The sequence below is a fragment of the Mycobacteriales bacterium genome (assembly GCA_030697205.1).
Classification (GTDB): Bacteria; Actinomycetota; Actinomycetes; order Mycobacteriales; family SCTD01; genus JAUYQP01.
This window is the reverse complement of the sequence record JAUYQP010000037.1, coordinates 1-56380: the sequence shown is the minus strand read 5'-3', so window position 1 is coordinate 56380 and position 56380 is coordinate 1. Positions and strand designations below refer to the sequence as shown.

Genomic DNA, 56380 nt, shown 5'->3' with positions numbered 1-56380 from the left:
CACGGATCGAGAGACTGACTACAGGCAGATCTCGAGGAGGAGTCGTGATGAGAAGGGTCGTCGTTCTCGGAGCAGGCACCGCCGGAACCATGGCGGTGAACAAGCTTCGGCACCGGCTGGACCGGTCCGACTGGCAGATCATCGTGGTCGACCAGGACGGTGACCACCTCTACCAGCCCGGGCTCCTGCTTCTTCCGTTCGGGGTCTACACGCCAGAGGAGCTGGTGAAGCCCCGTCAGCGGTTCATCCCGGACGGCGTCGAGCTGGTCCTCAGCGAGGTCGACCGGATCGACGCGGCGGCCAACCAGGTGCAGCTGCAGGACGGCAGAACGCTGGAGTACGACTACCTGGTCATCGCAACAGGCACCTCGCCGCGGCCGGACCAGACGCCAGGCATGGCAGAGGCTGAGTGGCGCAAGAGCATCTTCGACTTCTACACCTTGGACGGCTCGACGGCGTTGCGCGACAAGCTCGCCAGCTGGACGGGCGGTCGGCTGGTGGTGCAGATCGTCGAGATGCCCATCAAGTGCCCTGTGGCACCGCTGGAGTTCGCGTTCCTCGCGGACGCGTTCTTCGAGGAGAAGGGGATGCGGGACAAGGTCGACATCACCTACGTGACGCCGCTCGAAGGCGCGTTCACCAAGCCGATCGCGTCCCAGCACCTCGGCGGGATGCTCGCAGACCGCAAGATCGCGCTCGAGGGCGATTTCATGGTCGACCGGATCGATCCGACCACGAAGACCTTGGTCTCGATGGACGAGCGGGAGGTCCCGTTCGACCTTCTGGTGACCGTGCCCCTCAACATGGGCGCAGACGTCATCGCCCGATCCGGGCTGGGGAACGAGCTGAACTACGTACCGGTCGACAAGCACACCCTGCTGTCCACTGCGCATGACAACGTCTTCGCGATCGGCGACGCCAGCGACATCCCAGCCTCCAAGGCTGGGTCGGTTGCGCACTTCTCCGTCGAGCTGTTCGTCGAGAACTTCCTCCAGCACGTCGCGGGCGAGCCGATGACGCACCCGTTCGACGGTCACGCCAACTGCTTCATCGAGTCCGGGCACGGCAAGGGCCTGCTCATCGACTTCAACTACGACACCGAGCCCCTCACCGGGAAGTACCCCGTCCCCGGGATCGGGCCGTTCACCCTGCTCGAGGAGAGCCACGCCAACCACTGGGGGAAGCTCGGCTTCCGTCACGTGTACTGGCACCTGCTGCTCCCCGGTCGTCCGATTCCGCTGCCGGCGCTGATGACCATGGCCGGCAAGCACACCGACACGTGAAGGAGACGAGCATGCCTGTCACCGAGCTCAACGGTCACCAGGTCCACGTCGACGACGAAGGGTTCTTGACCGAGTACACCGAGTGGGACGAGGACCTCGCGAAGGTCCTCGCCAACCAGATCGGCATCGACCTCACGGAGGGGCACTGGAAGGTGATCCGCTTCCTGCGCGAGGACTTCGCGACGCAGGGAGAGACCGCCACGGCCCGCCGCGTGCAGACCGTGGGCGGTGTTCCCGTGAAGGAGCAGTTCGTGCTGTTCCCGAAGAAGCCGGCCAAGAAGATGGCCTACATCGCAGGTCTGCCCAAGCCGCACGGATGCGTGTAGAGGAGAACGAGATCATGACCATCACCGAGACCACGACCGCGATCGTCCCGAACTTCGACGACGACGAGAGCAGCACCGACCGCAAGCTCGCGATCATCTGCTCCAAGGGCAACCTCGACATGGCCTACCCGGGCCTCATCCTCGCCAACGCAGCGCTCGGCGAGGGCGTCGAGACCATGGTGTTCTTCACCTTCTGGGGCTTCGACATGATCACGAAGTCACGGATGAACGACCTGCAGTTCAGCCCCGCCGGCAACGCCGCGATGCACCTTCCCGGCATGGACGCCCGCCTTCCGCAGGCCCTGGCACCTCTGCCGGGCATGACCGCGATGGCGACCCACATGCTGAAGAAGCAGATCGCCGACATCGGCGTCCCGGAGGTCCCCGACTTCCTGGACCAGATCGTCGCCGCCGGAGGTCACCTGTGGGCCTGTCGCCTGTCGGCCGACATGAACAAGCTCACCCACGCCGACCTGCGCGACGACGTCGAGGGCATCATCAGTGCCTCCGACTTCATCGAGATGACCGCAGGGGCTCAGCTGTTGTTCATCTGACCCGCGGCCATTGCCCCACCGCTTCCGGTGCTTCTTCGTTATTTGACAGATCTATCAAGTAACGAGGACAGTGAGCGCATGCCGTTCACCGCGGGACGACCCCTGACCGATGCGAAGGCCGAGCTGTTCAAGGCCTTGGCGCATCCGGCGCGGGTCCGCGTCCTGGAGCTGCTCGCGGAGGGTGACAGCACTGTCGGTGAGCTCGCCGAGCAGGCCGGGCTCGAGCTCAGCCACCTGTCCCAACACCTGAGCGTGCTACGCCGCGCCGGGATCGTCGACAGCCACCGGATCCGCACAACGGTGATCTGCTCGCTGCGGGACCAGCAGACCGCCGAGCTCCTGGCCGTTGCTCGTCGGCTCATCGGCGCGAACGCCCGACACGGCCAGGCGCTACTGGCGGCGCTCGACGGCGCCGACGACGCAGTGGCTGCCGCCGGGCGGGCCCTGCCGTGACTCGGCCCGCGGTCCGGCGCGCGCTGCGCCGGCTGCGCGCACTGCTGCCACGCTGCTCCGACTACCGCGGGCTGCGCCGGTCGTGGCCTCGCGACCTGGCGGCGGGGTTGACCGTCGGCATCGTGGCGCTCCCGCTCGCCCTCGCATTCGGCGTCGCGACGGGCGTCGGGGCAGCGGCCGGGCTCATCACTGCTGTCGTCGCCGGGGTGGTCGCCGCAGTCTTCGGCGGCTCGCACCTGCAGGTCTCGGGTCCGACGGGCGCGATGACGGTGGTCCTGGTGCCGCTGGTGGCCTCCCGCGGTCCCGAGGTCGTCTACCCGGTCGCGGTGCTGGCTGGGCTGTTCGTCATCGTGGCGGCGGCCCTGCGATTCGGGCGGCTCCTGGCCTACATCCCGTGGCCGCTGATCGAGGGGTTCACTGTCGGGATCGCCGTGGTCATCGCCGCGCAGCAGGTCCCGAACGCCCTGGGCGTGGCCCAGCCCGACGTCGACAACGCCGCCTCCGCGGCGGTCGTCGCCGCAGTGCGGTTCGCCGACGACCCGCGTTGGCCCGTCCTGGGGCTGCTCGCGCTGTCCCTCCTCGTGACCGCGGGGCTGCCTCGGCTGCACCGGTCGCTCCCGGCGAGCCTGATCGCGGTCGTCGTGGCCACCTTTGTCGCCGAGACCGCCGGCGTCGACGCCGCCCGGATCGGCGCGCTCCCGTCGTCACTTCCGCTGCCCGCCCTGCCCGACCTGACCGGCCTGGCCTCGTTGCTCGGCCCGGCGGTGGTCGTCGCCTTCCTCGCCGGGCTCGAGAGCCTGCTGTCGGCCAAGGTCGCGGACGGCATGAGCGACGCGCCCCGGCACGACCCGGATCGCGAGCTGTTCGGCCAGGGACTGGCCAACGTCGCGTCAGGGCTGTGCGGCGGGATGCCCGCGACCGGCGCGATCGCCCGGACCGCGGTGAACGCCCGCGCCGGCGCGCACACCCGCGTCGCCGCGATCGTGAGCGCGCTGGTGCTGGCCGCCGTCGTCTACGCCGGGTCAGGGCTCGTCTCCCGCATCCCACTCGCCGCGCTCGCGGGCGTCCTCATGGTCACGGCCTGGCGCATGGTCGAACGCCACAACGTCCGGGCGGTCCTGAGGTCCACCCGCGGCGACACCGCGGTGTTCGCCCTCACCGCCGTTGCCACGATCGCGCTCGACCTCATCGCGGCGATCGTGCTCGGACTCGCCCTCGCCGCCGTCCTGGCCCTTGCCCACCTCGCCGAGACGGCCCAGGCAGTCCCCGAGCCGCTCGCCGACGACGGGATCGACGACGCCGCCGAGCACGCTCTTCTCGCTGCCCACGTGCTGACGTACCGCATCGACGGGCCGCTGTTCTTCGCCGCATCCGCCCGCTTCCTCGCCCAGATCACGGCCGTTGCCGATGTCCGCGTCGTGATCCTGCGCCTGTCCGGCGTCGGCATGCTCGACGCGACCGGTGCCCGCGCCCTCGGCGAGGTCGCCGAGCAGCTCCACGAACGCGGGATCACCGTCCTGCTCAAGGGCGCCAGCCCCGACCACACCCGGCTGCTCCACGCCGTCGGGACGCTCGCGCCGGTCGCGGCCCGCAACCACGTCTTCGAGACGCTCGCGGAGGCCCTGGCTCACGCCCGCCAGCACGTCGCCCGGCACCGCCACGAGCTGCCTGAGTCACCGAACGACGAGGCGCATGCGGAAGAGCTCCTCGAGCAGGCCGCACTCCTTGGCGGTGTCGGCACTCGTGTCGGGGCCGTGGACGCGGCCGTCGACGTTGTCCCGGGCGGTGAGCATCCGTAGACGTCCCCTGATCTCCCTGCGGTGTCAGGAGCGAGGTCCAGCAACGGGACTGCGGCGTCGGGTACTGCACTGGTCGTCTACGAGTCGATGTTCGGCAGCACAGAGCGGATCGCCTGCGCGATCGCCGAGGGAATGAGACGTGGTGTGGGCGTCAAGGCAGTCGAGGTCTCGTCCGCGCCGACGACCATGCCGGCGGGCCTTGCGCTGCTGGTAGTAGCGGGGCCGACGCACACCTTCGGTCTCAGTCGTCCGTCCACGCGCACCGCGGCGCTCGAGAGGCCGAGCGGCCCCTGGTGTCCCAGGGCCGCGGCATCCGGGAGTGGCTGGCCGAGCTCGCTCCGGGGCTCGGCGTGCCGGGGCAGGCCTTGGTCCACGGGCTGTGCGCGCTCAGCCGCGCCCGTCCGCCCGGCGCGCGCGTCGCGGCGATCAACCAGGTGCTCGAGCAGCAACACACTCGGCTGCGTGCACCGTGCTGATGAACGTTGGCGCTGGTCTCCCTGAATCTTTGCCGCGGCGCCGCACCCCTGCCACGGCGCGGAGGCGTGGGTAGGGTCTGGTGAGGGAAGGCCGTCGTCATGACCAGCATCAGCCGAGCGGCTCGAACGCGGCAAAAGGACCCGCAGAACGTGCCGCGGTCAGAGGGGAAAGCGGACCTTTTGGTCGTGGACACCACGTGGGGCGAGGTCCAGCCCCTGGAGCCGGTGCCCGGTGTCGTGGCCGTCGGAGAGCTCGAGCTGATTGCCTTGGTGGACGGCGGCGCTCTGCTGGTCGACTCCCGCGTGCCGGATTCCCGCAGCGGGGTGTCGCTGCCAGGTGCCGTGAATGTCCCGCACGACGAGGTCGCCGAACGCCGTGGGGAGCTTCAAGCGGACGTGGTCGTGCTGTTCTGCAACGGACCGCAGTGCCCACAGACGCCCGATGCGCTGCGGTCGCTGGTGGCTGCGGGCGTCGAAGCCTGACCGCTTGCGGTACTACCGGGGCGGGCTGCACGACTGGATGACGCTGGGGTTCCCGACCGCCGCAGTCTGAGGCGCGGCAGATCCTCGCACCTGCGCGAGTCGTCAGGTCAGCTCGCGAAGTAGCCCGGACCGCCAACACTCGACAGCCCGAGACATCCGCGGACCGTTCGACGGATGGCGGATCACGCTTGAGCTCAGGCCCCGACAGCACCAGACTCTGCGGACAAGCCCGCCTGGCAGTCTGGGGGTCAGAGGTTCGCGTCCCCTCAGCTTCACCCGTGTGACCAGGGCCTGTGACCTCGACCTCATGCGCCCTGAGTCTTTCGTGGTTCCGTTCCGGTTTTCGCTGCGGAGCCGGGACCGGTCGGGTGGTGGAACCGCGACAGGCCGGCCGAGTAGTGCTCGACTCCTCCCACGCCGAGGTGAGCTCCCCGACGATCTGGGGCTAGGTTGCCTCATGCACGTGGGGATGACGCTGCCGGTGATGGAGCCGGACCTGTGGGACCGCGGGAGCGCGACCCTCGAGGAGTGGGCCCGGGTCGTGGACGACGGCCCCTTCTCCTCGCTGTGCTTCGGCGAGCGAATCGCCTTCGCAAACCCAGACGCGCTGACCCTGCTCGGCGCGGTGTCGGCGTGGACCCGCCGTGCGCGTCTGGTCCTCACGGTGGTGGTGCCTCAGCTGCACGAGGCACCGCTGCTCGCCAAGGCGCTCGCGACGGCTGACCAGCTCTGCGCGGGGCGGCTCACCGTCGGCGTCGGGGTCGGCGGGCGCCAACAGGACTACCTCGCGGCCGGCGCCGACCCGTCGACGCAGACGATCCGGGGCATGCGCGAGCGGGTCCTCGAGCTGCGCGGGGTGTGGGCGGGCCGCTCCCTCGTGGAGGGCGTGCCTCCCATCGGGCCACCGCCGGTCCAGCACGGCGGACCGCCCGTGCTGGTGGGGACGATGGGTCCCAGGACGCTGCGCGACGCCGGCTCCTGGGCGGACGGATTGGCGGGCGTGACGCTGGACCTCGACACCGTCGCGGCGGCCGACCTCTTCGCGCTGGCCAGGACGTCGTGGCAGGAAGCGGGGCGCTCCGCGCCGCTGCTCACGACGTCCTTCTGGTTCGCCCTCGACGACGGGGACGGGAGGGCGCGCGCTCAGGTGCACCGGCACCTGCGGCACTACATGGACTGGCTGCCGCTGTCCCTGGTCGACGCGATGGCCCCGACGACCGGCTTCGCGGGGACTGCGGCGCAGCTGCGGGACGTGCTGCTCCGCTTTGCGGACGCGGGAGCCGACGAGGTGCACCTCATCCCGACGAGCTCCGACGTGCGACAGGCGCACGAGGTGGCGGACCTCCTCGGGGTGGACCCGTCGCTGCACGGCTGACGAGGCCTGACGACGTCAGCCCTGAGCAAGCGTGCTGGCCCGCCGCCCCCTGGTGATCGTGTAGCCGAAGGCGGTCGCGAGGACGTACATCACCACGGAGTAGACCGCGCTGGGGATGGCCACCTCCGTGCTGTCCAGCACGGACAGCGCGATGGTCAGCGCGATCGTCGTGTTGTGGATGCCTACCTCCATGGAGCAGGCGATGGCCTGCCGCTCGTCGAGCCGCATGACACGGGCTCCGGTGTAGCCGAGCAGCAGGCTGATCGCGCAGAACAGCCCCGTGACGAGGCCGACCTGCTGCGCGTAGTCGACGAGGTTGTCGCGCTCCCCGAGCAGCGCGCCCGTGGAGACCAGCGCCAGCACGACGATGGAGAAGACCCTCACGGGGCGGTCGGCCTTGCTGGCGAAGGACTCCGAGCGGGAGCGGACGACCATGCCGGCCGCTACGGGGACCAGCACGATGGCGATGACCTGGAGCACCTTGCCGAGTTGCAGGCCGAGGTCGCCCTCGGCGTCGAAGTGCGAGATCGCCAGGTTGGTGATGACCGGGATGGAGATGGCGGCGAGCACCGAGTTGATCGCCGTGAGGGTGATGTTGAGAGCCACGTCCCCGCGGAACAGGTGGCTGAAGAGGTTGGCGGTCGTCCCGCCGGGTGACGCTGCGAGCAACATGACGCCGACGGCGAGCAGCGGGTCGAGGTCGAAGGCCTTGACGAGGCCGAACGCGACCGCTGGGAGGACCAGCACCTGCAGCACGAGCGCCACGGCGACCGCGCGCGGTGTCCGCGCCACCCGGCGGAAGTCGTCGGGTGTCAGGGACAGGCCTAGGCCGAACATGATGATGGCAAGGGCGATCGGCAGGCCGACGCTGATGAGCGCGGAGTCGTTCATCGCGCGAGCATGCCGTACGGCGGGCAGAGTGAGTCGGAGCAGTCAGCGCGATGGGCGTCCTCACGGCGCACCTGTCTGTCTCGCTCCTACCCGGGGTCCTCGGAGTAGGGGATCGGATGGTTGCGCCCCAGCTCGGTGAAGCGCTCGTTGAGGGCGTGGACGATGCGGTCGCGCTCCGGGTCGGTGGCGGTCATCGCGCCGTGGCAGACGGCCTCGAGCTCCAAGGCGGGCGCCATGCCGCCGAGGGCGAAGTAGCGCATCCACAGCTCGTGCTGGGTGAGACCGGCGTCCTGCCGTGCAGCGTCGAGAGAACCGGAAGCCGGGGTGCTCACGACCCTTCTCCCTGCTGGTAGGCAGGACCGGGGTCGGGCTGCACCGGGTCCGGTGCCGTCGTGCTGATGACCTCCGTGCACACGTGGAGCAACGGCTTGCTGGTCTGCCTGCTGATCTCGGTCAGGACGCGGTACGCCTCGTCGGGCTGCAGTCGTCGGCGGCCCATGATGATGCCCTGGGCAAGGGCGATGACCTCACGGGAGCGCAGCGCCTCGCGAAGATCCGCGTCGACGGAGTCGACGGTCGCGGTCGGATGGGCGGCGAGGAGGACGCGCGAGGCCTCCTGGGCGAACAGCGTGGCCCACTCCTGCTCGTGCGAGGCCAGCGCGTCCGGCGCGCGGCTGTAGACGTTGAGGGCCCCGAGGGGACGGTCGCCCGACATCAGGGGCGTCGACATGATGCTCTCGATGCCGTGGGAACGGGCGCGGGGCACGAACAGCGGCCACCGCGGCTCCGACTCGAGGTCCTTGGCGCTGAACAGCTCCCCGTGGGTCGCCGCGTCGAGGCACGGACCCTCGCCCGTGTCGTACTGGTCGTGGTCCATCTGCAGCACCACGTCGTTGCTCGCAGCGACCGTGCGGAGCTCCCCGTCACGGGGGAGCGTGATGCTGACGCCGTCTGCGCCTCTCATCACGGCCTGGCTCATGACAACTACGAGCCGGAGCGAGGCGTCCAGCAGGCTGCGGGTCAGGGTGGTGCGGGCGGCCGTCGCCAGGTCGGTGGCGAGCCGACCCTCCTCGGCGGTGCTGGCCTCGACATGGAGAGCTCCGGTGAGCCCGGTGAGCGCGAAGAGCCTGCGTAGGCTCGCCGAGGCAGCGCGGATCGAGAGCTGCGAGTCGAGGGACTGCAGCTCGTTGCTGGTGTGCACGAGCTGCCCGAGCCCCCTGGCGTCGCAGAACGACACCAGCGCCATGTCGACGATGACGGACGGCGCGCCGGTCGCGACGGCCTGCTGCAGCAGCGTGCCCACGAGCGCCGCGCCCTCGACGTCGATCTCCCCGGCGAGCATGACGAGGGCGACGCCGTCGCTCAGGCGCATCGACCCAGAGAACGCCGGCGTGGCGTTCATGGCAATGCGCTCGCGGGCGGGTGTGGCGTGAGGCGGGTCATGCAGGGGCCTGACGTGTGGAGCGGGTCGTATCCTCACGAGTCGAAGACGATGCCGACTCTACGCGCATGGCCTTCTCCGTCGAAAGCAGTCCCGTGAATGATCACGACAGGCCAGGCGCAGACGTGGGTGAACTGCCCGACGTCGCGCCGTCGCGACGCACGGAGCTGGAGCGCAACCTGGTGGACATCGCCTCGGTCCTGCTGAGTCCGCGCGGTGCGGCCACCACCGCGCAGCGCGTCCTGACCGTCGCCGTCAGCGCCATCGAGAGCTGCGACGAGGCCGGCCTGTGCGGCGACAGCGGGGTATTCCCGCCCTGCGTCCCCACGCCCCTGATCGCCACGCTCGACGGGCTGCAGAGCCGGACCGGCCAGGGTCCGTGCGTCGACACGCTCGGCGGGCTCGACACGGTCTACGTGCCCGACCTGTTCGACGACCAGCGGTGGTCGCTGTTCTCGCCGGAGGCAGCTCAGCTCGGGCTGCGCAGCGTGCTGGCGTTCCGGCTGTCCGTTGAGGGTGAGACGGTCGGAGCGCTCCAGCTCTTCGCATACCTCCCCGGAGCCTTCAATGCCCACGAACGCGCGCAGGGTCTGGTCTTCGCCACGCTTGCGGGCCTGGCGCTGGCGCTAGCGCAGGCGCAGGCGCAGGACGAGCTGCGGATCGAGAACCTCGAGGCGGCGCTGTCGTCCCGCGAGGTGATCGGCCAGGCGCAGGGCATCCTGATGGAGCGGGAGCGGATCACCGCGGAGCAGGCCTTCCAGCTGCTCCGGCGCTCCTCGCAGCACCTCAACCGCAAGCTCCGCACGGTCGCCCAGGACGTCGTCGACTCAGGCCTCACGCCGGACGACGCCTGACCCTGTCGTTCGCCGCCGCGCTGCTTTCTACGACGCGACCCGATAGGCGACGAGGCCGCCCGGGTTGCTGGGGACCCCCGCGAGGTCGACGGTGCCGCCGGCGTCACAGGGCGCGAAGACCGTGTGGTGGGCGACGGCCACGCCGGCGCCGACGCCTAGGCAGTTGCCGAAGCCACCGTCGGAGGCCACATCGCGCTGCAGGACAGGCAGACCGTTCTCCGCATCGAGGCCGAGCAGCGAGCCGCTGTCGTTCAGCGCGTAGAGCACGCCGTGCGCGGCGCTGATCGGCTGGTAGGCGAAGGCGTCGAGCCCCGTGCTGGAAGCCCAGTCGAGGTCGCCGGTGTCGCGGCCGAGGTCGAGGACGAGGTCAGGGGACGCGCCGACGTGGATGCCCGTCTCGTCGACGGCGGCAGTCGCCGAGTGCATCGCGGGCCCGCCGGGGCCGGCGAAGATGCGCCACCGCGCCGCCATCGTCTCGGTGCTGACCGCGTGGAAGACGCCGGCCTTCTGCATCGCCGCGACGACAGTCTTTCCGTCGGAGGCACGGTAGAGGTTGGGCGACGCCCCGAAGTCGAGGTCGAGCTCGCCGCACTCGGCCGCCGCGGAGGTGTCGAAGAAGGTCGGCAGGTCGGTGCCCGTCGTGTCGCCGAGCGCCCCGCAGGCGGGGTTGTTGGGGTAGCCGATGACGTCGTCGAGGTCGGCGTGCTCGGAGATCCCGGAGTAGGCCCCGACGACCGTGCCGAAGGTGGAGCGGCGCGGGTCGGCGTCGATCCTCAGCAGCGCGTTGTTGTAGGGGTGCTGGCGAGAGCGGCCGTCGGAGTCGGCGGTGCCCGCGTAGAGGTGGTTGGTCTGGGGGTCGAACGCCGCCGTCGACCAGATGCCCGTCCCACCGAAGCCCTCGGCGTACTCCTGCTCGGTGAGCGACAGCGAGCGCTTCACGGTCGTGCCGTCCTTGGCGTCGAGGAAGTACATCGGGACGCGGGCACCGTCGCCGGAGCCGCCCGCGAGAGGCACGAAGACGAGCCGCTTGCCACCGGCGCGGAAGACGACAGGGCTGGCGTTGATGAAGGTGCCGTTGCCGGCGACGCCGTTATCGAGGCGCGCGCTGGTCCAGCGATCCGCACCTGTCGAGGCGTCGAGCGCGACTGCGAAGCTCCCGGCCGGCTGGTAGGTGTCGGTGACCACCGGCAGGGCGACCTCGCCGCGGGTGCCCTTGCTCGGAGTCACGAAGACCAGGCCGTCGGAGACGGCGAGGCCGAGCACCGAGCCGTCGAGTGTGCGGTGCCAGACGAGCTCGCCCGTGTCGGCGTCGAGGGCGACGACGTCGCCCTGGTCACCGAGGTAGCCCTGGCCGAACGTCAGGTAGACGCACCCGCCGGCCACGACCGGCGTCGACCGCATGCCCCCGGTGGCGCCCACAGAGGCGGCCGCGAAGGACCAGGCGGGGCGCAGGGCGCCGGCCTCGGCCGGGCCGATGGTCGTCTCCGCGGGCTGGGTGCGCGAGTTGCCGAGGTCGGCGTTGAGCCCGGTCCAGCTCCCACCCGGGTGCTCCCTGTCGGTGCAGGGCCGCGGCCCTTCAGGGCGCAACCGAGGCGCGGCCGACGCGCTGGTCGTCACCCCCACGAGCAGTAGTACGGCGACGACGGACATCCCTCTGAGAGCTCGCACCTGGCGACCGTGGCACGCGTGGGCTCGTCGTCGCTGTCAGGCAGACGACATCGGGGCTCAGGGTGCGAGGCGCACCGTCACGTCGGGTGGTGCCTGCAGTGTGTTGTGGACGGTGCAGTGGGACGCGACGGCCAGCAGCGCGGCGCGACGCTCCTCGGGGACTCCCGGAGGGAGAGTGAGCTCGACGGTGATCGACCCAACGCGGGCGGGACGGTCGGCCATCTCCGCCGTCGCGTGGACGGCCAGGCCCTCCTCGGACAGGCCGTGGCGGCGCAGGTAGCTGTGGGCGTAGTGCGCCACGCAGGACGACAGGCTCGCGACGAGCAGCTCGACCGGTGTCGGTGCGGTGTCCTCGCCCCCTGCATCGACGGGCTGGTCGATGTAGAAGGTGTGGCCGCGGGTCTCGATCGCGAAGCGGTCGCCGCGGACGTGGTGGACGCTGGCCGTGATCACGCCTCGCTCCGAGGGAGCCGGTCGCGCGCCAGGCGCAGCCGGGCGCCGGCCTCGTCGGCGACCTCCTGCAGGCCCGGACGGTCCACGACGGTGACCATCAGCTGCGGGTCCATGGCCTGCACGACGGTGGTGTCGCCGTCGACGCGCACGGTCACGTTGCAGGGGAGCAGCAGCCCGATCTCGGGCTCGAGGCCGAGAGCCCTGTGCGCCAGGGGCGGGTTGCACGCACCGAGGATGAGGTACGGCGCGACGTCGACGTCGAGCTTGGCCTTCATGGTGGCCTGCACGTCGATCTCGGTGATTACCCCGAAGCCCTGCTCGGCGAGAGCCTCACGGACCTGCTCGACGGCCTCGTCGAAGGCGAGGGAGGTTCGGGTGGTGATGGCGATGTCCATGACAGCGAGGTTAGTACCCCAGGGGGTATTTGACAAGTACCCCCGGGGGTATCACAATGGGCACACACCACGACCCGAGGAGCTCCATGTCGTCCCTTTCCACGTCCCAGCGCTCGGTGCTCGAGCCCGGCTACGGCGAAGCCCACGAGCACGGGCCGCTCGGTCGCCTCGGCCTGCTCGTCGCCCGGCGCCGTCGCGCGGTGTTCGTGGTGTGGGCACTGCTCGTCGTGGTGCTGGGTGCCTTCGCGCCGCGCGTCGAGAGCGCTCTCGCCGGAGCCGGCTGGGAGGCCTCTGGCTCGGAGTCGGTCGAGACGCGCGACGTCGTCCAGCGCGAGTTCGCGGGGCTGAGCAGCGCTGCCCTGATGGTCGTCCTTCACCGGTCCGACGGTCCGGTGCTCGAGGGCCCGGGCGCCGTCGCGGTCGAGCAGGCCGTCGGGCTGCTGGAGGCAGATCCGAGGATCTCCTCGGTCATCGGGCCGCAGCCCGGCCTGTCGGTGTCCGAGGACGGTCGCACGGCGATCGTGCAGGGGGGTGCCGCGACGCCGAGCACCCACGAGCTGGTCCGTGCCGCAGACGACCTCAAGGGTCCGCTGCGCGAGCTCGGGGGCGACGGCGTCACCGTCGCGCTCACGGGGTCGTCCGGGCTGTGGAGCGACTTCAACGAGGCCAACCTCCAGGCGATGCTCAAGAGCGAGCTCTACTCCTGGCCCGTCACCCTGGCGATCCTCGTCCTCGCCTTTGGCTCGCTCGTGGCCGCCGGACTCCCGCTGCTGCTGACCATCACCGGGCTCGTGGCTGCGGCCGGCTCGCTCTACCTCGGCACCCAGCTCGGTGACATCAGCATCTGGGCGATGAACTTCGCGATGATGTTCGCGCTGGCTCTCGGGATCGACTACGCGCTGTTCATCGTCGTGCGCTTCCGCGCGGCACGGGCACGGGCTGTCAGCGTCGAGCACGCCGTGGCCGAGACCCTCGACACAGCGGGCAAGGCGGTGCTCTTCTCCGGCGTCACGGTGCTCATCAGCCTGTCGGCGGTGATGCTCGTCCCGTCACCGGCCTTCCAGTCGATGGCGCTCGGCATCATGCTCGCGGTCGTCTTCGTGCTGGCGGCGTCCTTGACGCTGCTGCCCGCGGTCCTCGCCCGCCTCGACGGCCGCGTCAACGCCGGCGCCCTGCCGTGGGTCACGACGGCGAGCAGCTTCTCGCCGCGGTTCGCCCGCTGGGCCGAGCGCCTCTGGGCGCGTCCCGTGGCTTTCGGTCTCGCGTCGCTCGCCCTGCTGGTCGGGCTCGCGGTGCCGGTGCTGGGGCTGCAGACCGGGATGCCGAGCATCAAGGTGGTGCCGGCGGAGGACTCCTCGCGGGTGGGCTACGACCTCGTCGGCGCGGCCTTCGGTCCGGGCGCGGCCGGCACCCTCCAGGTCGTCGTCGCGTCCAGCGCGCAGGCGGGCGTGGCAACGACGCTGTCGACGGACCCGGGCATCGCGCGGGTGATGCCCGCCATGCCCGGCGGCGGCGACCGCGTGCTGCTCCAGGCGGTGCCGACGACCGACCCGTCCGACCCGGCCACGGGACGGACCATCGACCGGCTTCGCGCGGCGCTGCCGCCGGGTGCGCTGCTGGGTGGTGCCGCGGCGGAGAACCACGACCTCGAGTCCGTCCTGCGGGACAAGACCCCGCTGGTCGTCGGGGTCGTGCTCGGCCTCGGCTTCCTGCTGCTGCTCGTCGCGCTGCAGGCTCCGCTCGTCGCGCTGCTCGGCGTGGTCACCAACCTGCTCGCCACCGCGGCCGCCTTCGGCGTGGCGCGGCTGGTCTTCCAGGAGGGCTACGGCGCCGGACTGCTCGGCTTCGAGTCGCAGGGCTTCCTCGACGCGTGGGCACCGGTGTTCTTCTTCGCGATGATCTTCGCGATCGGCATGGACTACACGGTGTTCCTGCTTGCCAGTGCCAAGGAGCACTGGGAGCGGTCCGGCGACCCCCGTGAGGCGATGGTCGGAGGACTCGCCCACTCCGGACGCGTCATCTTCGCCGCAGCCGGGGTGATGGTGGCCGTCTTCTTCACCTTCGCGCTGTCGGGACCGCTGCCGCCCAAGGAGATGGGCATCGTGCTCGGGGTCGCCGTGCTGCTCGACGCGGCGCTGGTCCGCCTCGTGCTGCTGCCTGTGCTGCTCCGGCTCGCCGGCAGGGCCGCCTGGGCGAGCCCGCGCTGGTTGCGCCGGATCCTGCCCGCCGTCCGCTTCAGCCACTGACCCCCGAGGAGAGCTCCATGACGACCTGCACCCCGCCGGTCGGCGCCTGGCCGACCACCCGCATCCTGTTCGCGCTCGCGGGCACCGTCACCCTGCTGACGAGCCTGCTTGCGGTGCTCGTCAGCCCCTGGTGGCTGGCGATGACCGCCTTCGTGGGCAGCAACCAGTTGCTCTACGTCGCAGTCGGGGCCTGTCCCGTCTCGATGGTCGTGGATCGGCTGCGCGCCCGCACTACTGTCGATCGCATTCCCGAGGAGGACACGTGCAGCTCGACGACGACGCGGTGAAGACCGCGGTCAACAGGCTCCGCCGGGCGGAGGGGCAGATCGCCGGTGTCATCCGGATGCTCGAGGCCGGTCGCGACTGCAAGGACGTCGTGACCCAGCTCGCCGCGGTGTCCCGGGCGCTCGACAAGGCGGGGTTCAGCATCGTGGCCAGCGGTCTCAAGCAGTGCCTCGCCGAAGGCGGCCCTGAGGGTGACCTCGACGTCGCCGAGATGGAGAAGCTCTTCCTGTCCCTGGCCTGACCGTGGGTCGCACGGACGGCATCGGTAGGGGGCGGCTACTGCGGAGCTGACGTCGCTCTGCGACGACGACCGCCGGCCAGGGACCAGGCTGCGAGGGCGAGCATCGGCAGGAGCACCAGCAGTGCAAGGCGCACCGACCGTGTCCACGAGCCGTCCTGCGCTGCCGGTCGACCGAGCAGGTCCTCGAGCGAACCCTCGGCGGCAGGGAGGTCGACGTCCCCGGCGTCCGCGGTGCCACGTCCGGCGGCCACGGCGCTGCCGTCTCCGGTGGACCCACCGTCCGGTGTCGCGGTGGGGGACGTCACGGGGGAGGTGGGGCTGGATGCGGTCACCCCAGCAGCGGGGCCCGTCGTTCCGCTCGTGCTCGTGCCGCCGGTCGTGGACCCTGTCGTGGTGCCGCCGGTCGTGGACCCGCCCGTGGTCGACCCGCCCGTAGTCGACCCTGACGTGGTGGACCCGCCGGTCGTGGACCCTGACGTGGTGGACCCGCCCGTCGTGGAGCCCCCGGTCGTGGAGCCGCCGGACGTGGAGCCTGACGTGGAGCCGCCGGAGGTGGACCCTGACGTCGATCCCCCGGACGTGGTCCCGCTCGTCGATCCGGACGTCTGGGTGGGCTCGGGCTCCGGCGCGGTCGCCGCACGCACGGTGAGTGTCGTCTTGTGGCCTCGCTGCTCATGGGGTGAGCAGTAGAGCGAGTAGGAGCCGGCCTTCATGAGGGCTCCGGTCGTGAAGGTCTCGCCCTTGGCGAGCGACTCCGAGATGCCGAGCCCCGGCACCTCCACCGTGTGCCCGTTGTCCTGGCCGATGAAGGTGAGCTGGTCTCCGTTGTCGACCGCGATCGCGGTGTTGGAGGGCCCGCCGGACGTGGTGCTGAAGTAGAAGCTGCCGACGTAGACCTTCGTCACGGCGGCGTGCGCCGGCAGGGCCACCACGAGGGCTGTCCCAGCGAGCAGTGGTAGAGCGAACCAGCGCTTCATACGGCGTAGACCATCTCTCCTGCGATCGCGCCGGCGGCGAGCAGGGCCCACGCACCGGCAGTGGCCAGCCCCACGTCCAGCGCCGCCGCGCCGCCGTGCGAGGTGTCCGTGGACGCGCGACGGAAGACCCAGTGCGCCGTGAACAGCGTCGCGCCGAGCAGCGCGGCGAGGCTGTGCCAGATCAGGGGCTGGTCCCAACGGGGGTCGGTGAAGACCGAGAAGCCCCGCAGGTCGATGAAGCCGGCGACGATCGTCGGCACGAGGGCGACCACCCCGATGAGCTCGAAGAGCCGGACGCGCTCGCCCCACACGGTCGCTCCGGTGCGCTGCTGGAGAAGGACGCACACCCACGCCGCGACCAGCATCGCGAGGGGGGCGTGGACGACCGCGGGGTGCACGGGCAGGTCGAACGGGTTCACGCAGTGACTATCGGCCACGGAGAGACTGGACTGCAGGCGAACCGCCGGAGATCGACGCGCTCAGTCCGTGACGCGCGAGGCCACCAGCCGCACCTCGGCGGGAGCGCCGGGAGCGCCACCAGGTCGTGAGGTGTACTCCGGCACTCCCACGCAGGTGAACAGCAGCGTGACGAGGTCGTCGGGCTGGCCGAGCAGGGCGGGCACGTCGGAGTCCAGGAAGGTCATGCCGGTGGCGCTCGCCCCGGACGCGTAGGCGGACAGGTGCAGCCGGCCCTCGACGAGTCCGGCGGCGAGCTGGGCGTCGCGGTAGCCGCGGTCGTCGAGCGCGGAGCCGTCGGTCGCGCCGATGACGACGTACGCCGCCTCGGCAGCCAGGGACTGCCCGAGGCAGATCCGCTCCAGCTCGGCCCGCAGGTCGCCGGACGCGAGCGGCGTCGCGAGGTCGGGCCACCGGTAGACGCCGGGCTCAAGGCCGTCGACGCCGTGCGCGACCACCCAGTGCGGCACCTCGATCCCGCGCATCGCCGCAGCCATGGCCTGCTCGAGCTGGGCGCGCGGCAGGGTCGCCGACCGGTCCATCCGGCGCTGCGACCCGCGTCGCAGGACCACCACGTCGAGCGGGTCCGAGGCCGTGACGTCCTTGAGCACCGGACCCACGGGCCAGGGCGCGCCGAGCTCGGCGCGGTCGCCGGCCCGCTGCGCGGTGGTCGCGAGGGGCAGCTCCACCTGCGGCAGGTCGCCGGTGACCGCGGCGCCCCCGGCCAGGGTCGTGGGCAGGCCGTCGCCCAGTGACAGCAGGGTGACCGGGAACTCGTGCACGCCGTCGGCACCGACCAGCGCAGTGACGTCGGCGTCCGGGAAGCGGGTGCGCAGTCGCGGCTGCAGGCCGGCGCTGTCGGCGGCCGCGACCAGCTGCGAGAGCAGGGTCCCGGCGTCCCAGTAGACGTGCCGGAAGGCCCGTTCCGCGTAGCGCCACCCGCTGCGCCACGGCACACCCGCCACGACCAGCGTCGTGACCTCTCCGCCCGCCGCCGGCCCGATCTGCAGGAGGGCGTGCTCGCGGGCGTCGTACCAGTGCACGCCGTCCGGCACGCCCTCGACCCCGCGCGTGCTCGCGTAGACCTCCAGTGGGAAGCGCGCGCCGGCCGACCCCGACGCGCGGAAGAGGAACGGTCCGCTCTCGTGCTGCACCGTCCGCACCACTCCGGCGCCGAGGAAGAGCACTCGCCCCAGCTGCGCGGCATCGAGGACCCGGGCGGGTGAGGGCGCGCCGGCGAGCACGGCGGTGGCGGCGACACCCGGGTCGGGCAGGTCGCGGGGGAGCGGCGTCACGGGGAGCCCCTCGGCGTACGCCTTGGTCTGGGGTGGGCGCAGCGACGGGTCGTTCTGCAGGAGCTCGTGGCGCAGTCGCGGGTCGTCCGGTCGCACGTCCCACGGCCGGTCGGGGGTGTAGGACGTCAGGCGATGGAGCAGGCCGGCGCCGGTGTCGGGATCCACCGCGGCAGCATGCCAGCGGCCGGGCTCAGGACGGAGCTGGTACGACGAGCAGCGGCCGGCGGGCGCGGCGCTCGAGCTCGTGCGCCACCGAGCCGGTGACGAGGTGCTCGAGGAACGCCGCGAAGCCGTGAGCCTGGCCGCCGACGACGAGGAGGTAGGCGTCGACCTCGTCGGCCACCGCCTGCAGGGCGTCCGGGGGCCAGCCCTGCTCGACGCGGACCTCCGACCCGGTGGCTCCCGCCGCCGACACCTCGGCCTCGACGTCGCGGCGCACCTCGGCGAGGTGCTCCGGGGTGAGCGGCGTCGACAGCACCGCACCGCTCGGCTCCAGGGGAAGCCCCACGGCGCTGCTCGGCACGGCGCTCACGACGGCGTCGCGCACGTGCACCACGACCAGGCCCGCGCCCAGCCGGGTGGCGAGGTCGTGGGCCGCGGCGAGCGCGTGCCCCGATCGGTCCTGGCTCTCGTAACCCACCACGATGCGCATGACGACCTCCTACCCCGTCAGCGCCACATGATCCACCTCAGGGGACAGTGGTGCCATGACGTCACCGTCACCGTCACCGACCGCAGCCGAGCTGCACGAGCAGCTCAGCTGGTGGTGGGAGCAGGTGCTGCGACCCGGCCTCGGGGGCCTCACCGACACCGACCTCACCGATGCGCGCGTCGGCGAGCGGCTGGTGTCGGTCGCGTCGCTGCTGGCGCAGCGGGCCAGCTTCCACTTCGGCGACCGCTCGCTCACCGACGACCGGCTGCCCGCCCTGCCCGCCTCGGCCGTCGACGCGTTGCTGCTGCTCGACGAGGCCTGGGCCGACTGGGACTCCGGCGTGCTGTCGGCGGACGACGTGCGGCTCAGGCGCGCCCACCAGGGACCGCCGGGGACGATGGACGAGCGCTACCCGCTCTGGGCGCTCGTCCTGCACGTCAACCGCGAGGTCGTGCAGGCGGGGGCGCAGCTGCTGCTGCTCCTGGAGCGATGACCGGTCAGGTCGTCGGACGCGGCCGACGCAGCAGCAGGGCCGTCCCGACGAGCAGCGCGGCCGCGCCCAGCGGCAGCGCCAGGCCGGTGGCCGGGAGCTGCGGCGACGGTGCGGCCGGCGGGGTGACGACCGGAGGGGCAGCGGGCGGCGCTGCCGGGGGAGCGGCCGGGGCAGCACCGCGGGTGAAGGCGCCGTTGGTCAGCCGCAAAGCCCAGAAGCCGGAGCTGCCGTCGGCGTACCAGACCTCGTCGCGCTCGGGGGCGAAGGTCGGGCTCGCGAAGGCGTCGTTGGCAGCGCCACCCGGGGGGACGGGGCGCACGAAGTAGGCGGCCTCTCGGGGCGCGAGCGGGTCGCGGATGTCGAAGACGCGCAGGCCGGAGGCGAGGAACGAGCAGGCCATGATCCCGGGCTCGACGCGGGTCGGCACGTTGCAGTAGTGGCCGGCGTAGCCGCCGACCGGGCTGGTCGCCCCGGGGTCGTCGGCGAGCGACGCGCGGTTCTCCGGGTTGTTGACGGCGAGCCGGATGTTGGAGACGACCACCGGGGCGGTCTCGTCGCTGATGTCGATGATCCGCGCGGCCCCGACGCGCTCGCCGTTGAAGGCGAGCCGTCCGCCGGAGTCGTTGGAGAACTCGTCCACCTCGACGACGTAGGGCTTGCCACCGATGGTCACCGGGATGGCCGTCTGCGGGATGGTGATCGAGGGCCAGGTGACGCTGCCGACCTCGGTCACGACCGGGTTGGTCACCCGGGCCTGGACCTGGCTGATGTCGAGGATCTGCAGGCCCTGCACGGTGGCGTTGAGGCCGAGCTCGTTGCGCGGGAAGCCGGCGCCCGCCGCGAGGTAGGCGCGGTTGCCGTCGGCGCTGATCTGCACGCCGTGCGTGGCCCATGCTCCGGCGTAGGCGATGGTCGGCGCAGCAGGGTCGTCGAGGTCGATCGCGACCAAGGTGTTAGCGCCGAGCGACGCGGCCCAGAAGGTGCGGCCGTCGGGGGAGAAGCCGCTCTCGTGGCCGAGGACCCCGAGGGGGAGTGACGACCGGAAGACCGGGGCGCGGCAGTCGGCGCTGGCGTCGTAGACGTCGACCTGGCCGGGCCCGACGAGTGCGTTGCCGAGGACGGCGACGACGAGACCGGAGGCCTGGCTGACCACCAGGGACTCGTGGGGGGTCTGCATGGCGGGCGTGGAGAGCGATGCGGTGCGGACCGGGTTGGCCGGGTCGCTCATGTCGAGCACCGCCACTCCGGTGGCGTTGTCCGGCAGGCCCGCGACGTTGCTGGGGAACAGCGTCGTCGTGTCGTAGAAGGCGCACTCGCGGCCGGCGGTGTCGACGTACCTCTCGACCTTGTACCCGCCGGAGACGCCGGAGCGGCCGATCACCTCGACGTTGCAGCGGAAGCCGTCGGCCACCTTGCCGGCCGCGACGTCCGCGGCCGGAACCTGCCCCTGCAGGCCGGTCTCGGGGACCGAGCCGGGGCCGCAGTCGGGACGCGGGACGGGGTCGAGCGACGGCTCGACGACGGCGGCCCGCGAGGGCGCGGCCTGCGCCCCGACGGCCATCGTGGCGCCACCGCCGAGCGCGAGCCCGACGGCGAGCAGGGTCAGTGCCCGGGTGTTGCGTTGCGGTCGCATCTCACGACCCTACGGCGCTCACCGCGGCGCGAGGACGACCTTCGCGCGGGCGCGGCGCTCGTCGAGCTCGAGCAGCGCCGCCGCGGCGTCCTCCAGCGGGTGCGTGCTGCCGACCAGCGGCACGAGCCGGCCGTCCTCGAGGAAGAGCAGCAGCCGGGCCCACTGCTCCTGCAGGTAGGCGGGGTCGCGCATCCAGAACGCCCCCCAGCCGACACCGACCACGGAGAGGTTGTTGAGCAGCAGCCGGTTGACCTTCACCTCGGGGATCGCGCCGGCGGTGAAGCCGATGACGAGCAGGCGGCCCTCGGGGGCCATCGACCGCAGGCTGTCGGTGAAGCGGTCCCCGCCGACCGGGTCGACGACGACGTCGACGCCGCGCCCGCCGGTGAGCTCCTTCACCTGCGGGAGGAAGCCCTCCGCACCGACGACGACGTGGTCGGCGCCTGCCTCGCGCACGACCGCGGCCTTGTCCTCGGTGCTGACCACCGCGACGACGGTGGCACCGAGCACCTTGGCCAGCTGGATGCTCGCGACCCCGATGCCGCCCGCCGCCCCGTGCACGAGGACGGTCTCGCCGGCCCGCAGCTCGGCCCGGCGTACGAGGGCGAAGTCGACGGTCAGGTAGTTCATCGGCAGGGCCGCGCCGGCGGCGAAGGACACCCGGTCGGGGAGCGGGAAGACCATGCCGGGGTCGACCGCGACCCGCTCCGCGTAGCCGCCCCAGCCGGGAAAGGCCGCGACCCGCTGGCCCACGGTGAAGCCGTCACCGCTGACGACCGTGCCCGCGACCTCGGAGCCGGGCACGAACGGGAGCTCGGGCTTGATCTGGTAGAGCCCGCGCGTCTGCAGCACGTCGGGGAAGTTGACGCCGGCTGCGTGGACCTCCACCACGACCTTGCCGGCCGGGTCCGGCTCGGGGAGGTCCACGACCCGCACGGCCTCCGGTCCGTCGAGCGTGGTCACCTGCACTGCGCGCACGTCTGTCTCCTCTGCGTCGGTCCGCCCACCCTAGGAGTCGGCTGGCCGACAGTTGCGGGCCGGCTGCGGTCCTACGGTGCGCTCACCTGACCACTCACCTGACCACTCACCTGACCACTCACCTGACCACTCACCTGACCACTCACCTGACCACTCACCTGACCACTCACCTGACCACTCACCTGACCACTCACCTGACCGCGGCCCCTGTCCCTCGGCCCCCTTTGCGAGGAGACCCCCGTGACGCACCTGCTGCACCTCGACTCCAGCGCCTCCGGTGCCGGCTCGTTCTCCCGCCGGCTCGGACGCGGGCTCGTGCTCGGCTGGAGCCGGCGCGAGCCGGGAGCCGTCCTCACCTACCGCGACCTCGACGCCGAGCCGCTGCCCTTCGTCAGCGAGACCTGGGTGTCGGCGGCCTACACCCCTGCGGACCAGCACGACCACACGCTGGCCTTCTCGTTGTCGCGCAGCGACCAGCTGATCGCGGAGCTCGAGGCAGCGGATGTCCTCGTCATCGGCGCGCCGATGTACAACTTCGGCATCCCCGCCTCGCTCAAGGCATGGGTCGACCAGGTCGTCCGAGTCGGGCGGACCTTCGGCTACGACGGACCGAACCCGGTGGGGCTCGTGCACGGCAAGCGCGCCGTCGTGCTCGCCACCAGCGGCGGTGACGCGCTGCGCTACGAGGCGCTGGGCCTCGACTTCCGCAGCAGCTACCTGCGGGCGATCCTCGGCTTCATCGGCATCACCGACGTCGAGGTGCTGACGCTGACAGGGACGGCCGGCCCGGAGCCGGAGACAGCGCGGGTGGCGGCCGAGCTCGACGCGCTGCTCGACCGCCTCGTCACCCCCGCGCTGATCGGCGCCCAGCGCTCTTAGGCGCTGGGCTTGAAGGCCCGCAGCCGCAGGCTGTTGCTCACCACGAAGACGCTCGACAGCGCCATCGCCCCGCCGGCGATCAGCGGGTCGAGCAGCCCGAGGGCCGCAAGGGGGATAGCTGCGACGTTGTAGCCGAAGGCCCACACGAGGTTGCCCTTGATGGTCGACAGCGTGCGCCGGGCCAGCCGGATCGCGTCGGGCACCGAGCGCAGGTCGTCGCGGACCAGCGTGAGGTCGCTCGCCTCGATCGCCACGTCGGTGCCGGCACCCATCGCCATGCCCAGGTCGGCTTGCGCGAGGGCCGCGGCGTCGTTGACGCCGTCGCCCACCATCGCCACGACGCGCCCCTGCTCCTGCAGGCGCCGCACGTGGGCGACCTTGTCGGCCGGAAGGACCTCGGCGACGACCTCGTCGATGCCGACCGCGGCAGCGACCGCGCGGGCCGTCGCCTCGTTGTCGCCGGTCAGCAGCACGGGGGTGAGCCCCAGAGCGCGCATCCGGGTGACCGCCTCCGCGCTGGTGGGCTTGACGGTGTCGGCGACGGCGACGACACCGCGCAGGGCGCCGTCCCACGCGACCAGGACGGCGGTGCGGCCGAGCTCCTGCTGGCGCCGCAGCGCGTCGGTGGCAGTGGCGTCGAGCGGGACGCCCCAGTCCGCGAGCAGGGCGGGTCGCCCGGCGACGACGGCGAGGCCCTCGACGACGCCCTGCACCCCGAGGCCCTGGTGGCTCGCGAAGGACTCGACGGCGGGCAGGGGGCCGGCCTCCGCGGCTGCCTTGGCGATCGCCCGGCCGACCGGGTGCTCCGAGGCCTCCTCGACCGCGCCGACGACCCGCAGGAGCTCGGTCTCGGTGGTGTCGCCGAGCAGCTCGACGGCCTGCAGGGTCATGGTGCCGGTGGTCACCGTGCCGGTCTTGTCGAGCACCACGGTGTCGACCCGACGGGTGCTCTCGAGCACCTCCGGGCCCTTGATGAGCAGGCCGAGCTGGGCACCGCGGCCGGTCCCGACCAGCAGCGCGGTCGGGGTCGCGAGCCCGAGGGCGCACGGGCAGGCGATGACGAGGACGGCGACGGCGGCGGTGAAGGCCGCGGCGGTGCCCTCCCCGCTGCCGAGCCAGAAGCCGAGGGTGATCGCGGTGAGGACCAGCACGACCGGGACGAAGACGGCGCTGACCCGGTCGGCGAGGCGCTGCACGTCGGCCTTGCCGCTCTGGGCCTCGGTGACGAGGCGCCCGATCTGGGCGAGCTGGGTGTCTCCTCCGACGCGGGTCGCCCGCACGACGAGCCGCCCGCCGGCGTTGACCGTCGCGCCGACGACGGGGTCGCTGGGCGCCACCTCGACCGGCACGCTCTCGCCGGTGAGCAGGCTCGCGTCGACGGCGCTGCTGCCCTCCTCCACGACGCCGTCGGTGGCGACCTTCTCGCCGGGACGCACCACGAAGCGGTCACCGACGCGCAGGTCCTCGACCGGGATCCGCACCTCGGCACCGTCGCGCAGGACCGCGACGTCCTTCGCGCCGAGCTCGAGCAGTGCGCGCAGGGCGGCACCCGCCCGGCGCTTGGCCCGAGCCTCGAAGAAGCGACCGGCCAGCAGGAAGACCGTGACGACCGAGGCGACCTCGAGGTAGATCTCGTCCTCGGTGCTGCGCTGCACGGTGAGGTCGAAGGCCATCGTCATGCCGGGCTCGCCGGCGGTGCCGAGGAACAGCGCGTAGAGCGACCAGAGGTACGCCGCGATCGTCCCCGTGCTGACCAGCGTGTCCATGGTGGCCGCGCCGTGGCGCAGGTTGGTCCAGGCGGCGCGGTGGAAGGGCAGGGCGCCCCAGACGACGACCGGTGACGCGAGCACCAGCGCGAGCCACTGCCAGCGCTCGAACTGCAGCGCCGGGACCATCGACAGCAGCAGGACCGGCAGGCCCAGCACCGCCGACACGACGAGGCGGTCGCGCAGGGCCCGGGTCGGGTCGACCTCCTCGGCCGGCTCGCCTGCGGTCTGCGTGCGCGGCAGCGCCGCGGAGTAGCCGGCGGCGGCCACGGCGGCGAGCAGGTCGTCGGTCGAGACCGTCCCGTCGTGCTCGACGTGGGCCTGCTCGGTCGCGTAGTTGACCGAGGCCGTCACGCCGTCGAGCTTGTTGAGCTTGCGCTCGATGCGGTTGGCGCACGACGCGCAGGTCATGCCGGTGATGGCGAGGTCGACGCTGCTGGTCGGTGTGGCGGTGGGAGTGCTCATGAGCTGGTCTCCAGTCGCAGGTCTGCGGTGCGCACGACGCCGTCGTGGCTGGTGCCGAGGAAAGCGGCGTAGCGACCGGGGCTCGGGACCGTGGTCTCGAACGACAGGCCCTCGCCCTCGGGGTGCACGTGGAGGTAGGCGAGGTCGCCCTCGCGCAGCACGACGAGGTGGCCCTTCGCGCCGAGGTAGTCGTCGAGGTCGCCGGTGACGTCGGCGCCCTGGCGTCGTACGACGAAGGACAGTCGGCTCTGCTCCCCGGCCGCGAGGGCGCCGTCGACGGTGACGGAGTAGCCGCCACCGGTGGAGGTGCGCCGCTCACCGGGGGCTACGGGCTGGGGGAGGTAGGAGCCCGGGACCGTCACGTCGACCGCGAGGGCGCGGGCCGCACGGCCGGCAGGAGCGAAGTCGGCGTAGACGCGGTAGGGGCCGGGGGCGTCGAGGGTGAGCGGCACCTCCCAGGTGCCGTCGGCGGCGCGCTCCGGGTGGAGGTGCTGGAAGCGGGTGAGGTCGCGGCGCACGACGACCAGGTGGAGGTCGCGCTCGTGGGTGGCGTCGTAGTCGGCGAGCGGCGTCCCTGCGTCGTCCTCCACCGTGAAGCGGAAGGGCTGCGTGCCCGTCGTGAGCACCGTGCGCTCGGGGCGCAGGACCAGCCCGTCCTCGGCCACGGCCAGGCCGGTGACGCCCTGCGGGACCTCGGAGTCGGGGGCGCCGCCGTGGCCGTCGTCCATCACCCCGCCGTGCGCCGGCGCCGGCTGGGGGAGCACGGTGCCGGTCACGGTCCCGACGGCGTAGGCCGAGGACCCGGCCGCGACGAGCACGGCGGCAAACAGGCCGAGGCGCACGGGGGTGCGCATCAGGAGACCGCGTAGCCGGCCTCCGCCACGGCGGCGCGCACGGCGTCGTCGTCGACGGGGGCGTCGGAGGTGACGGTGAGCAGGCCGGACTCGAGCTCGACCGCGACGTCGGTGACGCCCGGGACCTCGGAGACCTCCTCGGTGACGGAGGCGACGCAGTGGCCGCAGGTCATGCCGGTCACGGTCCAGGTGGCAGTGATCGAGTCAGCGGTCATGTCGGGGCTCTCCTCGGGGTGGGGTGGGTCAGGAACGGACGAGGCGGGCGATGGCGTCGGAGGCCTCGCGGAGCTTGGCCGCCTGCTCCTCGCCGCCGGCTCGCGCGGCGTTGACGACGCAGTGCGCCATGTGCTCGTCGAGCAGGCCGAGGGCGACCGCCTGCAGCGCCTTGGTGGCGGCGCTGACTTGCGTGAGGACGTCGATGCAGTAGGTGTCGTCCTCCACCATGCGGGCGATGCCGCGGACCTGCCCCTCGATGCGGCGCAGCCGCTTGAGGTGGGCGTCCTTGGTGTCGCTGTAGCCGCGCTGCTCGTCGCTCATGGGCTCAGCATAGATACCCCCCGGGGGTGTGTCAAGACACCCAGGGGGGGTATCTGAGGTCACATCCACGTCACGGGACCGGGCGCACCGCCCGCCGTCTGGTTGGGTGGGTGCGTGACGGACTGAGCACCGAGGGAGTCGTGGTGGGACTGCGCCTGGCGCTGCGCGCGCTGTGGTTCCGCCGTGGCGTGTCCGCCGTGGTGCTGGTCATCGCCACCGTGGCGGTCGCCGCAGCCGCGCTCGGTCCGGTCTGGTCCACCGCCGCGCAGGAGTCGTTACTGCGCGACCGGCTCGCCGAGGAGCCGGTCGGTGCCACCGGGCTGACGGCCGTGCGCGGCAACGCCACGACGCTGCGCCCTCTGTCCGCAGCCCAGCTGCTCGACGCGACCCGGTCTGCGCTGGCTGATCCCGCGGTCGACGGGAGCTTCGGTGGCGTCCGGTCCGGGCTGCGGCTGACGACCGACCTCCCGCTGCTCGGCGACAGCAACGTCACCCCTGTCGCCGTGGCGAGGCTGGCCTGGCGGGAGGGGCAGTGCGCGCTGCTGCGCTTCACCGAGGGGCGCTGCCCCGAGGCGCCCGGCGAGGTCGTGGTGAGCGCCCGCGCCGCCAGCAGCCAGGGCCTCGGTCTCGGCCCGTTGCGGGTGCGCCTCGTCGGCGGGCCGGCGGTGTCGCCGCCGCGGGTCGTCGGTCTCTACGAGCCGATCAACCCTGACGACCCGGCGTGGTTCTCGGTCGACTACTTCGACGCGGGGCCGCGTCCCGGTGACGCGGCGCCACCCAAGGTGGACACCGTCTTCGCGTCGCGGGCCAGCTTCGACGTCATCGCCCCGGCCGGCCTCACGGCCAGCGCGGAGCGCGCCCTGCTGCCCGACACCGTCCAGCTCGGGAGCGCCGCCGCGCTGCGCGCCGACGTCCTCGCGCTCGTGCGCGCGCGCGGCGGCTCGGGCCAGGCCGTCACGACCACGCTGCCCGAGCTGCTGCTGTCCGTCCGTGACGAGCAGGACGAGGTCCGCACCGGCGCGCTGGTCGTGGCGGCTCAGCTGCTGCTGCTCGCGGCGGCCGTCCTGCAGCTGGTCCTCGCTGGCGCGACCGAGGACCGCGCGGGCGAGGTGGCGCTGGCGCGGCTGCGTGGCGCGGGACCGGGACGGACGGCGGCGACCGGGCTGCTCGAGCCGCTGCTCCTGCTGCTGATCGCCGCACCCGCGGGGCTGCTGCTCGCGCTCGGGGCAGGTCAGCTGCTCGTCAGCGGGGCGTTGCGTGACGGCACCAGGGTCACGCTCACCCCTGCTGTGCTGGGAGCGGTCGTCGTCGCCGTCCTCGCCGGTGCCGCCGCCGCCGCTGTGGCCGGTCGACGGGTGCTCACCGCGCCGGTCCTCACGGTGCTGAGGCAGGAGGGCGGGCGTCCGGGCGGGGCGCGGGGCGCCGCGGCGGAGGCCGTCGTCGTCGCGCTCGCCGGTGCCGCCACCTACCAGCTGCTGTCCGAGCCGGATGCCGGTGGGTTGGCGCTGCTCGCCCCGGCCCTGCTCGCTCTCGCGGTCGGCCTCGTCGGCGTCCGGCTGGTGCCGCTGCTGGCCCGGCTGCTGGTCCGCCGGACCCGTCACGCCCCACGGACGGCCACCTTCCTCGCGGTGCGCCAGGTCGCTCGGCGTCCGCAGCTGCTGCGGGTCGTCGTGCTGCTGGCCGTCGCGGTGGCGCTCGCGGTCTTCGCGGTGGACGGGTGGCGGGTGGCGGGGGACAACCGCCAGCTGCGCGCGGCTCAGGAGGTCGGCGCCCCCACGGTGCTGCGACTCGCGCCGGTCGCGGTGCCCGAGCTCATCGCCGCGGTGCAGGCCGTCGACCCGGTGGGCCGCACCGCGCTGGCGGCGATCGAGAGCGTCCCGGGCGGGCAGAGCGCCTACGACCGGCTGCTTGCCGTCGACACCACCCGCCTCGCTGCCGTGAGCGCCTGGTCCACCACCTGGACCGGTCTGGACGCCGACGCCCAGTCCGCCGTCCTTCGACCCCAGGGGATCGCACCGGTGCGCGTGCAGGGCCGCCGGCTCGAGCTCGACGTCGCCGCGGCGCTGTCGGTCGCCGAGGAGCCTGCGCGGCTGGCGGTCGAGGTGCGGTCCGGCGGGGTGGACCGGGTCGTGGAGCTCGGAGTGCTGAGGCCGGGCGCCGCCACCTACGCCGCCGACCTGCCACCGGAGTGCGCCGACGGTTGTCCCGTGCGCCGCTTCCGGCTCGACCGCTCGAGCTCGGGGCGCGTCGCCGGTGAGGTGGTGATCTCGGCGGTGCGGGTCGACGGTCGCGGCGCCGACGTCCCTCTCACGTCGGCGACGGCCTGGCGCGGGATCCGCGTGGAGCTGTTCGACCCGTCCACCGTGGTGCAGCCGCGCACCACCGCCGGACCGCAGGGCCTGCGGGTCGCCTTCGACTCCCGCACCAGCTCGGCACCGATCGCCTGGACCACCACCGACGTGCCCGAGGCCCTTCCGGTGCTGGTCGGGCCGGACGTGCGCCTCAACGCCTACGGCGGTGACGAGAGCCGGGCGCTCGGCATCGCACCCGACGGCGCGCTGGTCCTGCTCGACCCGCAGCAGACCGCGAAGGTGCTGCCCCGCACCGGGCTGTCGGGGGCGCTCGCCGACCTGTCCGTCCTCGACCGCCTCTCCCGGCTCACGTCCCCGGTGGGGGAGCCGCAGGTCTGGCTGGCCGCGGGTGCCGACGTCCCCGCGGTCACGGCCGCGCTCGAGGGCGAGGGGTTGTCCGTCGCCTCGGTCGAGTCGCTCGCCGAGCGCCACCGCCAGCTCGACCAGGAGGGCCCGGCTCTCGCGCTCCTGCTCTTCCTCGTGGCGGCCGCCGCCGCACTGGTGCTGTCGGTCGTCGCGGTCAGCGCGGTCCTGCACGACGCCGGTCGTGGCCGCGCCACCGAGCTGGCGTCCCTCCGCGTCCTGGGTGTGGGCAGGAGGGAGCTCGTGCGGGCCAGCGTGCGCGAGCAGGTGGCGCTGCTCGGCGTGGGGCTCGTCCTCGGCGCTGTCGCGGGAGCGGTAGCCGTGCAGGTCGCGCTGCCTCGACTGCCCGTCGCCGCCGAGGCGTCCGGGCTGGCCCCGGCGGTGCTCGACCCGGCCTGGCCGCTGCTCGGCGCGCTGCTGGCCGGCACCGCCCTGGTCGTCGTGATCGTGGCCGTTGTCAGTGCGCGGCTCGTGGTCCGCTCCGCCGGCCTGGGCAGGCGCGCGTGACCGCCGTCCACTGCGAGGGGCTCGTCCACATCTACCGCCGCGAGGGCGAGGACGTCGTCGCCGTACGCGGTGTCGACCTCGACGTCGACAGCGGGGAGCAGGTCGCCCTGCTCGGGCCGTCAGGCTCCGGGAAGTCGACTCTGCTCTCGATGCTGGGCGGGCTGCTGCGCCCCTCGGCCGGACGGCTGCGCGTCGGCGAGCTCGACCTCGCGCGCGCCACCGAGCGCGAGCTGCGCAGGATGCGCGGGAGCACCGTCGGGCTCGTCCTGCAGGGCGCGTCCCGCAACGTGCTGCCCTACGGCACCGTCGCTGACAACGTCCGCTTCGCCCAGCGCGGCACCCGTCGCCGCGACGCGCTCGACCCGCAGGCGCTGCTCGACGCGCTGGGCACGGGCGAGCTCCACGACGCCCCCGTCGCGCGGCTGTCGGCGGGGGAGCTGCAGCGGGTCGCGCTGGCGGTCGCGCAGTCGACCCGCCCGGGGTTGCTGCTCGCCGACGAGCCCACCTCTCAGCTCGACACCGCCGCGCGCGACCAGGTGCTGCAGGTGCTCGAGCGGGTCGGCAGCGAGTTCGGCACGACCGTCGTCGTCGTCACCCACGACGCCGAGGTGGGCCTGGCCCTGGGGCGCACGGTGACGATGCGCGACGGGCGGGTCGGTGCGGAGGGGCGGCGCGGCGAGGACTTCGCGGTCGTCGGTCGCGACGGCTCGGTGCACCTGCCCGAGGACCTGCTCGAGGCGTGGCCGCCCGGCACCCTGGTGAAGGTCGCCCGCGACGGTGACGAGGCGCTGCGGCTGACCCGGGAGGACCCGTCGTGACGCTGACCGTTGCGGGGGTCTCGGCCGGGTGGGGCGGCGGCGCCGTCCTGCACGACATCTCCTTCCACCTCGAGCCCGGCCAGCTGCTGGCGGTCACGGGTGCCTCGGGCGCCGGCAAGACGACGCTGCTGTGGGCCCTCGCCGGCGCGCTGCCGACCTCGGCCGGTGAGGTGCTGCGCGGTGGCACTCGGGTCCGCGCCGGTGACGAAGCCCAGCTGCGCGAGGTCGGCCTGACGCTCCAGGGCCTCGGCCTGGTCGCGGTCCTCACCGCGGCCGAGAACGTCGAGCTGCTCCTGCAGGCCCGCGGGGTGGCCCGCCGCGAGGTCGGGCCGCGCGCCCTGGAGGCCCTGGCCCGCGTCGGCCTCGGCGAGCTCGGCGACCGGCCGGTCGAGGAGATGTCGGGCGGTCAGCAGCAGCGGGTCGCGGTCGCCCGGGCGCTCGTCACCGCGAGCCCCGTCGTGCTCGCCGACGAGCCGACCTCCGAGCTCGACAGCACGACGCGCGACCTCGTCGTACGCGCCTTGAGGGCCGAGGCTGACCGGGGCGCGGTCGTCGTGCTCGCGACGCACGACCCCGACGTCACGGAGCAGTGCGACCTGGAGCTGCACCTGGTCGACGGTCGCGTCGCGTCATGACCGCACGCACGCCGTAGACCGCGATCGCGGCGTAGGCCCAGCCGATGAGCACGTCCACGACGTAGTGCTCGCCGCCGTAAACCAGCGTCCACGCCATGAGAGCGCTGTAGGCGACGAGGACGCCACGCAGCCAGCGGTTGATGACTGGCCAGCAGAACAGCAGCAGCAGCATCGGGATCGCGGCGTGCAGCGACGGGATCGCGGCGACCGGGTTGCTGTAGGCCTCGCCGCGCTGGATCGCGGAGTTGACCGTGTGGCCGCCGACGGCGCGAAGCGTCTCCGGCGCGATGCGGGCGATGCCCGGCGCGAGCTCGCCGTTGAGCGAGGCCATCCAGGGCGGCGCCGCGGGGTAGACGGTGTAGGTCACGAGGGTGATCGCGGTCAGCGTCACGAGCGAGGCGAGGTAGCGGCGGAACAGCGAGTAGCGCAGCGCCCAGAGCGCGACCGCGAGGGCCAGGGACACCAGGAAGTGGGAGAAGTAGGTGACGAACGCGACCACGTCGTACCACTGCACCTGGCCCGCGTCGTAGTACCGCTCCTGCAGCCACTCCGTCGGGACCGTCCCGAAGAACAGCGCGCGGTCGGCCTCGATCGGCTCGGTGAGGTGGGCCCTTGCCGTCTTCTCCGGGAAGAAGACCGACGAGCGGTAGGAGGGCAGGTCGAACAGCGTGCCGCCGACCTCGTTGGCGAAGCCGCGCAGCAGGTCGTAGGCGAACAGCACCGCGATCAGCGGCGCCCAGTCGCGCCAGACGACGCGCCGCCACAGCCGCCAGTCGCCGCCGCAGGCCGCCAGCAGCAGCAGCAGGACCCAGCCGGTGACGACCTCGCGACCGGTCGGGAAGCCGAAGACGGCACCGACCGCAGCGAAGACGACGAGTACGCCGAGGAGCCACCGCCGCCGCCGAGCCCTCGCCTGCGGGCCACCGACCCGCCACGGCGACTCGACGCGACCGTGCTCCACGGCGTCCTCGACCAGGGGGTCCAGGGTGCCGGTCATCCCGACGAGCCTACGTTCCCGGGGCGTGCGGACCCGCGTAGAGTGCGTGCCATGCAGATCACGGGGCAGCTGCTCCTTCCCGGGCCGCGCTGAGCAGGCACGACCTCAGCGCGGCGCCCCCGTGGCCCTCACCGACGAGGTGGCCGGGGGCTTTCTCATGTCCGGGACCAGCAGGCAGGAAGAGCAGATGAGCGACACGAGCACCGAGACCGGCCCCGCAGAGCCGGCCGGCTACGACCCGCACGCTGTCCAGGACCGCTGGCTGCCGGTCTGGGACCGCCTCGACCTCCACCGCGCGGGGCGCCGGGCCGGGGCCGAGAAGAAGTACGTCCTCGACATGTTCCCCTACCCCAGCGGAGACCTGCACATGGGTCATGCCGAGGCCTGGGGGATCGCCGACGTCGTCGCGCGCTCGTGGATGCGCCGCGGCTACGACGTGCTGCACCCGGTCGGCTGGGACTCCTTCGGGCTGCCCGCGGAGAACGCCGCGATCAAGCGCGGTGAGCACCCCGCGACCTACACCTACGGCAACATCGAGGTCCAGGCCGACAGCTTCCGGCGCTACGCCGTGAGCTTCGACTGGTCGACCCGGCTGCACACCAGCGACCCGGAGTTCTACCGCTGGACGCAGTGGCTGTTCCTGCTCTTCCGCGAGCGCGGCCTGGCCTACCGCAAGAACAGCGCCGTCAACTGGTGCCCGCAGGACCAGACCGTGCTGGCCAACGAGCAGGTCGTCGGGGGCAGGTGCGAGCGCTGCGGCGCCGAGGTCACCAAGCGCGAGCTGACCCAGTGGTACTTCAAGATCACGGAGTACGCCGACCGCCTGCTCGACGACATGGCGTCCCTGGAGGGCCAGTGGCCCGACCGGGTGCTGCTCATGCAGAAGAACTGGATCGGTCGCTCCACCGGCGCCCACGTCGACTTCTCCGTCGCGGGGCGCACGGTCACCGTCTTCACGACCCGGCCGGACACGCTCTACGGCGCGACCTTCTTCGTCGTCGCCGCGGACGCTCCTCTGGCTGACGAGCTGTGCGCGCCGTCGCAGCGCGAGGCCTTCGAGGCCTACCGCGCCGACGTCCGCAAGCTCAGCGACATCGACCGGCAGTCCACCGACCGGCCCAAGACCGGTGTGCCGCTGGGCGTCACCGCGGTCAACCCGCTCAACGGCGAGGAGCTGCCGGTCTTCGCGGCCGACTACGTCCTGGCCCACTACGGCACCGGCGCGATCATGGCCGTGCCCGCCCACGACCAGCGAGACCTCGACTTCGCGCGCGCCTTCGACCTGCCGGTGCGGGTCGTCGTCGACACCGGCGAGGCCGACCCGGCCGAGACCGGGGTGGCGACGACCGGCGACGGCGTGCTGGTCAACAGCGGCCCGCTCGACGGGCTGCCCAAGGCCGACGCGATCGCCCGCGCGATCGAGGTGCTGGGGGAGCGGGGCACGGGCAGCGAGGCCGTCACCTACCGGCTGCGCGACTGGCTGCTGTCGCGCCAGCGCTTCTGGGGCACCCCGATCCCGATCGTGCACTGCGCGGCCTGCGGTGAGGTGGCTGTCCCCGACGACCAGCTGCCGGTGCGGCTGCCCGACGACATGAAGGGCGAGGACCTCAAGCCCGCCGGCACGTCGCCGCTCGGCGGCAACGAGGCATGGGTCGCCACGACCTGCCCGACCTGCGGCGGTCCCGCGTCGCGCGACACCGACACGATGGACACCTTCGTCGACTCGAGCTGGTACTTCCTGCGCTACTGCTCGCCGCACTACGAGGACGGACCCTTCGACCCCGAGGCCGTGCGCGCCTGGGCGCCGGTGACCCAGTACGTCGGCGGTGTCGAGCACGCGATCCTGCACCTGCTCTACAGCCGCTTCTTCACCAAGGTCCTGCACGACATGGGGATGCTCGACTTCACCGAGCCCTTCACGGCCCTGATGAACCAGGGCCAGGTCATCAACCAGGGCAAGGCCATGAGCAAGTCGCTGGGCAACGGCGTCGACCTCGGCGGTCAGCTCGCGCAGTTCGGCGTCGACGCGGTGCGCCTGACGATCGTCGGCGCCGGCCCGCCCGAGGACGACATCGACTGGGCCGACGTCTCGCCCGGCTCGACGCTGAAGTGGCTCGGTCGCGTCATGCGCCTCGCGCACGACGTCGCCGCGCTGACCGGTGACGGTCGCGAGGAGTCGGTCGACAAGGCCGTCGCGAAGGCCGTCGACGAGGTCACCCGCCTCATCGACGGGCAGCGGCTCAACGTCGCCATTGCCCGCTTCCACGAGCTGGTGAGCGCCCTGCGCAAGGCCGCCGACGGCTCGGCCCCGCCCGCGGGGTCGCTGCGCGACGGCGCGCACGCGCTGGCCGTCATGCTCAGCTGCTACGCGCCCTACACGGCCGAGGAGGTCTGGTCGGTCCTCGGCCACGACGTCGAGGCCGGCGACTCGGTGCACGACAGCAGCTGGCCGACGGTCGACCCCGCGCTGCTCGTCGACGACACGGTGACCTGCGTCGTGCAGGTCGCGGGCAAGGTCCGCGACCGCCTCGAGGTGCCGCCCGGCATCGGCGAGGACGAGCTGCGGGAGCTGGCGCTCGCGACCGACGGTGTCGTGCGGGCTCTCGACGGCAGGGGCATCCGCACCGTCGTCGTGCGCGCGCCGCGCCTGGTCAACGTCGTACCCGCCTGAGCTGCGCACCGCTAGGGTCCGACGCCATGAGCCGCTCCGTCGCCGTCGTCACCGACAGCACGGCCTACCTGCCCGACGGGCTGGCGGCCGAGCACGGCATCGGGGTCGTGCCGCTGCACGTGGTGCTCGGCGGCCGCACAGGTGTGGAGGGCGTCGACGTGACGCCCGACCAGGTCGCAGCCGCGCTGGTGGAGAAGCGCACCGAGGTGTCGACGTCGCGGCCGACCCCGGCGGAGTTCGCTGCGGCCTACCGCAGCGCCGGGGCGCCGCAAGTGGTGTCGGTGCACCTGTCGTCGGAGCTGTCCGGCACCTGCGACGCCGCCCGGCTGGCGGGGGAGGAGGTGGCCGCGGAGGGCATCGAGGTCACCGTCGTCGACAGCCGCACCCTGGTGATGGGTCTCGGCTTCGCGGTGCTCGCCGCTGCCCAGGCCGCCGCCGGTGGGGCCGCAGCCGCCCAGGTCGCCGCCCGCGCCCGGGAGGTCGCGGAGCGCACGACGACGCTGTTCCTCGTCGACACCCTCGAGCACCTTCGCAAGGGCGGCCGCATCGGTGCGGCCAGCGCGCTGGTGGGGGCCGCGCTCGCGGTCAAGCCGATCCTGCAGGTCAAGGACGGCGTCATCGGACCGCTCGAGAAGGTCCGCACCGCGTCGAAGGCGCTCGCGCGGCTGCAGGAGCTCGCCGTCGAGGCGGCCCGTGACGGCGACGTCGACGTGGCGGTCCAGCACCTGGGCGCCGACGACCGGGCGGCGCTGCTGGCCGAGGACCTGCGTACCCACCTGCCCCGTATCAAGACGATGCTGCTGTCCGAGATCGGTGCGGTGGTCGGCGCGCACACCGGCCCCGGGCTGCTCGGGGTCGTCGTCTCGCGCCGGTGATGCTGCTCGCGGCGGCACTGGCCGTCGGCTACCTGGTGGGGTCGGTCTCGCCCGCCGTCCTGGTCGCCCGCGCCAAGGGGGTCGACCTGCGGGCGGTCGGCTCCGGCAACCCGGGCGCCAGCAACGCGGGACGTGCTCTTGGTCGTCGTACCGGCGTCCTCGTCGCCGTGCTCGACGTGGCCAAGGGCGCGGTGCCCGCGGCCGCCTTCGGTGCCCTCGAGCACGAGGCCGGGCTCGTCGCCGGGCTGGCTGCGGTGCTCGGCCACGTCAGCTCGCCCTTCCTGCGCGGCAAAGGTGGCAAGGGCGTCGCGACCGCGGCCGGGGCGATCCTCGGCTCGCACCCGCTGTGGTTGCCGGTGGTGCTGCTGACCTGGGTCGTGGTCATCGGGGTCTCGCGCTGGATCGCCCTCGCGTCGGTGTGCGCGTCGCTCGCCGCGCTGGTCGTGTCCCTCGTCGCCGGCGAGGACCGCTGGTGGGCCGGGCTGCTCGCCGCGGTCGTGCTGGTGCGCCACAGGGACAACCTCGCGCGAAGGTGGCGTCGCACCGACTAGGTTCTGCGCGTGGACAGGGTCTGGCCCAAGCTGGGTGACGTACTGCTGGTGCTCCTCGCCGTCGTGGTGGGGGCCGCGGCCGTGGCGGTGAGCCTCGGCTATGGCCTGCGCGACGCGCCCGCGACCGCCGACTCGCTCGCACCGGTGCCGTCGGCGTCGCCCGACATGACCGAGCAGGTGCAGGCACTCTTCTTCGGCGGCTCGGTCGTCGCCGGTGCGTCGCGGACGCCCGGCACTCCGACCTTCGCGGAGGTCGCCGCGGTCCAGCTCGGCTGGCGCGCCGAGGTCGACGGCCGGCAGAGCGCCGGCCTCACCGTCGGTGGCCCGCGCCGGCTCACCGAGCTGCTGCCGGCCGACCTCGACGAGCCGAAGCCCGACGTCGTCGTCGTGCAGGGCGGCGAGTCCGACACCGCCGCCACCCCCGCCGAGGTCCGCGCCGCCGTGGCCGAGCTCGCCGCGACGCTGCGCGAGTCCTACGGCCTCGCGACCCGGCTCGTCCTCGTCGGTCCCTACTCGCCCGTCGCCGAGCCCTCCGACGAGATCGTCGCCGTCCGCGACGCGATGCGCACCGCCGCCAAGGCCGCCAGCCTGCACTTCTTCGACCCGCTCGAGTCGGCCTGGGTCTCGGCCTCCGACCCCGCCGGCCTCGTCGACGGCGGCACCCGGCTGCCCACCTCGGACGGCCACCTCAAGATCGGCCGCCTGCTCGCCGCCTCGCTCGAGACGCTGAAGGTCGTCCCGTCCGCAGGGTGACGTGGGCACCTGGCGCTCGTCGCGTCAGGCGCTTCCGCGGAAGCGGGCCGTCCACATCACCGGCCGCCCGCGGTGGGTCAGCGTGGTGCTCACGTCAGCATCCGACCGGTCGTGAAGATCGTCGTGAAACAGGTGTCGCAGCGACAGGCGCCTGACCAGCGCTCTCACGCTCTCGCCCCCCGAGGCCACTACACGACGATCTTCACGACCCCAGGTTCCGCGGGCCATCGCCGCGGCGCCGCTGCCGGGTTCGCGGTCCGTCCACAGGCTGATGGCAGCGTCCACAGGCAGGGGTACGCCGGGCCCGCGGGGCGTCGCGCGCTCCTAGCGTGCGTGCGGTGCGCCGCCGCCCGGACCCTGCCGTCGTCGAGCTCGCCACCGCTCGGCTGGCGTTGGTGCTCGGCGGGTCTGCTGGTGTGCCCGCACTGGGGGGCTGGGTGCCGCCGCCGCTCGACGAGGCGCCGACCCTGGTTCTTCCCCCGGCACTCGAGCCGGCAGCGCCGGTGGTGTCCCACCCCACGCCAGGACCGCTGCCCGACCCGGTGCCGGATCCCGATGCGATGCCGGTGCCCGACGCGTTGCGAGTGCCGATGCCCGAGGTGGTGCGAGAGCGCGAGCCGCTGTCGCAGCCATCGCCATCGCCATCGCCATCGCCAAAGCCGGAGCCGGAGCCGTCGCCGAGGGGCGGTGCGCCGCTGCCCGGGCCCGGGTGGCGGGGGCTGCTGCCGAGGTCGGTGGTCGGCGGGCGGGTCGACCCGGGGCGGTCCGGGGTCCTCGCGCTCGTCGCGGTCGCCGTGGTCGCAGCGCTGGTCGCGGGTGGGGTGCTGCTGCGGGGTCGGCCGCAGGAGGTGAGCGCCCCGACGGTGCTGGCCTCGGGCGGCCCGCTGCCCGGTGCGAGCGCGGCGGCGGACGGACAGGTCGTCGTGGCAGTGGCGGGCAAGGTGCGCAAGCCCGGGATCGTGCGGCTGCCGGCCGGGTCGCGGGTCGACGACGCGGTGCGGGCGGCGGGCGGTCTTGCTCCGGGCGCGTCCCCGGGGCTGCTCAACCTGGCCCGGCGGCTTGTCGACGGCGAGCAGGTCCTCGTCGGGGTCGAAGCGGCGCCGGGCGGGCCGGGTGCTCCGGCCGCAGGCGGGCTGCTCGACCTCAACACTGCGACGGCCGAGCAGCTCGACGACCTGCCCGGGGTCGGTCCGGTGCTGGCCGAGAGGATCGTCGACTGGCGCACCGAGCACGGTCGCTTCGCGAGCGTCGACCAGCTGCGTGAGGTCAGCGGGATCGGGGAGTCGAAGTACGCCTCGATGAAGTCGAAGGTCCGCGTGTGAGCGGGGATGCCACGCCCGACCGCGCTGACTTCCGGCTGGCGGTGCCAGCATTGGCCGCGTGGGTGGTGGCGTGGACCGGGCGGTGGCTGCCGGTCGCCCTGCTCGTCGGCGTCGCGCTGGTCCTGGCAGGGGTGGCGGCGACGATGCTCGTGCGTCGACGCGGCAGCGCGGTGCTCGCGGGGGTGCTGGTCTGCTCGGCGGCGGCCGCGCTCGCGACGTCGGCGCGGCTCGCCGGGCGAGACGTCGAGCCGGTTGCCGACGCGGCCCGTCGCGAGGCCGCCGTCGTCGTCGAGGCGGTCGTCACCGACGACCCGCGCCGGGCGCAGTCGGTCGCTCCCGGTCCGGGTCGGGAGCTGGTGGTGACGCGGGTGCGGGTGGAGTCGCTGCGCACCGGCGGACGCGAGCACCGGCTGCGGGTGCCGGTCGTCGTGCTGTCGTCGGACCCGGCCTGGCTCGCGCTGCTGCCGTCGCAGCGGGTCGGTGTCGAGGGGCGGCTGCGACCGGCGGAGCACGGTGACGACGTCGCCGCGGTCCTGAGCGGCCGCGGCCCGCCGGAGGTGCTGTCCGACCCGTCGGCGCTGCAGCGCGCGGCCGGCCGGCTGCGGCAGGGCCTGCGTGACGCGGTCGCCCCGCTGCCCGACGCCGAGGCCGGTCTGCTGCCCGGGCTCGTTGTCGGCGACACCAGCCGGCTCGACCCGCAGCTGCGCGAGGACTTCCGCACCACCGGCCTCACCCACCTCACGGCTGTGTCCGGCACCAACGTCGCGATCCTGTGCGGGGCGGTGCTGCTGCTCGCCCGCCGGCTGGGGGCGGGGATCCGCGGGGCACCGGTGCTAGCGGGGATCGCGCTGGCGGGCTTCGTCGTACTCGCTCGTCCATCGCCCTCGGTGCTGCGCGCCGCCGTCATGGGGGCGGTTGCGCTGGTGGCGCTCGGCACCGGGGGACGTCGCGCGGCGGTGCCGGCGCTGGCCGCCGCGACGCTCGGGCTGGTGCTGCTCGACCCCGACCTCGCGGCGACGCCCGGCTTCGCGCTGTCGGTGCTCGCGACCGCGGGGCTGCTGCTGCTCGCACCCGGCTGGCGCGACGCGATGACCCGTCGGGTGCCGCGCTGGCTCGCCGAGGCGGTCGCGGTGCCGGCCGCGGCGCAGGTCGCGTGCGGTCCCGTCGTGGTCGCGATCTCCGGGCAGCTCGGGCTGCTGTCGGTGCCGGCCAACCTGCTTGCGATCCCCGCCGTCGCGCCAGCGACGGTGCTCGGCGTGCTCGCCGCCGTTGTCGCCCCGGTCTGGCTCCCACTGGCCCAGGTGGTCGCGTGGGTGGGCTACCTGCCGGTGGCGTGGCTGGTGCGGATCGCGCGGGCAGGGGCAGCGGTGCCCGGTGCCGGGGTCGGCTGGCCCGACGGGCTCGAGGGCGCGGGCCTGCTCGCCGGGGCGACGCTGCTCGGCTGGCTCGCGGTGCGCCAGCGGGTGCTGCGCAGGGTCCTGGCTGCCGGGGTCGCCGGGTCGCTGGTCACCGGTCTCGGGCTCGCCGCGGTCGCGCCCGCGTGGCCGCCTCGCGACTGGGTGCTGGCGGTCTGCGACGTCGGACAGGGCGACATGACGGTGGTCCGCGGCGGGCTGGTCATCGACGCCGGGCCCGACCCCGCGGCGGCCGACCGCTGCCTTGACCAGCTCGGCGTCGACCGGGTGCCGCTGGTCGTACTCACCCACCAGCACGCCGACCACGTGCTCGGGCTGCCCGGGGTGCTGCGCCGCCCGGTCGGGCTGGTCGAGGTGGGCCCGCTCGCCGAGCCGGAGGCCCAGCACGAGCAGGTCCTCGCCTGGGCGCGCGCGGCCGGGGTCCCGGTCGCCCAGGCGGGGCTGGGGGAGCAGCGAGCGATCGGCGAGGTCGCGTGGACGGTGCTGGCGCCGGGCCGGCGCTACCGCGGGACCCGCTCCGACCCCAACAACAGCTCGCTCGTCCTGCGGCTGCGCGCCCCCGGCCTGACCGCGCTGCTCACCGGCGACGTCGAGCCCGAGGCGCAGGCCGACCTCGTCGAGGCCGGCGTCGAACCGGTCGACGTCCTCAAGGTCCCCCACCACGGCAGCGACCACCAGGACCCTGCCCTGGTCGCCGAGGCCCGCCCTCGGCTGGCCCTGACCTCGGTCGGTGAGGGCAACACCTACGGCCACCCGGCCCGCGACACCCTCGGGCAGCTGCTGGGCCAGGGGGCGCGTTCCTTCCGCACCGACCTCGACGGGTCCGTCGCGGTGGCGGCGCGAGCCGGCGGGATCGTCGCGGTCGGCGCCGACGGGCGGGGGGAGCAGGCCGGGCCGCAGGTGGTGGCCAGGGATGGCCCGGGCCGAGAGCCGTCGTGGCTCGCAGACAGCTCCGTCGTACGCCGGGTCGTTGCCGCCAGGAGGAGGAGTCGTGGGACGATCGCGCGTGCCCCCGAAGCCCGTGCCACCCCTGACGCTGGTCGTCGGCGACGAGGACCTGCTCGTGTCCCGCGCCGTCAGCCGGGTCGTGCGGGCCGCGCGCGCCGCGGAGCCCGACCTCGAGGTGCGCGACCTCGACGCGACGTCGCTCGCGCCCGGCGACCTGTCGGAGCTGCTGAGCCCGTCGCTGTTCGGCGACCGCAAGGCGGTCGTGGTGCGCGGTGCGCAGGACCTCGGCAAGGACGTCGCGGCCGAGCTGACGGCCGTCGCGACCGAGGCCCTCGACGACGTCGTGCTCGTCGTCCACCACGCGGGCGGCGCCAAGGGCAAGGCGCTGCTCACCGCGCTCGCCGCCACCGGCGCGCCGCGGGTCGACGCGCCCAAGGTCACCAAGGCGGGGGAGCGGCGCGACTTCGTGCGGGCCGAGTTGAAGTCCGACGGCCGCCCCGTCGAGGAGGACGCGGTCACCGCGCTGCTCGAGGCGGTCGGCAACGACCTGCGTGAGCTCGCCTCGGCCTGCAGCCAGCTGCTGAGCGACACCGAGGGCACGGTCACCGCCGAGGAGGTCGCCCGCTACCACCGTGGCAAGGCAGAGGCGAGCGGCTTCGCGATCGCCGACCGGGCCGTCGACGGCGACCTCGCGGGTGCGCTCGAGCTGGCCCGCTGGGGGCAGGCGACCGGGCTCGCGCACGTGCTCGTCACGAGCTCGCTCGCCTCGACGCTGCGCGCGATGGCGCAGGTCGCGGCGGCGGGGCGGCAGGTCAACAGCTACCAGCTCGCCTCGCAGCTCGGCATGCCGGCGTGGAAGGTCGAGAAGACCCAGCGACAGGCCCGCGGCTGGCGACCGGAGGGGCTGTCGGACGCGCTGCAGGCGGTCGCGCGGGCCGACGGAGATGTGAAGGGCGGCGCCGCCGACCAGGACTACGCCGTGGAGCGCGCGCTGCTCGCGGTCGTGCAGGCACGAGGGGGAGGACGGTGACGGTGACGGTGGCGTCGACCGAGCAGGAGCCTGGTCAGGAGTCCGAGCAGGCGTCGGGGCAGGACGTCGCGCAGGTGGTCGCGCGCCCGGAGAAGCGGCCGCTCTACCCGAGGCTGCTGCGTCTCAAGAACGTCCACCCCAACGCCTGGCAGCGCGCCGCGCTCGGCGAGGGTGCCTTCGGGGTGGCCGCGCTGCTGTGCCTCGCCGACGTCGCGTCGCTCTGGACGCTGGTCGCGCTGCCGGTCGCGGTCGCCGCGATCGTCAAGGCCCATGACGTCGTCGCCGGCGTCCTGCAGCCGCCCGCCGACAACACCTGACCGGGCCTGGGAACGCCGACGGCGCCGCTCCCCGAGGGGAGCGACGCCGTCTGGAGGCGGGGGGCTAGCTGCCGGAGAGGGCGCTGACCTTCTTCGAGATCGCCGACTTGCGGTTGGCGGCCTGGTTGGCGTGGATGACGCCCTTGCTGGCGGCCTTGTCGAGGGCGCGGTTGGCGCTCTGGGCCAGCGTGGTCGCTGCGGCGACGTCGCCGGAGTCCGCAGCCTCGCGGAACTTGCGCACGGCGGTCTTGAGCGAGCTCTTGACCGACTTGTTGCGCAGGCGCGCCTTCTCGTTGGTCTTGATCCGCTTGATCTGCGACTTGATGTTGGCCACGGTTGGAGCAGTCCTCGTCGATCGGGGTGGGCATGCGGCAGCGTTCGCGCAGCACGCGGTCGTGAGAGGTTAGCAGGACAGTGCCTCGCCGGGTAGCGAGAGCCTCGTCACGACCAGCCCGTCAGCGCCGGGAGCCAGTCTGCCAGGACGTCGGCCTAGGCCGCCTGGAACGCCCGCACCGACGGCATGCCCGGGGGAGGCGGCTGCAAGGAGCGCCAGCGGAACAGCCCGGTGAGCGCCGCGGCGAGCACCGGCACCCGCTCGTCGACGGGCACCCCGGCGCGGGTGAGCAGCGCTGCGGGGAGCGGCCCGCCGTCGAGGGCGACCGACGGCGCGAACGAGAGCAGGTCGAGCACGGGGTCGCCGGCCGCGGCGCTCGGCCAGTCGACGAGGACCGCGCTGCCGTCGGGGCCGACGAGCAGGTTGTCGGCCCGGACGTCGAGGTGGAGCAGGCGGTCGCCCGCGACAGCCTCCCGCCAGCCGGACTCCAGGTCGGCCAGGCCGGCCGCGTGGCGCTGCTCCCACGCGGGGAGCCGGGCGTCGTCGACCAGCAGCGGCCACCGGTCGAGGTCGTCGGCGAGCTGCTCCTCGGCAGCGGGCAGCCCCGGCGGGGCCTGGACGCCGCGCAGCCGGGTGAGCAGGTCGAGCGCGGCGTCGAGCTCGGGGTCGGTCCACGGCGGCCGCGGCGCCCGCCCCTTGACCACGCGGAGGACCAGGACGAACCACGGCGCCTCGTCGACGACGCCGAGCAGCCGGGCGCAGCCGAGCTCCGGCGGCAGCAGGGGCGTGAGGGCGGCCTCGCGGCGGTGCATCTGCGGTGTCAGCGCGTTGACCTCGGCGGAGCCTGCCTTGACGAAGGCCGACCCGCCGCTTCGATGGTGATCATCTCGTGACCCAGTTCACAGTGGTGCAACACTCCCGACATGCGCCGCTCCTACGGTGGCCCGGTGGGTGACCTCTTCGACGGCTACTGGGACCAGGCCGCCGCGGGTGGGGGGCTGCCGAGCGCCTACGACGAGGTCTTCGCGGCCGACGGCGTGCCGCACCCGCCGAGCCAGGCGCTGCACGAGGCGCTGCAGGAGCTGTCCGCCGACGAGCTCGACGGGAAGTCGAGCGCGCTCGCCCGAGCGTTCCGCGACCAGGGCGTCACCTTCAGCCTGTCGGGGGAGGAGCGGCCGTTCCCGCTCGACCTCGTGCCGCGCGTCGTCGACGCGCAGGAGTGGGAGGTCGTCGAGCGGGGCGTGCGCCAGCGGGTGCGGACCCTCGAGATGTTCCTCGCCGACGTCTACGGCCCGCAGCAGGTGCTGCGCGACCGCATCGTGCCGCGGTCGGTGGTCACCAGCAGCAGCGCGCACTGCCGCGCGGCTTACGGCATCGAGCCGGCCAACGGCGTGCGCGTCCACGTCTCCGGTATCGACCTCATCCGCGACGAGGAGGGCCACTTCCGGGTCCTCGAGGACAACCTGCGCACCCCGAGCGGTGTCAGCTACGTCATCGAGAACCGCCGCGCGATGGCCCGGGTCTTCCCCGAGCTCTTCACGACCCACCGGGTCCGGCCCGTCAGCGACTACCCCGCGATGCTGCTGCACGCCCTGCGCGCTGCCGCCCCCGAGGGCGTCGACGCCCCGACCGTCGTCGTGCTCACCCCCGGCGTCTACAACAGCGCCTACTTCGAGCACTCGCTGCTCGCCCGGATGATGGGCGTCGAGCTCGTCGAGGGCCGCGACCTGGTCTGCCGCGACGGCACGGTCTGGATGCGGACGACCGCGGGGGAGCAGCGCGTCGACGTCGTCTACCGCCGCATCGACGACGAGTACCTCGACCCGCTGCACTTCCGTCCGGACTCCCTCGTCGGCTGCCCCGGCATCGTCAACGCCGCGCGCCGCGGTCGCGTGACGCTCGCCAACGCGATCGGCAACGGCGTCGCCGACGACAAGCTGCTCTACACCTACGTCCCCGACCTGGTCCGCTACTACCTCGGTGAGGAGCCGATCCTCGACAACGTGCCGACCCACCGCCTCGAGGACGAGGGGGTCCTGGAGTACGTCGTGGACCGCCTCGACGAGCTCGTCCTCAAGCCGGTGGACGGCTCCGGCGGGAAGGGCCTCGTCATCGGGCCGCAGGCCACCGACGAGGAGCTCGCGACCCTGCGCGCCACGGTGACGCGTGACCCGCGCGGCTGGATCGCGCAGCGCGTCGTACGCCTGTCGACCAGTCCGACGCAGGTCGGCGACCGGCTGGTCCCGCGCCACGTCGACCTGCGGCCCTTCGCCGTCAACGATGGCGAGGACGTGTGGGTCCTGCCCGGTGGCCTGACCCGGGTCGCCCTGCCCGCCGGCTCGCTCGTCGTCAACTCCAGCCAGGGCGGCGGCTCCAAGGACACCTGGGTGCTCGCGGGCGAGGAGGGCGTCGCCGAGGGCGAGCAGACCGCGCCGCTGCTCGAGCACGCGCCCGACGCCGGTGCCCACGTGCTCGACCGCGGGCCCTACCAGGACCAGCAGCAGCAGTGAAGGGGTCCCCGTGCTGAGCCGTGTCGCCGAGTCGCTCTACTGGACCGGGCGCTACGTCGAGCGCGCCGAGGACACCTCGCGCCTGCTCGACGTCCACGTCCACGCGCTGCTCGAGGACCCCTGGGTCGACGAGGCGGCCGCCTGCCGCGACGTCCTGTCGGTCATGGGGGTCGACCTGCCCGAGGGAGTGGTGGACGCCAGGCGTACGACGGAGCGGCTGGCGTTCCGGCGCGGTGACACGTCCTCCATCGTCGGCGCGCTCGCCGCTGCCCGTGAGAACTCCCGCGGTGTGCGCGAGGCGCTGTCGAGCGAGCTGTGGGAGTGCCTCAACGCGACCTACCACTCGCTCGCGGCGCAGGAGGCGGCGGCGAGCCGGCACGGGCCGCACGGCTTCTTCCGCTACGTCCGCGAGCGGGCCGCGGTCTTCGGCGGACTGCTCGACGGCACGATGCCGCGCGACGACGGCTGGCGCTTCCTGGTGCTCGGCCGCTCCCTGGAGCGGGTCGACATGACCGCCCGGATGCTGTGGGCGCGGGCCGGCCGGGCCGGCAGCAGTGGCGGCTGGGTGGGGCTGCTGAAGTCCTGCTCCGCCCACGAGGCCTACCTGCGGACCTACCGCTCCGCGGTCGAGGCGGAGAAGGTCGTGGAGTTCCTCGTGCTCGACCGGCTCTTCCCGCGCTCGGTCTACGCCGCGCTCGCGCAGGCCGAGGCGTGCCTCACCGAGCTCGACCCGAGCGCCGGCCGCAGCGGTTACGAGGACGAGGCGCGCCGGTTGCTCGGACGCGCCCGCACCGACCTCGAGTTCCGGGTCACGAGCGACCTCGTCGACCAGCTGCCCGACCTGCTCGACTCGCTGCAGCAGACCTGCCACGCCGTGGGCGACGCGGTCAGCCGCCGCTACTTCCACCACAACGGCGCCATCAGCTGGGCGGCGGACATTGCATGAGTGACGGCATGAGGGGGCCTGCATGAGCTGGCGACTCGGGATCCGCCACACGACGACCTACACCTACGACACCGAGGTGACCGCGTCCTACAACGAGGCCCGCCTCGTGCCGGTCACCAACCCGTCGCAGGTCGCCATGGACGCCCGCGTGGTCACCGAGCCGCCGACCCGCCAGCAGACCTACTGGGACTACTGGGGCACCCAGGTCACGGTCTTCGACCTCCACGTCCCGCACTCCCAGCTCGAGGTCGTCGCGACGTCGGTCGTCGACACCTCCGCAGAGGTCCCGGTGCCGGACGGGGTCGTCACCTGGGAGGACCTCGCCGACCGCGACCTGCGCGACAAGCACGTCGAGCTGCTCGGGGTCACCGACCGCACCGCGCCCGAGGACGAGATGGTCGAGCTCGCGCGGGCGATCGCCGCGCAGACCACGCCGTACGGCGCTGTCCTCGAGATCGCGGCGCTGGTGCGCCAGCGGGTCGCCTACGTGCCCGGCTCCACGGGGGTGCGCACCAACGCGCACGAGGCGTGGCGGCTCGGCCAGGGCGTCTGCCAGGACATCGCCCACGTCACGCTGTCGATGCTGCGCAGCGTCGGCGTCCCGGCTCGCTACGTGTCGGGATACCTCGCCCCGAAGAAGGACGCCCCGGTCGGTGTGACGGTCCCGGGCGAGAGCCACGCCTGGGTCGAGGCGCACCTCGGCAGCTGGTGGGGCTACGACCCGACCAACGGCATCCCGGCGGGCGAGCGGCACGTCGTGGTGGCCCACGGGCGCGACTACGGCGACGTCACGCCGGTCAAGGGCATCTACTCCGGCGGGGGGTCGCAGTCCATCGCGGTCGCCGTCGAGGTGACCCGGCTCGCGTAGTCCTTAGGATGGGGCGTGCCCACGACCGACCAGCTCAGCATCCGCAACTTCTGCATCATCGCCCACATCGACCACGGCAAGTCGACGCTGGCGGACCGGATGCTCGAGGTGACCGGCGTGGTCGACGCGCGGCAGATGCGGGCGCAGTACCTCGACAAGATGGACATCGAGCGCGAGCGCGGCATCACCATCAAGGCGCAGAACGTCCGGCTGCCGTGGACCGCCGACGACGGCAAGGACTACGTCCTGCACATGATCGACACCCCGGGCCACGTCGACTTCACCTACGAGGTCTCCCGGTCGCTCGCCGCGTGCGAGGGCACCCTGCTGCTGGTCGACGCCGCGCAGGGCATCGAGGCGCAGACGCTGGCCAACCTCTACCTCGCGCTCGAGAACGACCTGCACATCATCCCGGTGCTCAACAAGATCGACCTGCCGGCCGCGCAGCCCGACAAGTACGCCGAGGAGATCGCCAAGATCATCGGCTGCGAGCCCGATGACGTGCTGCGCATCAGCGCGAAGACCGGCCAAGGCGTGCCCGACGTCCTCAACGCGATCGTGCGCGACGTCCCGCCGCCGATGGGCTCGCTCGACGCGCCGGCCAGGGCGATGATCTTCGACTCGGTCTACGACTCCTACCGCGGCGTCATCACCTACGTCCGCGTCGTCGACGGCCAGCTGTCCACCAAGGACCGCGGCCTCATGATGTCGTCGCAGAACGCCCACGAGATCCTCGAGGTCGGTGTGGTCTCGCCGGAGATGAAGGCGACCGACTTCTTGTCCGCCGGCGAGGTCGGCTACGTCATCCCGGGCGTGAAGAACGTCCGCCAGGCCCGCGTCGGCGACACCCTCACCACGGTCCGCAACAGCGCGACCGAGTCGCTCGGCGGCTACCGCGACCCCAAGCCGATGGTCTTCTCCGGCCTCTACCCGGTCGAGGGCAGCGAGTACCCCGCGCTGCGCGAGGCCCTCGACAAGCTGCGCCTCAACGACGCCGCCCTCACCTACGAGCCGGAGACCTCGCTCGCCCTCGGCTTCGGCTTCCGCGTCGGCTTCCTCGGCCTGCTGCACCTCGAGATCGTGCGCGAGCGGCTCGAGCGCGAGGCCGGGCTCGCGCTCATCTCGACCGCCCCCAACGTCGTCTACCGCGTGATCCTCGAGAGCGGCGAGGAGGTCGTCGTCACCAACCCGAGCGACTGGCCCAACACCGGCAAGATCGCGGAGATCCTCGAGCCCGTCGCCAAGGCGATGGTGCTGCTCCCGAGCGACTACGTCGGCACCGTGATGGAGCTGTGCCAGGGCCGCCGCGGTGTCCTGCAGGGCATGGAGTACCTCTCGGAGGACCGCGTCGAGCTGCGCTACCTGCTGCCGATGGGCGAGATCATCTTCGACTTCTTCGACCAGCTGAAGTCGCGCACCAAGGGCTACGCCTCGCTCGACTACGAGCTCTCCGGCGAGCAGGCCTCCGACCTCGTCAAGGTCGACATCCTGCTGCAGGGCGAGCCGGTCGACGCCTTCAGCGCGATCGTCCACAAGGACAAGGCCTTCGCCTACGGCACCTCGATGACCTCGAAGCTGCGCGAGCTCATCCCGCGGCAGAACTTCGAGGTCCCGATCCAGGCCGCCATCGGCGCCCGCGTCATCGCCCGCGAGAACATCCGCGCGATCCGCAAGGACGTCCTCGCCAAGTGCTACGGCGGTGACATCACCCGCAAGCGCAAGCTGCTGGAGAAGCAGAAGGAGGGCAAGAAGCGGATGAAGATGGTCGGCCGCGTCGAGGTCCCCCAGGAGGCGTTCATCGCCGCGCTCTCCACCGGCGAGGAGAAGCCCAAGAGCTGAGTACGCCGGAAAGCCCTCGTCGTCCCGCGCACAGGGGCTGTGGACAGCCGGCCGTTGCGGTCGCAGGATCGTGATGTGCTTGAGGCATGGGAAGAGCTGGACATGACCACGGTCGCCCGTGACACCGGGCTCCCGGCGGAGCTGCTCGTGCTGCTCGAGGAGCTGTCGCTGCGCTACGAGATCCTCGACGGGTCGCTCGTCGTGAACGCCCCGCCGATCTTCGACCACGAGGACTTCGCTGCTGGCCTGCTGGTGCTGCTCCGGCTGGCCAGCCCGCCCGGCATCGCCGTGCTGGGCTCGGGCTACAAGTACTTCTACGACGGCTTGCGCGGCAACACCCGCAACCACACGATGGCCGACATCACGGTCGTGAGCCGCGACCGGGTCGAGCGGGCGGGGACCGTCCACCCACCGCTGCTCGTGGTCGAGGTGCAGTCCCCGGGCACCCAGCGCCGCGACCTCGGGGAGAAGCGCGAGATCTACGAGCGCACCGGTGTCGGGACCTACCTCCTGCTGCACCCCGAGCACCGCACCCTGACGGTGCTCCGGCTCGTGGACGGCACCTACGTCGAGACCCACCACGTGGGCGAGACCGGCGTGGTCCGCCTCACCGAGCCGTTCGCGGTCGAGCTGGACCTCGGCCAGGTCTTCGTCGGCTGACCCGGACCCACGCTCGACCCAGGTCAGGTCTTTCCCGGCTGACCCGGGCGTCCCAGTCCCGGCGAGCGTGGCAGGCTCTGCGGCATGCCGTCGCCCACCGACCTGCCCGCCGCTGACACGCCGCCGGACGACCTCGACCTGCTGCTCGGCGCTGCCATCGAGGCCGCGGCGCGGCTGCTGTCGACCAACGGCGAGTTCTACCCCTTCGCGATCGCCGTCGACGCGAGCGGTGAGCTCGTCGCGCCGGAGATCACGCCGACCGGTGACCACCCGGCCGCCGAGGAGGTCCTCGACCTGCTCGTGGCCGCGCTCCGCGAGGGTGAGGGCCTGCGGGCGACCGTGCTGTGCAGCGACGTCCGGCTGGCCGACCGCGACAGTGACGCGATCCGGCTCGACCTGGAGCCGCGCGAGGGCGACGCCCTCACCGTGCTGGTGCCCTACGTCCCAGGACCCGTGCTCGAGGACCCCTTCGGCGTCCCCGGCACCCGCCGCGTCTTCGCCTGAGCAGGCTCGCCCGGTGGAGGTGTCGGCCGAGGCCCGCTGGCTGCACGATCTCGACGCCAGGCGGGCGTCGAGCCGGGTCGAGATCGCGGGCGGTCTGGCGCTGCGCCACGACACGTTCTGGGCGGCGCACGACCACAACAAGCTGTCGGTGCTCGCGGGTGACGACGGTGCGCTGCTCGCTGACCTGGCCGAGGAGCACCTGGCGGGACTGGCCCACCGCAGGGTCGAGCTGCGCTCAGACTCGGCGGCCCTCGTGGCGGGGCTCGAGGCGGCCGGCTACACCCGCGAGGACACCCTGCTCATGACCCTCGCGGCCCAACCCGCCCGCGACGGTGGTGACGCGGTCGTCGTGGAGCTCGACCTCGGGCAGCGGGTGGCCGCGGCGGTCGACGGCTGGCGCGCGGAGCTGCCGGACGCGGACCCCGAGGTCTGGCAGCAGCTCGGTGGGCGCGCGGTCACGGCGACGGCCGTTGCCCAGACGACCTTCCTCGGCGTCGTCGCGGACGGGCGCGTCGTGGCCCGGGCGGACATCTTCGTCCACGACGGCATCGCGCAGGTCGAGGAGGTCATGACCGACGAGACGCACCGAGGCCGTGGGCTCGCGACCGCCCTCGTCCTCGACGGTGTCGCCCGGGCCCGGGCAGCGGGGGCGACGACGGTGCTGCTCGTGGCCGACGTCGACGACTGGCCGCGGCACCTCTACGAGCGGCTCGGCTTCCGGGACCGCGCGGTCCTGCCCATCCTCAGCCGCGACGTCGCGCCCCCGACCGGCTCAGACTGATCCGCACTGCTTCCAGTCCGCCACCTCGCGCCGAGCGGGCAGGCGTCGCGGGGCGCGGTCCGCGACACGGCGTGCCCAGACTGGAAGCCGATCGGATCGGAAGAACCCGGCCGCGCAGGGCAACGTGGGTTCACCGGTGTAGCAGGTCGTGCGCGTGGCCGATCTCGTTGAGAGACACCACCGAGCGCCGGCCGTCGCGGCCGGCGGCGAAGCGCGACACCGAGCAGTACGCCGGGCCGAACCACAGCGGGCGCGACTGACCGAGGACGTGGCCGCCCCAGGCGTTGATGGAGCCGGCGTGCATGACCAGCACAGCCCGGCCTCCAGGGTGCGCGGCGGCGATGCGCTCGACGGCCGCGACGACCGTCGCCCGGAAGTCGTCAGGGTCGACGCCCGCGACGTAGAGGTCGCCCTTCAGCAGCATTTCCCAACGCGGGTCGCCGGCGGCCCGCAGCTCCTCGACGGGCACGTAGGAGGAGTGGCCGGCGTCGAACTCCGCGAGCCCCGGCTCGACGAGCGGAGCGATTCCGAGGGCGGCCGCGAGCGGTGCGGCGGTCTCGACCGCGCGGCGGGCCGCGGAGGTGTAGACGGCGTCGACGTCGTGGTGGGCGAGCGCACCGACCAGCCGCTCCGCCTGCTCGATCCCGCGGGCCGACAGCCCGGGGTCGGCAGGGGAGCCGTCGTGGGTCGCGTCGACGCGGACGGGCAGGGCATGGCGGACGAGGATCAGCTCCATGCCGCGAGACGCTAGGGGAAGCTGGTGAAGCGCAGCACCCGGTCGTTGTTGTTGCTCGTCATCAGCCACATCGACCCGTCCTTCGGGTTCTGCATGACGGCTCGCACCCGACCGTAGGTGCCGGTGAACATCGACGTGGCGCTCACCACCGAGGCGCCGTAGTTCGTCCGCAGCCGCCAGACCCGCTCGCCGCGCAGCGCCGCGACGTAGAGGCTGTCGCCCTTGATGCCGATGCCCGAGGGCGAGGCCTCCGACGGCGCCGCCTGCCAGACCGGGTCGACGAAGCGCTCGTCACCCGCGCGGCCCTCGACCGTCGGCCAGCCGTAGTTGCTGCCTCCCCGGATGTGGTTGACCTCGTCGAACGTGTTCTGCCCGAGCTCGGAGGCGAAGAGCCGGCGGGAGCGGTCGAAGACCAGTCCCTGCACGTTGCGGTGGCCGAGCGAGAAGACCCGCCCGCTGACGTTGCCGGGAGCCGCGGCACCGGTCTTGGTGACGCGCAGGATCTTGCCGCCCAGGTTGTTGATGTCCTGCGCCCGCGACGACGTGCCGGCATCGCCGGTGCCCGCGTAGAGGAAGCCGTCCGGGCCGAAGACGATGCGCCCGCCGTTGTGGATGGTGGCGCGCGGGATGCCCGTGACGATCGGTCTGGGCCGCGCTGTCGAGCCGCGCTTGATCTGCGCGATCCGGTTGTCGACCGCGGTCGTGTAGTAGACGTAGAGGTAGGGGTTCTGCGCGTAGTCCGCCGCGACGGCGATGCCGAGCAGGCCGCCCTCGCCCTCCCACTTCGCCTCCGTCACGGTGTAGATGTGGCGGGCCGGCTGACCGGGCTTGACCTCCCAGATCCTGCGGGTGTTGCGCTCGGTGAAGACCGCCGTCCCGTCCGGCAGGAAGGCCAGCCCCCACGGGATCGCCTTGCCGGTCGTCACGGTCTGCGGCGCGCTCGCGGCAGCAGCGGGGCCAGGGACCAGCGGCAGGGCCACGGCCAGCGCGGTCATCAGGACGAGAGCGGTACGACGCATGACGGCCTCCGGGTCAGGGGTCCCCTCACCGGACCCTACGTCCGCCAGCCACACTCTGCTCATGCCCAGCGCGCTCCCCGTCGGACTGCCGGTCCCCGCGACCGGCGAGCTGCCGGCGTCGGCGGTGACGTCGCTCGGTCGCGCGCCCTTCGGGATCTACCTGCACGTGCCGTTCTGCCGAACCCGCTGCGGCTACTGCGACTTCAACACCTACACGCCGTCGGAGCTCGGTGGCGGCACCCAGCAGGCGACGTACGTCGAGAGCGTGCTCGCCGAGATCGCCCTGGCGCGGCGGGTGCTCGGCCCGGACGCCCCACCCATCGACACCGTCTTCGTCGGCGGCGGCACCCCGACGCTGCTGCCCGCCGGAGACCTCGTGCGGGTGCTCGACGCGGTCCGCGAGGCCTTCGGCCTGGCCGACGACGCGGAGGTCACCACGGAGGCCAACCCTGACTCCGTCGACCTCGCCGCGCTCGAGCAGCTGCGGGCCGGCGGGTTCACGCGGGTGTCGTTCGGGATGCAGTCCGCGGTGCCGCACGTGCTCGCCGTCCTCGACCGCACCCACACCCCGGGCCGCCCCGCTGCGGCTGTCGCGGAGGCCCGCGCCGCCGGCTTCGAGCAGGTCTCGCTCGACCTCATCTACGGCACGCCCGGCGAGTCGGACGAGGACTGGGCGACCAGCCTGCGCGTCGCGCTTGCGGCCGCGCCGACGCACGTCTCGGCGTACTCCTTGATCGTGGAGGACGGCACCCGGCTCGGTCGGCAGGTCGCCCGCGGCGAGCTGCCGATGCCCGACGACGACGTGCTCGCCGACCGCTACCTCATGGCGGAGAAGGCGCTCGGTGGGCTCGGGTGGTACGAGGTCAGCAACTGGGGCGAGCCCTGTCGCCACAACCTCGGCTACTGGCAGGGCGGCGACTGGTGGGGGCTCGGGCCGGGCGCGCACAGCCACGTCGGCGGGGTGCGGTGGTGGAACGCCAAGCACCCCACGGCCTACGCCGACAGGCTCGCGTCGGCCACCGCGCCCGGAGTGGGGCGCGAGCTGCTCGGCGACGAGGACCGCCGGGTCGAGCGGGTGCTGCTGGAGGTGCGGCTGCGCGCCGGGCTGTCCCACGACGCGCTTCGGCCGGCGGGGCTCGCTGCGGCGGGGCGCTTCGTGGAGGAGGGCCTGCTGGAGGCAGCGGCGCACGGCGCAGGACGAGCAGTGCTCACCCTGCGCGGGCGGCTGCTCGCGGACGCGGTCGTCCGCGAGCTCGTCGATTAGTAGAAGTAGCCGCCGCTGTTGAGGCCGATCCACAGCGCGAGCCCGCCGAGGGTCAGTCCGAAGATGCTCTCGAAGCGCTCGCGGGTGGTCTCGGAGACCATCTGCGACCAGCCGCTGACGAACACTGCGGCGAGGCCGATCCACAGCGCCGCGTCCCACGCCTCCGCGGCGGTCATCGCGATCGCGACGAGGCCGAGACCGAGGGACAGGGCGGCGAGCAGCCGGTCGCTGCTGACGTGGGGGACGTGGGGGGCGTGGACGGCTCGGGCCATGGGGACTCCTGCGCTCGGGGAGACGGGGTGGCGCGGGTCGGGGCGTCACTGGTCACTGTCCGCTCCTGTGACGCAACCGACAAGCACGTTCGCGCACCGATCTGGCGCAGGGCGCGTACCGTAGACGAGCCTGCCGGGTCTCGACTCGGCGCGCCGATAAGCGGACGACCTGTCCGCGCTGGTCGCTGGTGTCGCACTCCCTGGATCGCAGAAGTCAGAGTGCCGCGTCTTCTGCGGCCCCCGACACGCAGCACCGCTAGGAGCCTTGCCCTTTCATGTCCGACCGCTTCCGCACGTCCTCGTCCAGCTCTGCCTCCGCCGGCGGCTCCCGCTCCGGCGGCCCGCGCCGCTCGTCCGGCAGCACCCAGGGCGGGTCCTCCCAGGGCCGCTCCGGCCACCCGCAGGGCCGCGCATCCGGCGGCAGCCGCGGCCGCGGCTCCTCGCGCAACTCGTCCTCCTCGCGTCCCGCCCCGGCCCGCAGCCCGCTCGAGCTCGCGCTCGACGCGGCCGCCGAGGTCGCCGCGCCCGAGGTCGTCCCGACCTTCGCCCAGCTCGGCCTGCCCGAGCGGCTCGTGACGGCGCTGGCCCGTCGCGACCTCAACGCCCCCTTCGCCATCCAGGTCCGCGCGATCCCCGACGCGCTCGCCGGCCGTGACGTCCTCGGCCGCGGCCAGACCGGTTCGGGCAAGACGCTCGCCTTCGGCCTGCCGCTGATGTGCCGCCTCGCCGCTGCGGGCACGCAGCGCACCGGTCGCTTCCCGCGCGCCCTCGTCCTCGTGCCGACCCGTGAGCTCGCGCAGCAGGTCCACGACAACCTCGCGCCGCTCGGCCAGGCCCTCGACCTCAAGATGAACACCGTCTACGGCGGTGCCTCGATGGGTCGCCAGATCGACCAGCTCCGCCGCGGCGTCGACATCGTCATCGCGACGCCCGGTCGCCTGCAGGACCTCATCGACCAGGGCGAGTGCGACCTGTCGCGCATCGAGGTCACCGTCCTCGACGAGGCCGACCACATGGCCGACCTCGGCTTCATGCCGGCGGTCACCGCGCTGCTCGACATGACTCCGCGCGACGGCCAGCGGCTGCTCTTCTCCGCGACGCTCGACCGTGGCGTCGACAAGCTCGTCATGGGCTACCTCACCGACCCGGCCATGCACGCCGTCGCGCCGGCCTCGTCGCCGGTCGACTCCATGGACCACAAGGTCTTCGCGGTCGACCACTCCAGCAAGGTCGACATCGCCACCGAGATCGCCGCCCGCCCGGGCCGCACGCTGTTCTTCGTCCGCACCAAGCACGGCGCGGACCGCCTCGCGATCCAGCTGTCCCGCACCGGCGTCAACGCCGGCGCGATCCACGGCAACCTCACGCAGAACGCCCGCAAGCGCGCGCTCGACGCCTTCACCCGCGGCCAGGCCCGCGTGCTCGTCGCGACCGACGTCGCGGCCCGCGGCATCCACGTCGACGACGTCGACCTGGTCGTCCACTACGACCCGCCGGCAGACCACAAGGACTACCTCCACCGCTCCGGCCGCACGGCCCGCGCGGGCGCCCGTGGCACGGTGCTGTCCTTCATCACCTCCGACCAGGTCCGCGAGCACCAGCAGATGCGCGAGCGGGTCGGCATCGACGTCAACGCCGTCGCCGTCACGACCGGCCACCCGGCCGTGCGCGAGCTCGCCGAGTCCGGCGAGGTCATCGTCGTGCAGCCCGCGCCGGCCTACGCCGCCCGCGGGACCGGCTCGGACCGTCCCCGTGCGTCCTACGGCGACCGCCGCGGCGGAGCTCGCACCGGCAGCAGCACCGCCCGCCCCCGCTCCGCGAGCGGCCGCCCGGCTGCTGGCTCGACGGCGACGTCCCCGAGCGCGCCACGCCCGGCGTCGGCCGCCCCGGCCGGTCGCACCGACCGCCCGACCCGCAACGCGCAGCCGCCGCAGCTCAACGGCTCCACCGGCCGCCCGCGCCGCCCGGCCCGCCCGACCGTCTAGTCCCAGCACGTCACGACCGGCCCGGCCCCGCGCAAGCGGCGCCGGGCCGTCGTGCGTCCGGGGCTCTGGGCACGACCGGCGCAGGCCGCGACCATCCGGGCGTGGCTGTCGAGACGGGGGTCCGCGTGCATCCCGACGTGCTCGCGCTCGTCGAGGAGCTGGGGCTCCGGCACGAGGTCATCGACGGGGCGCTGGTCCTGGACCCGCCCCCGACCCCGCGACACCAGCGAGTCGTGATGCGGTTCCTGACGGCGTTGACCGACAGGGCTCCGGACGGTGTCGAGGTCTTCGGTGGCCTCGGCTTCTTCTACGACGCGGCACTGCCCTCGAGCTACGTCATCCCCGACGTGTCGGTCGTACGGACGTCAGACGTGGACGACGAGGGGACGCACGTGCCCCCGCTGCTCGTCGTCGAGGTGCTCTCACCGAGCACCCGACGCCGTGACCTCGCCGAAAAGCGCGACATCTACGCGGAGTCGGGAGTCGCGTCGTACTGGGTGGTGGATCCGCGGGCACAGACGGTCGTCGTGCACGAGCTGGTCGATGGCCACTACGTCGAGACGGCTCGGGTCGAGGGCGAGCAGGAGCTCGTCGTCGAGCGGCCGCTCCCCATGCGTTGCCACATCTTCTGACCGATCGGGACGCAGGTCCTACGCGCCTAGGCGCTCGCGATGAGTCGCCTGCGAGTCAAAGACCCGCTCATGCCGAGAGTCGGACGTCGGCAGCTGCCGGGTGAGCGGACGGCGCCGTACCTGGCGCTTGAGGATGCCCCGCTTTGACGGACAGGGTTGATCGCTCGTCAGGCTACGGCCTTCAGAGTGGCTGACGTTGGACTCTGCTGCTCGTACTGGATGGGGGTCAGGTAGCCCAGGGTGTGGTGCTTGCGGGTGCCGTTGAACCA

General features: G+C 73.1%; 55 protein-coding genes and 2 pseudogenes. 34 read left to right on the top strand and 23 right to left on the bottom strand.

The window, feature by feature from the left end:
* The first annotated feature begins 47 nt into the window (after positions 1–47).
* The 5 genes from Q8R60_11920 (at position 48) to Q8R60_11900 (ending at position 4415) form a co-directional block, all read left to right on the top strand.
* Positions 48–1283 carry an FAD/NAD(P)-binding oxidoreductase gene (locus Q8R60_11920; protein MDP3713174.1) on the top strand — a complete coding sequence of 412 codons (1236 nt, stop codon included), beginning with the start codon at positions 48–50 and terminating at the stop codon, positions 1281–1283.
* 11 nt (positions 1284–1294) lie between these two features.
* A complete protein-coding gene (locus tag Q8R60_11915) occupies positions 1295–1609 on the top strand; it encodes a TusE/DsrC/DsvC family sulfur relay protein (protein ID MDP3713173.1) in 315 nt (104 codons plus the stop codon).
* 14 nt (positions 1610–1623) lie between these two features.
* Positions 1624–2163: a DsrE/DsrF/DrsH-like family protein gene (locus Q8R60_11910; GenBank protein MDP3713172.1), complete on the top strand. Its 540-nt coding sequence runs from the start codon at positions 1624–1626 to the stop codon at positions 2161–2163.
* A 78-nt stretch (positions 2164–2241) separates the two neighbouring features.
* Positions 2242–2616 (top strand): metalloregulator ArsR/SmtB family transcription factor, encoded by a 375-nt coding sequence (locus Q8R60_11905; GenBank protein MDP3713171.1) that lies wholly within the window; start codon positions 2242–2244, stop codon positions 2614–2616.
* The gene (locus tag Q8R60_11900; GenBank protein MDP3713170.1) at positions 2613–4415 is read left to right on the top strand and encodes a SulP family inorganic anion transporter; all 1803 of its coding nucleotides are present in this window, start codon (positions 2613–2615) and stop codon (positions 4413–4415) included. The genes Q8R60_11905 and Q8R60_11900 overlap by 4 nt, the downstream gene beginning before the upstream one ends.
* Before the next feature lie 77 nt (positions 4416–4492).
* Here Q8R60_11900 and Q8R60_11895 read toward each other — a convergent pair whose 3' ends face one another.
* Complete coding sequence (locus Q8R60_11895; GenBank protein MDP3713169.1) at positions 4493–4867, bottom strand: hypothetical protein; 375 nt, start codon at positions 4865–4867, stop codon at positions 4493–4495.
* A gap of 123 nt (positions 4868–4990) precedes the next feature.
* On the opposite strand from Q8R60_11895, the pseudogene Q8R60_11890 reads away from it, so the two are divergent.
* A pseudogene (locus Q8R60_11890) lies at positions 4991–5444 on the top strand (rhodanese-like domain-containing protein).
* Positions 5445–5843: 399 nt separating this feature from the next.
* Entirely contained in the window at positions 5844–6749 is a 906-nt protein-coding gene (locus tag Q8R60_11885) for an LLM class flavin-dependent oxidoreductase (GenBank protein ID MDP3713168.1), read from the top strand.
* A 15-nt stretch (positions 6750–6764) separates the two neighbouring features.
* On the opposite strand, the gene Q8R60_11880 is transcribed toward Q8R60_11885, so the two are convergent.
* The 3 genes from Q8R60_11880 to Q8R60_11870 all read right to left on the bottom strand — a co-directional run bounded on the left by Q8R60_11880 (position 6765) and on the right by Q8R60_11870 (position 9012).
* On the bottom strand, positions 6765–7640 hold the full coding sequence (locus tag Q8R60_11880; GenBank protein ID MDP3713167.1) for a bile acid:sodium symporter family protein: 876 nt from the start codon (positions 7638–7640) through the stop codon (positions 6765–6767).
* 86 nt (positions 7641–7726) lie between these two features.
* Positions 7727–7972: a hypothetical protein gene (locus tag Q8R60_11875; GenBank protein ID MDP3713166.1), complete on the bottom strand. Its 246-nt coding sequence runs from the start codon at positions 7970–7972 to the stop codon at positions 7727–7729.
* A complete protein-coding gene (locus tag Q8R60_11870; GenBank protein ID MDP3713165.1) occupies positions 7969–9012 on the bottom strand; it encodes an anti-sigma factor antagonist in 1044 nt (347 codons plus the stop codon). Before Q8R60_11870 ends, Q8R60_11875 begins: the two co-directional genes overlap by 4 nt.
* Before the next feature lie 86 nt (positions 9013–9098).
* On the opposite strand from Q8R60_11870, the gene Q8R60_11865 reads away from it, so the two are divergent.
* Positions 9099–9935: a GAF and ANTAR domain-containing protein gene (locus tag Q8R60_11865; GenBank protein ID MDP3713164.1), complete on the top strand. Its 837-nt coding sequence runs from the start codon at positions 9099–9101 to the stop codon at positions 9933–9935.
* A gap of 27 nt (positions 9936–9962) precedes the next feature.
* Here the strand turns inward: Q8R60_11865 and Q8R60_11860 are convergent, their stop codons facing one another.
* The 3 genes from Q8R60_11860 to Q8R60_11850 form a co-directional block, all read right to left on the bottom strand.
* Entirely contained in the window at positions 9963–11585 is a 1623-nt protein-coding gene (locus Q8R60_11860; protein MDP3713163.1) for a PQQ-binding-like beta-propeller repeat protein, read from the bottom strand.
* 75 nt (positions 11586–11660) lie between these two features.
* Positions 11661–12056: an OsmC family protein gene (locus Q8R60_11855; GenBank protein MDP3713162.1), complete on the bottom strand. Its 396-nt coding sequence runs from the start codon at positions 12054–12056 to the stop codon at positions 11661–11663.
* Positions 12053–12451: a DUF302 domain-containing protein gene (locus Q8R60_11850; GenBank protein MDP3713161.1), complete on the bottom strand. Its 399-nt coding sequence runs from the start codon at positions 12449–12451 to the stop codon at positions 12053–12055. Before Q8R60_11850 ends, Q8R60_11855 begins: the two co-directional genes overlap by 4 nt.
* 86 nt (positions 12452–12537) lie before the next feature.
* Between Q8R60_11850 and Q8R60_11845 the strand changes: the two genes are divergently transcribed.
* From Q8R60_11845 to Q8R60_11835, 3 genes are read left to right on the top strand one after another with little or no spacing between them, the layout of a single operon-like run.
* A complete protein-coding gene (locus Q8R60_11845) occupies positions 12538–14697 on the top strand; it encodes an MMPL family transporter (protein ID MDP3713160.1) in 2160 nt (719 codons plus the stop codon).
* A 17-nt stretch (positions 14698–14714) separates the two neighbouring features.
* Positions 14715–14984 carry a DUF2892 domain-containing protein gene (locus Q8R60_11840; protein ID MDP3713159.1) on the top strand — a complete coding sequence of 90 codons (270 nt, stop codon included), beginning with the start codon at positions 14715–14717 and terminating at the stop codon, positions 14982–14984.
* Positions 14960–15223, top strand: coding sequence for a metal-sensitive transcriptional regulator (locus Q8R60_11835; GenBank protein MDP3713158.1), 264 nt, complete (start codon positions 14960–14962; stop codon positions 15221–15223). The genes Q8R60_11840 and Q8R60_11835 overlap by 25 nt, the downstream gene beginning before the upstream one ends.
* A 35-nt stretch (positions 15224–15258) precedes the next feature.
* On the opposite strand, the gene Q8R60_11830 is transcribed toward Q8R60_11835, so the two are convergent.
* Genes Q8R60_11830 through Q8R60_11815 form a run of 4 tightly spaced genes read right to left on the bottom strand, consistent with a single transcriptional unit; the run spans position 15259 to position 18603 of the window.
* Positions 15259–16200: a hypothetical protein gene (locus Q8R60_11830; GenBank protein ID MDP3713157.1), complete on the bottom strand. Its 942-nt coding sequence runs from the start codon at positions 16198–16200 to the stop codon at positions 15259–15261.
* A complete protein-coding gene (locus Q8R60_11825; GenBank protein MDP3713156.1) occupies positions 16197–16619 on the bottom strand; it encodes a hypothetical protein in 423 nt (140 codons plus the stop codon). The genes Q8R60_11830 and Q8R60_11825 overlap by 4 nt, the downstream gene beginning before the upstream one ends.
* A gap of 60 nt (positions 16620–16679) precedes the next feature.
* Positions 16680–18116 (bottom strand): hypothetical protein, encoded by a 1437-nt coding sequence (locus Q8R60_11820; GenBank protein MDP3713155.1) that lies wholly within the window; start codon positions 18114–18116, stop codon positions 16680–16682.
* A 25-nt stretch (positions 18117–18141) separates the two neighbouring features.
* Positions 18142–18603, bottom strand: coding sequence for a universal stress protein (locus tag Q8R60_11815; protein ID MDP3713154.1), 462 nt, complete (start codon positions 18601–18603; stop codon positions 18142–18144).
* Positions 18604–18658: 55 nt separating this feature from the next.
* Here Q8R60_11815 and Q8R60_11810 point away from each other — a divergent pair, with 55 nt between their 5' ends.
* The gene (locus Q8R60_11810) at positions 18659–19096 is read left to right on the top strand and encodes a hypothetical protein (protein ID MDP3713153.1); all 438 of its coding nucleotides are present in this window, start codon (positions 18659–18661) and stop codon (positions 19094–19096) included.
* Between the two features lie 4 nt (positions 19097–19100).
* On the opposite strand, the gene Q8R60_11805 is transcribed toward Q8R60_11810, so the two are convergent.
* Positions 19101–20729: a hypothetical protein gene (locus tag Q8R60_11805; GenBank protein MDP3713152.1), complete on the bottom strand. Its 1629-nt coding sequence runs from the start codon at positions 20727–20729 to the stop codon at positions 19101–19103.
* An 18-nt stretch (positions 20730–20747) separates the two neighbouring features.
* Positions 20748–21707, bottom strand: a complete 960-nt coding sequence (locus tag Q8R60_11800; GenBank protein MDP3713151.1) for an NADPH:quinone oxidoreductase family protein — start codon at positions 21705–21707, stop codon at positions 20748–20750.
* A 240-nt stretch (positions 21708–21947) separates the two neighbouring features.
* Between Q8R60_11800 and Q8R60_11795 the strand changes: the two genes are divergently transcribed.
* A complete protein-coding gene (locus Q8R60_11795; protein ID MDP3713150.1) occupies positions 21948–22586 on the top strand; it encodes an NAD(P)H-dependent oxidoreductase in 639 nt (212 codons plus the stop codon).
* Here Q8R60_11795 and Q8R60_11790 read toward each other — a convergent pair.
* The 4 genes from Q8R60_11790 to Q8R60_11775 are packed head-to-tail and all read right to left on the bottom strand — an operon-like array spanning position 22583 to position 26208.
* Positions 22583–24817, bottom strand: a complete 2235-nt coding sequence (locus Q8R60_11790; GenBank protein ID MDP3713149.1) for a heavy metal translocating P-type ATPase — start codon at positions 24815–24817, stop codon at positions 22583–22585. The two genes, Q8R60_11795 and Q8R60_11790, sit on opposite strands and share 4 nt — an antisense overlap.
* Positions 24814–25671 carry a hypothetical protein gene (locus tag Q8R60_11785; protein ID MDP3713148.1) on the bottom strand — a complete coding sequence of 286 codons (858 nt, stop codon included), beginning with the start codon at positions 25669–25671 and terminating at the stop codon, positions 24814–24816. Before Q8R60_11785 ends, Q8R60_11790 begins: the two co-directional genes overlap by 4 nt.
* On the bottom strand, positions 25671–25886 hold the full coding sequence (locus tag Q8R60_11780; protein ID MDP3713147.1) for a heavy-metal-associated domain-containing protein: 216 nt from the start codon (positions 25884–25886) through the stop codon (positions 25671–25673). Before Q8R60_11780 ends, Q8R60_11785 begins: the two co-directional genes overlap by 1 nt.
* 28 nt (positions 25887–25914) lie before the next feature.
* A complete protein-coding gene (locus tag Q8R60_11775; protein ID MDP3713146.1) occupies positions 25915–26208 on the bottom strand; it encodes a metal-sensitive transcriptional regulator in 294 nt (97 codons plus the stop codon).
* Between the two features lie 143 nt (positions 26209–26351).
* On the opposite strand from Q8R60_11775, the gene Q8R60_11770 reads away from it, so the two are divergent.
* Genes Q8R60_11770 through Q8R60_11760 form a run of 3 tightly spaced genes read left to right on the top strand, consistent with a single transcriptional unit; the run spans position 26352 to position 30882 of the window.
* A complete protein-coding gene (locus Q8R60_11770; protein ID MDP3713145.1) occupies positions 26352–29429 on the top strand; it encodes a hypothetical protein in 3078 nt (1025 codons plus the stop codon).
* The gene (locus Q8R60_11765; protein MDP3713144.1) at positions 29426–30247 is read left to right on the top strand and encodes an ATP-binding cassette domain-containing protein; all 822 of its coding nucleotides are present in this window, start codon (positions 29426–29428) and stop codon (positions 30245–30247) included. The genes Q8R60_11770 and Q8R60_11765 overlap by 4 nt, the downstream gene beginning before the upstream one ends.
* Positions 30244–30882: an ATP-binding cassette domain-containing protein gene (locus Q8R60_11760; protein MDP3713143.1), complete on the top strand. Its 639-nt coding sequence runs from the start codon at positions 30244–30246 to the stop codon at positions 30880–30882. The genes Q8R60_11765 and Q8R60_11760 overlap by 4 nt, the downstream gene beginning before the upstream one ends.
* Here the strand turns inward: Q8R60_11760 and Q8R60_11755 are convergent.
* Complete coding sequence (locus Q8R60_11755; protein MDP3713142.1) at positions 30827–31879, bottom strand: phosphatase PAP2 family protein; 1053 nt, start codon at positions 31877–31879, stop codon at positions 30827–30829. The genes Q8R60_11760 and Q8R60_11755 overlap by 56 nt on opposite strands.
* A gap of 187 nt (positions 31880–32066) precedes the next feature.
* Here Q8R60_11755 and leuS point away from each other — a divergent pair, with 187 nt between their 5' ends.
* The 8 genes and pseudogenes from leuS (at position 32067) to Q8R60_11715 (ending at position 41761) form a co-directional block, all read left to right on the top strand.
* Positions 32067–34550 (top strand): leucine--tRNA ligase, encoded by a 2484-nt coding sequence (leuS, locus tag Q8R60_11750; protein ID MDP3713141.1) that lies wholly within the window; start codon positions 32067–32069, stop codon positions 34548–34550.
* Between the two features lie 26 nt (positions 34551–34576).
* Positions 34577–35425 (top strand): DegV family protein, encoded by an 849-nt coding sequence (locus Q8R60_11745; GenBank protein ID MDP3713140.1) that lies wholly within the window; start codon positions 34577–34579, stop codon positions 35423–35425.
* Positions 35425–35976: a glycerol-3-phosphate 1-O-acyltransferase PlsY gene (gene plsY / locus Q8R60_11740; protein ID MDP3713139.1), complete on the top strand. Its 552-nt coding sequence runs from the start codon at positions 35425–35427 to the stop codon at positions 35974–35976. Before Q8R60_11745 ends, plsY begins: the two co-directional genes overlap by 1 nt.
* 9 nt (positions 35977–35985) lie before the next feature.
* Positions 35986–36729 (top strand): SGNH/GDSL hydrolase family protein, encoded by a 744-nt coding sequence (locus Q8R60_11735; protein MDP3713138.1) that lies wholly within the window; start codon positions 35986–35988, stop codon positions 36727–36729.
* Between the two features lie 338 nt (positions 36730–37067).
* Complete coding sequence (locus Q8R60_11730) at positions 37068–38051, top strand: helix-hairpin-helix domain-containing protein (protein ID MDP3713137.1); 984 nt, start codon at positions 37068–37070, stop codon at positions 38049–38051.
* Between the two features lie 143 nt (positions 38052–38194).
* Positions 38195–40123: pseudogene (locus Q8R60_11725) on the top strand (ComEC/Rec2 family competence protein).
* A gap of 256 nt (positions 40124–40379) precedes the next feature.
* Positions 40380–41444 carry a DNA polymerase III subunit delta gene (gene holA, locus Q8R60_11720; protein ID MDP3713136.1) on the top strand — a complete coding sequence of 355 codons (1065 nt, stop codon included), beginning with the start codon at positions 40380–40382 and terminating at the stop codon, positions 41442–41444.
* Positions 41441–41761: a hypothetical protein gene (locus Q8R60_11715; GenBank protein MDP3713135.1), complete on the top strand. Its 321-nt coding sequence runs from the start codon at positions 41441–41443 to the stop codon at positions 41759–41761. Before holA ends, Q8R60_11715 begins: the two co-directional genes overlap by 4 nt.
* Positions 41762–41825: 64 nt before the next feature.
* On the opposite strand, the gene rpsT is transcribed toward Q8R60_11715, so the two are convergent.
* Both rpsT and Q8R60_11705 read right to left on the bottom strand, forming a co-directional pair.
* Complete coding sequence (gene rpsT, locus Q8R60_11710; protein MDP3713134.1) at positions 41826–42095, bottom strand: 30S ribosomal protein S20; 270 nt, start codon at positions 42093–42095, stop codon at positions 41826–41828.
* Positions 42096–42250: 155 nt separating this feature from the next.
* A complete protein-coding gene (locus tag Q8R60_11705; protein ID MDP3713133.1) occupies positions 42251–42907 on the bottom strand; it encodes a phosphotransferase in 657 nt (218 codons plus the stop codon).
* A gap of 111 nt (positions 42908–43018) precedes the next feature.
* Here Q8R60_11705 and Q8R60_11700 point away from each other — a divergent pair, with 111 nt between their 5' ends.
* The 7 genes from Q8R60_11700 (at position 43019) to Q8R60_11670 (ending at position 50203) form a co-directional block, all read left to right on the top strand.
* Positions 43019–44605, top strand: a complete 1587-nt coding sequence (locus Q8R60_11700; protein MDP3713132.1) for a circularly permuted type 2 ATP-grasp protein — start codon at positions 43019–43021, stop codon at positions 44603–44605.
* A 10-nt stretch (positions 44606–44615) separates the two neighbouring features.
* Positions 44616–45551 carry an alpha-E domain-containing protein gene (locus Q8R60_11695; protein ID MDP3713131.1) on the top strand — a complete coding sequence of 312 codons (936 nt, stop codon included), beginning with the start codon at positions 44616–44618 and terminating at the stop codon, positions 45549–45551.
* A 22-nt stretch (positions 45552–45573) separates the two neighbouring features.
* Entirely contained in the window at positions 45574–46419 is an 846-nt protein-coding gene (locus Q8R60_11690; GenBank protein MDP3713130.1) for a transglutaminase family protein, read from the top strand.
* A gap of 15 nt (positions 46420–46434) precedes the next feature.
* Positions 46435–48258, top strand: coding sequence for a translation elongation factor 4 (gene lepA, locus Q8R60_11685; protein MDP3713129.1), 1824 nt, complete (start codon positions 46435–46437; stop codon positions 48256–48258).
* 102 nt (positions 48259–48360) lie between these two features.
* Positions 48361–48918, top strand: coding sequence for a Uma2 family endonuclease (locus Q8R60_11680; GenBank protein ID MDP3713128.1), 558 nt, complete (start codon positions 48361–48363; stop codon positions 48916–48918).
* Between the two features lie 84 nt (positions 48919–49002).
* On the top strand, positions 49003–49422 hold the full coding sequence (locus Q8R60_11675; protein ID MDP3713127.1) for a hypothetical protein: 420 nt from the start codon (positions 49003–49005) through the stop codon (positions 49420–49422).
* Between the two features lie 13 nt (positions 49423–49435).
* Positions 49436–50203 carry a GNAT family N-acetyltransferase gene (locus Q8R60_11670; protein MDP3713126.1) on the top strand — a complete coding sequence of 256 codons (768 nt, stop codon included), beginning with the start codon at positions 49436–49438 and terminating at the stop codon, positions 50201–50203.
* 130 nt (positions 50204–50333) lie between these two features.
* On the opposite strand, the gene Q8R60_11665 is transcribed toward Q8R60_11670, so the two are convergent.
* Both Q8R60_11665 and Q8R60_11660 read right to left on the bottom strand, forming a co-directional pair.
* Positions 50334–50939, bottom strand: a complete 606-nt coding sequence (locus tag Q8R60_11665) for a histidine phosphatase family protein (protein ID MDP3713125.1) — start codon at positions 50937–50939, stop codon at positions 50334–50336.
* An 11-nt stretch (positions 50940–50950) separates the two neighbouring features.
* Complete coding sequence (locus tag Q8R60_11660; GenBank protein ID MDP3713124.1) at positions 50951–51958, bottom strand: PQQ-dependent sugar dehydrogenase; 1008 nt, start codon at positions 51956–51958, stop codon at positions 50951–50953.
* Positions 51959–52019: 61 nt separating this feature from the next.
* On the opposite strand from Q8R60_11660, the gene hemW reads away from it, so the two are divergent.
* On the top strand, positions 52020–53222 hold the full coding sequence (gene hemW, locus Q8R60_11655; protein ID MDP3713123.1) for a radical SAM family heme chaperone HemW: 1203 nt from the start codon (positions 52020–52022) through the stop codon (positions 53220–53222).
* Here hemW and Q8R60_11650 read toward each other — a convergent pair.
* Entirely contained in the window at positions 53219–53494 is a 276-nt protein-coding gene (locus Q8R60_11650) for a hypothetical protein (GenBank protein MDP3713122.1), read from the bottom strand. The genes hemW and Q8R60_11650 overlap by 4 nt on opposite strands.
* A 275-nt stretch (positions 53495–53769) precedes the next feature.
* Here Q8R60_11650 and Q8R60_11645 point away from each other — a divergent pair, with 275 nt between their 5' ends.
* The gene (locus tag Q8R60_11645) at positions 53770–55479 is read left to right on the top strand and encodes a DEAD/DEAH box helicase (GenBank protein MDP3713121.1); all 1710 of its coding nucleotides are present in this window, start codon (positions 53770–53772) and stop codon (positions 55477–55479) included.
* A gap of 101 nt (positions 55480–55580) precedes the next feature.
* Positions 55581–56111, top strand: a complete 531-nt coding sequence (locus Q8R60_11640; GenBank protein ID MDP3713120.1) for a Uma2 family endonuclease — start codon at positions 55581–55583, stop codon at positions 56109–56111.
* Positions 56112–56380: the final 269 nt, after the last annotated feature.

Bases quoted from the DNA above. Each gene is read 5' to 3' on its own strand.
- Q8R60_11920 (MDP3713174.1), top strand. From the start codon at position 48: ATGAGAAGGGTCGTCGTTCTCGGAGCAGGCACCGCCGGAACCATGGCG.
- Q8R60_11915 (MDP3713173.1), top strand. From the start codon at position 1,295: ATGCCTGTCACCGAGCTCAACGGTCACCAGGTCCACGTCGACGACGAA.
- Q8R60_11910 (MDP3713172.1), top strand. From the start codon at position 1,624: ATGACCATCACCGAGACCACGACCGCGATCGTCCCGAACTTCGACGAC.
- Q8R60_11905 (MDP3713171.1), top strand. From the start codon at position 2,242: ATGCCGTTCACCGCGGGACGACCCCTGACCGATGCGAAGGCCGAGCTG.
- Q8R60_11885 (MDP3713168.1), top strand. From the start codon at position 5,844: ATGACGCTGCCGGTGATGGAGCCGGACCTGTGGGACCGCGGGAGCGCG.
- Q8R60_11880 (MDP3713167.1), bottom strand. From the start codon at position 7,640: ATGAACGACTCCGCGCTCATCAGCGTCGGCCTGCCGATCGCCCTTGCC.
- Q8R60_11870 (MDP3713165.1), bottom strand. From the start codon at position 9,012: ATGCGCCTGAGCGACGGCGTCGCCCTCGTCATGCTCGCCGGGGAGATC.
- Q8R60_11860 (MDP3713163.1), bottom strand. From the start codon at position 11,585: ATGTCCGTCGTCGCCGTACTACTGCTCGTGGGGGTGACGACCAGCGCG.
- Q8R60_11850 (MDP3713161.1), bottom strand. From the start codon at position 12,451: ATGGACATCGCCATCACCACCCGAACCTCCCTCGCCTTCGACGAGGCC.
- Q8R60_11845 (MDP3713160.1), top strand. From the start codon at position 12,538: ATGTCGTCCCTTTCCACGTCCCAGCGCTCGGTGCTCGAGCCCGGCTAC.
- Q8R60_11840 (MDP3713159.1), top strand. From the start codon at position 14,715: ATGACGACCTGCACCCCGCCGGTCGGCGCCTGGCCGACCACCCGCATC.
- Q8R60_11830 (MDP3713157.1), bottom strand. From the start codon at position 16,200: ATGAAGCGCTGGTTCGCTCTACCACTGCTCGCTGGGACAGCCCTCGTG.
- Q8R60_11815 (MDP3713154.1), bottom strand. From the start codon at position 18,603: ATGCGCATCGTGGTGGGTTACGAGAGCCAGGACCGATCGGGGCACGCG.
- Q8R60_11810 (MDP3713153.1), top strand. From the start codon at position 18,659: ATGACGTCACCGTCACCGTCACCGACCGCAGCCGAGCTGCACGAGCAG.
- Q8R60_11805 (MDP3713152.1), bottom strand. From the start codon at position 20,729: ATGCGACCGCAACGCAACACCCGGGCACTGACCCTGCTCGCCGTCGGG.
- Q8R60_11790 (MDP3713149.1), bottom strand. From the start codon at position 24,817: ATGAGCACTCCCACCGCCACACCGACCAGCAGCGTCGACCTCGCCATC.
- Q8R60_11785 (MDP3713148.1), bottom strand. From the start codon at position 25,671: ATGCGCACCCCCGTGCGCCTCGGCCTGTTTGCCGCCGTGCTCGTCGCG.
- Q8R60_11780 (MDP3713147.1), bottom strand. From the start codon at position 25,886: ATGACCGCTGACTCGATCACTGCCACCTGGACCGTGACCGGCATGACC.
- Q8R60_11775 (MDP3713146.1), bottom strand. From the start codon at position 26,208: ATGAGCGACGAGCAGCGCGGCTACAGCGACACCAAGGACGCCCACCTC.
- Q8R60_11755 (MDP3713142.1), bottom strand. From the start codon at position 31,879: ATGACCGGCACCCTGGACCCCCTGGTCGAGGACGCCGTGGAGCACGGT.
- leuS (MDP3713141.1), top strand. From the start codon at position 32,067: ATGAGCGACACGAGCACCGAGACCGGCCCCGCAGAGCCGGCCGGCTAC.
- Q8R60_11745 (MDP3713140.1), top strand. From the start codon at position 34,577: ATGAGCCGCTCCGTCGCCGTCGTCACCGACAGCACGGCCTACCTGCCC.
- plsY (MDP3713139.1), top strand. From the start codon at position 35,425: ATGCTGCTCGCGGCGGCACTGGCCGTCGGCTACCTGGTGGGGTCGGTC.
- holA (MDP3713136.1), top strand. From the start codon at position 40,380: ATGGCCCGGGCCGAGAGCCGTCGTGGCTCGCAGACAGCTCCGTCGTAC.
- Q8R60_11705 (MDP3713133.1), bottom strand. From the start codon at position 42,907: ATGCACCGCCGCGAGGCCGCCCTCACGCCCCTGCTGCCGCCGGAGCTC.
- Q8R60_11700 (MDP3713132.1), top strand. From the start codon at position 43,019: ATGCGCCGCTCCTACGGTGGCCCGGTGGGTGACCTCTTCGACGGCTAC.
- Q8R60_11690 (MDP3713130.1), top strand. From the start codon at position 45,574: ATGAGCTGGCGACTCGGGATCCGCCACACGACGACCTACACCTACGAC.
- Q8R60_11680 (MDP3713128.1), top strand. From the start codon at position 48,361: ATGACCACGGTCGCCCGTGACACCGGGCTCCCGGCGGAGCTGCTCGTG.
- Q8R60_11675 (MDP3713127.1), top strand. From the start codon at position 49,003: ATGCCGTCGCCCACCGACCTGCCCGCCGCTGACACGCCGCCGGACGAC.
- Q8R60_11665 (MDP3713125.1), bottom strand. From the start codon at position 50,939: ATGGAGCTGATCCTCGTCCGCCATGCCCTGCCCGTCCGCGTCGACGCG.
- Q8R60_11660 (MDP3713124.1), bottom strand. From the start codon at position 51,958: ATGCGTCGTACCGCTCTCGTCCTGATGACCGCGCTGGCCGTGGCCCTG.
- hemW (MDP3713123.1), top strand. From the start codon at position 52,020: ATGCCCAGCGCGCTCCCCGTCGGACTGCCGGTCCCCGCGACCGGCGAG.
- Q8R60_11650 (MDP3713122.1), bottom strand. From the start codon at position 53,494: ATGGCCCGAGCCGTCCACGCCCCCCACGTCCCCCACGTCAGCAGCGAC.
- Q8R60_11645 (MDP3713121.1), top strand. From the start codon at position 53,770: ATGTCCGACCGCTTCCGCACGTCCTCGTCCAGCTCTGCCTCCGCCGGC.